Raw genomic sequence first — 55,244 nt, 5'->3', positions numbered from 1 at the left:
GTGCCTATGCCTACAAGAATCTCGGCATGCGCATGGACGCCCAGCGCCTTTTCGAGGCTCTCGGGGAGACCGGCCGCCAGGATGCCATCCGCGCGCTTGCCGAGATGCGCACCGAGCGGAACGCGCGCCGGTAGGCTGAGGCACCGGTTTCGGACAGAATCGGGTCGGTCCGGGAACTTCCGGGCACCTGGAGGGTTTCTCCCGTTGCTTTGAAGGGAGGGCGAAATGGACGAAGGTTCCAACATCCAGCTGCATTTCGACGTCTTGAGTTGCCGGGCGCTGCTGTCCTGCGAGGGCAAGGACTATGTCCTGCCGGACACCTATCCGAGCCGGGAAGCCGCGCAGGCCGCCGCGCAGAGGTTCGCCTGGGAGAAGCTGGGCCTGCAAAGCCGCCGCGGCCGCAAGCCATCCGACCTTGCCATCTGGCTGCGGTAGCATTCGGCAGCGGATTTCCGTAAACATCGAACCCGCAGGCCATAACGGAGTTCGAGCGTGAGCGTCGCATTCGTCAAGGAAGAGAGCGCGGAAACCGCAGCCGAGACCCAGCTGCCGGACCGTCCCATTTCACCGCATCCGAACCTTGTGACCGAGGCGGGCCTGAAGGCGCTCGAACGGCAGCTCCGGGAGGCGCGCGAGGCCTTCGAGTCCGCCGGCGCGATCGAGGACGTCAACGAACGCCGCCGCCAGGCGGCAGGCCCGGGGCGCGATTTGCGCTACTTTTCCGAAAGGCTGCGCACGGCCCAGCTCGTTCCCCCTCCTGCGTCGAACGAGACCGTCGCCTTCGGCAGCACGGTCACCTTCCGGCGCAATGACGGACGCGTCCAGACCTACCGTATCGTCGGCGAGGACGAAGCCGATCCCAAGGCGGGGTCGATCTCCTACGTCTCGCCGGTCGCCCGCCTCCTGATGGGCAAGGCGGCCGGCGATGTCGTGAGCGTCGGCGAGCAGGAACTGGAGATCGTGAAGATCGTCTGAACGGCCCCGCCATGCGAGGAAAGGCCGGCTTTCCGCCGGCCCTCCTGTCTTCATGCGGCCGCCGGCTCAGAAGCTGACGGGGCGGTCGCCGTCCTCGTCCTGGATGCGGGTCGGCAGGCCGATCCGGTTCAGGAGGCTGATGAAGGGCTTCGGCGGCAGTTCCTCGACGTTCGCCATCTTCTTCACGTCCCACTCGCCGGTGGCGATCAGCATCGCGGCGGCGACCGGCGGCACGCCGGCGGTGTAGGAAATGCCCTGCGAGCCCACTTCCTCGTAGGCTTCCTTATGGTCGGCCACGTTGTAGATGAAGACGGTCTTCTCCTTGCCGTCCTTCAGGCCCTTCACATAGTCGCCGATGCAGGTCTTGCCTTCGTATTCGGGGGCAAGCGAGGCGGGATCGGGCAGGCAGGCCTTGACGACCTTCAGCGGCACCACCTCCTGGCCTTCGGCGAGCCTCACCGGCTGCTCGGAGAGCAGGCCGATATTCTTCAGCACCGTGAAGACGTTGATGTAGTGATCGCCGAAGCCCATCCAGAAGCGCACGTCGGCGCCGTCCATGTTCTTGGCGAGCGAGTGCACCTCGTCATGGCCGCACAGATACGCCTTGCGCTTGCCGACGACCGGCAGGTCGTATTCCTTGCCGATCTCGAACATCTTGTTCGTCTGCCACTGGCCGTTCTGCCAGGAATAGACGACGCCGGTGAACTCGCGGAAGTTGATTTCCGGGTCGAAGTTCGTCGCGAAATACTTGCCGTGGCTGCCGGCGTTGATGTCGACGATGTCGACGTCCGTCACCTTGTCGAGGTACTCGTCCTTGGCAAGGCGCGCATAGGCGTTGACGACGCCGGGGTCGAAGCCGGCGCCGAGGATGGCAGTGATGCCCTTCTCCTCGCATTCGGCCGCGCGCTTCCATTCGTAGTTGCCGTACCACGGCGGCGTCTCGCAGATCTTGCCCGGCTCCTCGTGGATGGCGGTGTCGATATAGGCCGCACCCGTGTCCATGCAGGCGCGCAGCACCGACATGTTGAGGAAGGCGGTGCCGACATTGATGACGATCTCGGACCCGGTGGACTTGATGAGCGCCTTGGTCGCCTCGATGTCGAGCGCGTCGAGGGCGTGGCCTTCGAGGACGCCCGGCTGCTTCATCGCCTTCTTCTCATGAACGGATGCGATGATCCTGTCGCACTTCGCCTTGGTGCGCGAAGCGATGTGGATGTCGCCGAGCACGTCGTTGTTCTGGGCGCACTTGTGCGCCACGACCTGGGCAACGCCGCCGGCGCCGATGATGAGCGCGTTCTTCTTCATTTCGGGGGATATCTCCTTCTAACCCGGTGACGCCTCAGGAGAGGCTTTCTTCATAGTCCGCGTAGGTGAATTCGCGGACCGTTCTGATGGTGCCGTCCAGTTCGCGGATGGCGATCGCCGGCATCTTCACGCCGTTGAACCAGTTCTTCTTGACCATGGTGTAGCCGGCCGCGTCCTGGATGGAGAGGCGGTCGCCGACCTTCAGTTCCCGCTCGAAATCGAACTCGCCGAAGATGTCGCCGGCCAGGCACGACTTGCCGCAGACCATGTAGCGGTGCGGTCCGGTGTTGGGGACGAGCTTGGCGCTCTCGCGGTAGATCAGGAGATCGAGCATGTGCGCCTCGATGGAACTGTCGACGATGGCGAGGTCCTTGCCGTTGTTCAGCGTGTCGAGCACGGTGACCTCCAGCGTGGTGGACCTGGTGATCGAGGCCTCGCCCGGCTCCAGATAGACTTGAACGCCGTATTCGCCCGCAAAGCGCTTCAGCCGCTCGGCGAATTTCTCCAGCGGATAGGTCTCGCCGGTGAAGTGGATGCCGCCGCCGAGGCTCACCCATTCGGCCTTCTTCAGGAGCGGCGCGAATTTCTCCTCGATCGTTGCGAGCATGCGGTCGAAGAGGTCGAAATCGCCGTTTTCGCAGTTGTTGTGGATCATGAAGCCGGAAATGCGGTCCATGACCGGCTCGACTTGCCTCACGTCCCATTCGCCGAGGCGCGAGAAGGGGCGGGCGGGGTCGGCAAGGTCGAAGCTGGAGGAGGAGATACCGGGATTGAGCCGCAGGCCGCGCACGATGCCTGCGGCCTTGTCGGAAAAGCGCTCGAGCTGGCCGATCGAGTTGAAGATGATCTTGTCGGCGTGGCCGACGACCTCGTCGATCTCGTAGTCGGCATAGGCGACGGAATAGGCGTGCGTCTCCTTGCCGAAGCGCTCGTGGCCGAGGCGCACCTCGTTGAGCGAGGAGGAGGTCGTGCCGTCCATGTATTCCCGCATGAGGTCGAAGACCGACCAGGTGGCGAAGCACTTCAGCGCCAGCAGCGCCTTGGCGCCGGAGATTTCGCGCAGCCGCGCGATCTTCTCCATGTTGACGAGGAGCTTCGACTTGTCGATCAGGTAATAGGGCGTGGTCAGGGACATGGGGACCTGTCTTCTTGCGGTGGAACGGTCGCCGGCCGGCGCCGGAAACGCGATAGGGACGCGGCGAGGAGAGGCGCAGCCTCCCGCTTCGCGTGGGATCAGGGAAAGGAAGGCCGCCGGTTACGGTATCGTCGTGCGGACACGGCGATGTGACGGCGCTTTCGCGCTGTTACCTCTGTCGCGGTGCCGGGTCGGAAAAAGGGCGGGCAGGCGCGGTGTCTTCACCGGCCGCACGGGGCCGGTCGGCGCAACGGCGTCAAAGCCAGACCGTGCCGCATCGGCACGCATCGTGAAGCGTTCTTCCGTTCGGGGGGCATCGACCGAGCCCATCCCCGATTGGAAGAGGGCGTCGCAAGACATGGCGTCCTCCCCAACCAGCAGATGAAACCTGCAATAGGTGGGCTCTCTAGCACAGGCGCGCGGAGGATTTCAATGCGGTCGTTCGGCAGAAAATTTTTCGCGGCAGGCCCTTGTACCTCTAGTCGCTAGAGGTCGTAGAACATCCTCACCAGCATGAAGAGGATTTTTCGATGCCCGATGTGAAAGAGACGCGTTTCCGGGTGGAGGGCATGGATTGCGCCTCCTGCGCCGGCAAGATCGATACCGCGGTGCGCCGCATGCCGGGTGTTTCGGACGTCTCCGTCTCCGTGACCGCCGGCAGCATGCGCGTGCGGCACGATTCGACGAGCGACCTGGAGGCGATCCGCAGGAAGGTATCCGGCCTCGGCTACGCCGTGACGCCGGCAGCGGATGTGCCCGCGGAAATGCCGGCCGGCACAGACGGGCACGATCCCGGCTGCGGCCATGACCACGACCTTCACGGCCGCGCGCCGGAGGCGGCCGCGATCGGGGGCCTGCACGGCCACGACCATGGCCCTTCGGAAGGTCCGTGGTGGAAGGGCAGGAAGGGGCGCCTCACCATTCTCGCCGGCGCGGCGCTGGCGATCGCCTATGGCATCGGCCATCTCTTCCCGGCCGTCGAGACCTATGCCTTCGTCGTCGCCATGTTCGTCGGCCTCGTGCCGATCGCCCGCCGCGCCGTCATGGCCGCGCTCGCCGGCACGCCGTTCTCCATCGAGATGCTGATGACCATCGCCGCCGTGGGTGCGGTGATCATCAACGCTTCGGAGGAGGCGGCCGCCGTCGTCTTCCTCTTCCTCGTCGGCGAGCTCCTGGAGGGCGTTGCCGCCGGCAAGGCGCGCGACAGCATCCGCTCGCTCTCCGCTCTCGTCCCGAAGACGGCGCTGCTCGAAGCGGATGGCCGCACCAGGCAAGTCCCGGCCGAGGAACTCGCCGTCGGCGCCGTCATCCTCGTGCGCCCCGGCGACCGCATTTCCGCTGACGGTGCGATCATCGAGGGCGAGAGCGCCATCGACGAGGCGCCCGTCACCGGCGAGAGCACGCCGGTCCGCAAGGGCGAAGGCGACACGGTCTTTGCCGGTACCGTCAACGGCGATGCGGCGCTGCGCGTGCGCGTCACCGCCGCCGCGGCGGACAACACCATCGCCCGCGTCATCAAGCTGGTCGAGGAGGCGCAGGAATCGAAGGCCCCGACCGAACGCTTCATCGACCGCTTCTCGAAATACTACACGCCCGGCGTGGTCGCCGTCGCCGCGCTCGTCGCGGTCATCCCGCCGCTCTTCCTCGGCGGCGTGTGGAGCGAGTGGATCTACAAGGGCCTCGCCGTGCTCTTGATCGGCTGCCCCTGCGCGCTCGTCATCTCGACCCCCGCCGCCATCGCCGCCGCGCTCTCCGCCGGCGCCCGCCGCGGCCTCCTGATGAAGGGGGGCGCGGTGCTGGAAGGCCTCGGCAAGCTCACCGCCATCGCCTTCGACAAGACCGGCACGCTCACCGAGGGCAGGCCGAAGGTCACCGACGTCGTCGCCTTCTCCCGGCCGGCGCGCGAGGTGCTGCGCCTTGCCGCCGCGCTGGAGGCCGGCTCCAGCCACCCGCTCGCGCTCGCCATCCTCGGCAAGGCGGCGGAGGACGGCATCGTGCCGCCGGCCGCAAGCGGCGCGCGGGCGCTGGGCGGCAAGGGCGTCGCCGCCGCCGTCGAGGGAAGGGAGGTCTTCCTCGGCTCGCCCAAGGCCGCCGCCGAGCGGGCCGCGCTCTCCGAAGAGGCGAGCGCCGCCACCACGGCGCTCAACGACGACGGCAAGACCGTGTCCCTGCTGGTCGTCGACGGCGTGCTCGCCGGGGCCGTCGCCATGCGCGACGAGCCGCGGGCCGACGCCGCCGCCGGCCTGAAGGCCCTGAAGGATGCCGGCATCAGGACGATCATGCTGACGGGCGACAATGCCCGCACGGCAAAGGCCGTCGGCGCCGCGCTCGGCATCGAGGTGCGTGCCGAGCTGATGCCCGAGGACAAGCAGCGCATCGTCGGCGAGCTTCAGCGCGAAGGTTTTACCGTCGGCAAGATCGGCGACGGCATCAACGACGCGCCGGCGCTCGCCGCCGCCGATGTCGGCATCGCCATGGGCGGGGGCACCGACGTGGCGCTGGAAACGGCGGATGCCGCCATCCTGCACGGCCGCGTCGGCGACGTCGCGTTGATGACGGACCTTTCCAGGCGCACCATGCGCAACATCACGCAAAACATCGTCATCTCGCTCGGCCTCAAGGGCGTGTTCCTGGTGACGACCGTGGCCGGCATCACGGGCCTCTGGCCGGCGATCCTCGCCGATACCGGCGCCACCGTGCTCGTCACGCTGAATGCGCTGCGCCTGCTGCGGCCGATCCGGTGAGCTCAATCGTGATCGTCGCCGCAGAGGTCGTGGTTGGCGAGCGCGCGGATGACGTAGCACTCGCTGATCTGGTCGGAATGGCAATGGCTGGTGATGCGCACCAGCTCGGCCTCCAGCTTCCTGAGCCGGGCGATCTTGCGCCGGACGGCGGCGAGCTGTTCGGCGGCGATGCGGTCGGCATCGTGGCAGGGACGCTCCGGGTGCTGGCTGAGCTCGATCAGCTCGCGGATGGCATCGATGGTGAGGCCGAGGTCGCGCGCATGGCGGATGAAGGCGAGGCGGTCACGCTCCTCGCTGGAATAGCGCCGCTGGTTGCCTTCCGAACGCTCGGCAGGGGAGATGAGGCCCATCTGCTCATAGTAACGGATGGTCGGAACCTTGACGCCCGTGGCCCTGGAAAGATCGCCGATCGTCAGCATTGTCGCGCCTCGTCGAATGGATTGCACCACAGATGTGCCGGGAGCGCCGGCAAATCAAGTTTTCCGTGTTTCTTCTTCGATATGGCCGCCCGGGCGCGGCCTCCTGACGATTTTTTGTTCGCCCCGTGATGGTCGTACGGAAGAAAGCCACAAATCGGGCCTTGAAGCTCGGGGCGGCTTGAGCGTTTATGCTTGGCCGAAACCGTTGAAGCCATAAGATTAACGAAGTTCTAAGCAATCGCTTGGACTCTAAGCCCGAGATGCGTCGCTCCGCATGCGGCGCGCCCCGGACCCCGAGCAACCGAAAACGACCCATGTTTGCGCTTCGCCTCCGTCTTTCCCGTGAAACCGCCCGTCTGCGTCTGCCGCTTCTTGCGCGGCTCGCCGCCGCGACCGTCGCCGGCGGCCTGCTTGCCGGCTGCATGGCCATGGATGTCGCTTCGCTTGCCGAAACGCCCCAGCTTTCGAGCAAGGTGAAGGCCGAGATGGCGAAGAGGAAGATGCGGCCGGAAAGCCCCGTGCTGGTGCGCATCTTCAAGCAGGAGAGCGAGCTGGAGGTCTGGAAGGTCGATGCGAGCGGCAGGTATGCGCTCTTCAAGACCTACCCGATGTGCCGCTGGTCCGGAAAGCTGGGGCCGAAGAGGAAGAGCGGCGACCGCCAGGCGCCGGAGGGCTTCTACCATGTCTCGGCGGGCATGCTGAACCCCAACTCGCAGTATTACGTTTCCTTCAACCTCGGCTACCCGAACCGCCTGGAATCGGCGCTCGGCTATACCGGCGAGGCGCTGATGGTGCATGGCGGCTGTTCGTCCTCCGGCTGCTACGCCATGACCGACCAGGGCGTCGGCGAGATCTACGCCATCGTGCAGAAGGCGCTGGAGGGCGGGCAGGAGCGCTTCCAGGTGCAGGCCTATCCCTTCCGCATGACGACGGAGAACATGATCAAGCACCGGGGCGACCCGAACATGCCCTTCTGGCGCACGCTGAAGGAGGGCTACGACGCCTTCGCCTTCACGAAGCGCCAGCCGAAGGTTTCCGTCTGCAGCGGCCGCTACGTGTTCAACAAGGAGTTCGTCGGCGGCGAGCCCGGCGACCCGCTCGCCCAGTGCCCGGCCGTGGTCGGCGAGCCCGAGGCCGAGCTGATGGCGAAGATCGGTGCGGAACAAAAGAAGCTGGATGCGGCTTTTGCAAGCGCCACACCGGTTTCGAGCTTCGCCTATGTGGACGGCGGCATGCATCCGAGCTTCCGCACGCTTTTGAAGCAGCAGGGCGCGAAGGGCCTGGCGGCCCGCATCTCGCGCACGAAATACCCGGTCAGCCGGCCCGAAGCCGCGCTGGCCGATCCTTATGACGATTGAGGTGGCCCGTATTGTCTGCTGAAAGCGTAACACGCCGGTCCTTCCTGCTCGCCGGCGCAGGACTGGCAACCACGGCCCTGGCCGGCTGCACGACGCCGGCCCGCGAAAGGGTCGCCGTCGAGCCCGAACCGGTCGATACCAGCATCTACGCGGCCATGTACGGGCCGAAGCCGGACGAGCTGTTCCCCCTGCCGGCCATTCCCTACCAGCGGATCGATCCGCGCTTCTATCGCCAGATGGTGCCGGACCCGACGGGCGAGCGGCCCGGCGTGATCGTCGTCGACACCGCGAACCACTTCCTCTACCTGACCTACGAGAACGGCCAGGCCATGCGCTACGGCGTCGGCCTCGGCCGCGCGGGCTTCGAGTGGGCCGGGCGCGGCGTCATCCAGTACAAGCGCGAGTGGCCGCGCTGGACGCCGCCGGACGAGATGGTCGCCCGCCAGCCCGAGCTGGAGCCCTACAGCATCGCCAATGGTGGCATGGAGCCGGGTCTCAGCAACCCGCTCGGCGCGCGCGCGCTCTACATCTTCCAGAACGGCGAGGACACGCTCTACCGCATCCACGGCTCGCCGGAATGGTGGACGATCGGCCAGTCCGTCTCCTCCGGCTGCGTGCGCATGATCAATCAGGACGTGGTCGACCTCTACAATCGGGTCCAGAACGGCACGCCCATCCTGGTGCTCGGTTCGCCGGCCGTCGCCGCGGCCTATTGACTGCATACGATTTTCGCGCGTTATTGCGTACAGTTTCGACTTGGCCTCCGGGGCGGTCGAATCCGTTCGCACAGGGAGGCGCGACGTCATGGCCGGCATCGAGACGCTGTTCACCAATGCGAAGCTGGCGGATGGCTCGCTGAACGACATCGCCGTCGCCGCAGGGCGCATCGTCTCGATCGCGCCGCCGGGCACCGTCTACGGCGCGTCGCGGCAGGTGGACATCGGCGGCGCGCTGCTGGTGCCGGGTTTCGTCGAGGGACACATCCATCTCGATACCAGCTTCTACGGCGACAGGTGGATTGCGCACAAACCCTGCACCGACGGCTTCAACGTGCACGAGCGCGTCGCCTTCCAGGCGGAGAACCTGGCGCGGGCGGCGCCGATGGACGAGCGCGCCCGCAAGCAGCTGGAACTCTGCGTTGCGAACGGCTCCCTCCAGATGCGCAGCCATGTCATGGTCGACGGCTCGGTCGGGCTGAAATCGCTGGAGACGATCCTTCGGGTCCGGGAAGAATACAGCGACGTCGTCGACATCCAGCTCGTCGCCTTCCCGCAGGGCGGCATCCTGAAGAGCCCCGGCACGGCCGGGCTTCTGGACGAAGCCGTCGGGCTTGGGGCCGATCTCGTCGGCGGGCTCGATCCGGCGAGCTTCGACCGCGACCTCAAGGGCCACCTCGACGTCGTCTTCGGGGTGGCGGAACGGCGCGGCGTCGGCGTCGACATCCACCTGCATGATTTCGGCACGCTCGGCGCCTTCAGCGTCGAGGAGATCTGCGCGCGCACGGCGGCGCTCGGCATGCAGGGCAGGGTGGCGATCAGCCATGCCTACGGCCTCGGCGACCTCGATGCGGACGCCGCGCGGCGGATCGGCGCGACGATCGCCGCCAGCGGCGTCTCGATCATGACCAACGCCCCCGGCGACCACGTCTTCCCGCCGGTCGCGCTCCTGCGTTCGGAAGGCGTCACGGTCTTCTCCGGCAGCGACAACATCCGCGATTCCTGGTGGCCCTATGGCGATGGCGACATGCTCGGCCGCGCCATGATGATCGGCTACCGCTCCGGCTTCTACACGGACGACGAACTCGCCGCCGCCTTCGACGTGGTGACGGCCGCGGGTGCCAGGGCCCTCGGCCTCGAAGGCTACGGCATCGCCGTCGGCGCGAAGGCCGACTTCGTGACGCTCGCCGCCGAGCACGTGCCGGAAGCCGTGGTGGCGGTGCCGAAGCCGCGGCGGGTCTTCAAGGCGGGACGGCTGGTGGCGGAGAACGGGGCGGTGGTGCGCTGATTGCCGGCCCTTTCGGCGACGGGCAAGCATTGGCGCGCGCGGGTGCCTTTTGCCCCTTCTCCCCGAGGGGAGAAGGGAAGGCGGCAATGTTTCCGGATAAAAGGAACCGTTCGGCGCCTTATGTGCGCGGCTTCAGGTTCTCCGGGTCGTACAGCGGCTTGTAGCCGACGCCGGCCACTTCGACCGGATAGGTCTCGGCGAAATACTCGACGGCGAGCTTGCGGCCTTCCTGGCAATAGGCCCACGGCAGGTAGGCGAGCGCGATGTTCTTGCCGATCGTCGGGCCGAAGGCGATGGAGGTGGTGTAGGAGCGGCGGCCGAGCTCGTCGACCAGCACCTCGCCGGTTTCCGGGTCCATGACCGGCAGGTTGCCGACCGGGTAGCGCTTCACGCCCTTGCTGTCGGTGTTCTCCGTCATGACCAGCGTGCAGAGCATGGCGGGCTGGTGCGGGCGCGCCTTGTATTCGAGGTGCTTGGCCTTGCCGCGGAAGTCGGCCTCCTTGACCTTCGGGCGGGCAACGTCCGCCTCGATGAGGTTATACTGCGTGAGAAGGTCGGCGTTCTGCAGGCGCAGGCTCTTTTCCATGCGGCGCGAGTTGGCGTAGGTCTCGACGCCGAAGGCCATGACGCCGGTGGCGCGCAACGCATCCCAGACGGCAAGCCCGTCCTCGTACTTCATGTGCAGTTCCCAGCCCTGCTCGCCGACATAGGAGATGCGGAAGGCGGTGACCGGCTTGCCGGCGATCTCGATGGGCTTGATGGCCGCGAAGGGGAAGTTCTCCGGGTCGAGGCCGGCCGGGTCGGCCACGACCTTCTTCAGCGTCGCGCGGGCGTTCGGGCCCCAGATGCCGATGGTGACGAACTTTTCCGAGACGTCCGTGATGGTGACGTCGAGGCCGCGGTCCTCGGCGACGCGCTTCATGTAGTGAAAGTCGCGCGGGCCGGCATCGGCGCCGTTGACGAGGCGGCAGCGGTCGGCCATGCGGAAGACGGTGAAGTCGGCGCGCACCATGCCCTCGTCGTCGAGGAAGTGGGTGTAGATGCCCTTGCCGACATTGCCGTCGCCGCCGATCTTCGCCGCGCAGAGCCATTCGAGCAGCTCGACATGGTCCGGGCCCGCGATGTCCACCATGTGGAAATGCGAGAGGTTGACGATGCCGCAGTCCTCGCTCATCGCAAGGTGCTCGGCGTTGGAGACGCGCCAGAAATGGCGGTTGTCCCACTCGTTCTCGCGCAGCGGCACGCGCTCGCCGTATTTCTCCAGGAGGTGCTCGTTGGCCTTGTAGCCGTGCGCGCGTTCCCAGCCGCCGAGCTCCATGAAGTAGCCGCCGAGCTCGACCTCGCGCTCGTAGAAGGGCGAGCGCTTGACGCCGCGGCCGCTGGCATAGGGCTCGCGCGGGTGGATGGCCGGGAAGTAGATCTTCTGGGCGGCCTCGAAGGTGCGGCCCTCGATGAACTTCTCCTCCAGCTGGTGCGGGTAGAAGCGCGCATAGTCGATCGAGGCATGATCGATCCCGGTGCGCCCGTCCGTCATCCAGTCGGCGATGAGCTTGCCGTAGCCGGGCCCGTCCTTCACCCAGATGGCGACGCAGTACCACAGGCCCCGCACCTTCTGACTCTCGCCGCAGGAGGGGCCGCCGGCGGCCGAGACCTGCAGGAGGCCGTTGAAGGAATGGCTCTCGTTGTAGCCGAGCTCGCCGAGGATCGGCGTCAGCTCCATGGCGCGTTCCAGCGGCTCGAGGATCTGCTCCATCTCCAGGTCGCGCTGCGAGGGCGAAAGGCGCGCCTCGTGCTTTTCGAGGATGTCGCGCGGATGGCAGAGGCGCGGATTGGTGGTCTCGTAATAGCCCCACTCGATCTGACCGCCCTCGGTGGTCTTCGGGTCGCCCGTGTCGCGCATGTAGGCGGAGTTGCCCTGGTCGCGCAGCAGCGGGTAGCCGATCTCCTTGCCGGTGCCTTCGAATTCGTTGAACGGGCCGAAGAAGGTGAGGGGATGGTCGACCGGCATGACCGGCAGGTCCTCGCCGACCATCTCGGCGATGAGGCGCCCCCAGATGCCGGCGCAGACGACGACATGTTCGGCCATGATCGTGCCGCGGTGGGTGACGACGCCCTTGATGCGGCCGTTCTCGACGATCAGGGACTTGGCCGGCGTGTTGCCGAAGACCTTCAGCTTGCCGGATCTTTCCGCCGCGTCGACCAGCTTGCCGGCGACCGTCTGCGAGCGCGGGACGACGAGGCCGGCATCGGGATCGAACAGGCCGCCCATCACCTTGTCTTCCTCGATCAGCGGGAACATCTCCTTGATCTCGGACGGCGAGACGTAGCGCGCCCGCGTGCCGAAAGCCTTGGCGGAGGAAAGCTTGCGCTTGATCTCCTCCATCCAGGTCTCGTCGCCGGTGCGCGCGACTTCCAGGCCCCCGATGCGGGCGTAGTGGCCCATCTTCTCGTAGAAATCGATGGAATACTGGGTGGTCCAGACCGAGAGGTAGTCGTGGCTCGTCGTGTAGCAGAAGTCCGAGGCATGCGCCGTCGAACCGATGTCGGTCGGAATGCCCGACTTGTCGATGCCCACGATATCGTCCCATCCGCGCTCGATGAGATGGTGGGCGATCGACGCGCCCACGATGCCACCCAAACCGATGATGACGACCTTCGCCTGTTGCGGAAATTCTGCCATGCTCATAGACCCCGATGAGAAATTGCGGCCGATTTTAGGGCCTCGCCCGGTGCCGTTGCAGCCTGTCTGCGACTCGTCCGCGACCAGTTCCGACAGTCCCCGGACCCCTTGCCCTGCGCCCGCGGCACGACCCTAGCGGATCGTTCCCCCCGCGCAATGCATTTCCGTGCGCTCACGCCGCCGTCCCGAGGAGGCGATGGACGCCTACCTCCAGCGGCAGGTGGCATAGCTCGGAGTCGTCCTCGTCCGCCGCGCCGTTTCCATGGGTGATCGCCGCGGCCGGAGGGAGTGTCAGGAAACCACGTTGCGCACGAAGCGGACGGTTCCGGGGCCGGCATTGGCATAGGCGTAGCTCTGGTCGGTGCCGTAGACGGCGAAGCCGCCCGCCTCATAGTCCTTCGCCGAGCCGGACAGTTCGAGCCGCAGCGTGCCCTCGGTCACGAAGATCATCTCGTGCCAGCCGGCAGGGTCCGGCTCGGCGTCGTAGCGTTCGCCGGGGCCGAGCGACCAGAGCCACATCTGCGCTTCCGTCGCCGCCGGGGCCGAGCCGAGCAGCACGGCGATGCTTTCCGCCTGCGCGCCGCGCCACGTCACCTCGTTGATCACGGCGGAAGGCGCGCGCGCCGGATCGCGCACCAGGTCGACGAAGCCGACGCCGATGGCCGCGGCGAGCTTGTCGAGGCTCGACAGGCTGATATTCGCATCGCCCCCTTCCAGCGACACGATCATGCGCCGGCTGATGCCGGAGGCCTTCGCCAGCGCCGCCTGGCTGAGGCCGGCGGCCTGCCGGAGGCGGCGCAGGTTGCCCGAGACATGGGCGAGCACATCGCCGCGTTCTTGACTGTGCAATATATTGCTCATACGGTTCCGTTATCGAAGGGGCGGCCGCGCCGCATCCCGCTTTCTAGCCCGAAAGGACCCGGCCATGAAGATACGCGATTTCGGCGTCGAGATCTGGATGAACCGCTACGAGAACCACTGCGAACTGAACCTTGCGGAAACCTGCGTGGAATCGCTGACGGTCGGGGAACTGCTCGACATGGCCGGCAGGAAGGACGGCATCCTCGCCGAACTGCTGCCGATGAAGCTCACCTACGGCGCGATCGAGGGCAGCGAGCGGCTGCGCGGCCTGATCGCCGGCCTTTATGAAAGGCAGTCGGCGGAGAATGTCGTCGTCACCCACGGCGCGATCGGTGCCAATGCGCTGGTGCACGAGACGCTGGTGGAGCCCGGCGACCGCGTCGTCTCGGTCCTGCCCACCTACCAGCAGCACTATTCCATCCCCGAAAGTCTCGGCGCGGACGTGAAGATCCTCAAGCTGACGGCCGAGCATGGTTTCCTGCCGGACCTGGCGGAGCTGCGCCGCCTTGCCGCAACCGGCACGAAGCTCATCTGCCTCAACAATCCGAACAATCCGGCCGGCTCCCTGATGGACCGGGATTTCCTCCTGCAGGTCGTGGAGATCGCCCGCGGCTGCGGCGCCTTTATCCTCTGCGACGAGGTCTACCGCGGAACGGACCAGGAAGGCGACGGCATGACGGCCTCCATCGCCGACCTCTACGAGAAGGGCATCAGCACGGGCAGCATGTCCAAGACCTATTCGCTGGCGGGCCTGCGCCTCGGCTGGATCGTCGGACCGAAGGACCTGCTGCGCGCCGTCTCGGTCCACCGCGACTACAACACGATCAGCGTCGGCATGATCGACGACCATTTCGCCGCCATCGCGCTGGAAAACCGCGACAGGATCCTTGCCCGCAGCCATGCGATTACCCGGCGCAACCTCGCCATTCTCGCCGAATGGGTGGAGAGCGAGCCGCTGATCTCCTGGGTGAAGCCGAAATCGGGCACCACGGCGCTGTTGAAATACGACCTGCCGATTTCCTCCACGGCCTTCTGCACGCGGCTCCTGGAGCGCACCGGCGTCATGCTGGTGCCCGGCAGCGCCATGGACATGGAGGGGCACCTGCGCATCGGCTACGCCAATGGGCAAGCCGTTTTGCGCGAAGGATTGCGGCGGCTCTCGTCCTTCCTCAGGGAGGAGCAGGCCGCGTTGACGGCCTGATACTGCTGGCAAAGTCCGCCGGACCCCTCCGCCGTCATGGTCGGGCCTGGCCCGATCATCCACGCCACGCCCGCCAGACCCATGCGAAAATTGCATGGTTGACGTGCCGGCTTAGCGCTGTTCCGCATTGCAGCATGGGACTATAAGACCGTCATCGAAAGACGCGGCGCCACGGACCGGTGCCGAACGGAGAGCCTCAGGAAAGGGGATCATCATGAACATGGCACGTTCCTTCAGCAATTGGCGCAAGTACCGCCAGACCGTCAACGAGCTCGGCCGCATGAGCGCCCGCGAACTGCGCGACCTCGGCATCGAGCGCTCTGAGATCAAGGCCGTCGCCCGCGCTGCCGTCGGCTTCTGACCGCGCGCTGCCGGACGGCAGGATTTCAAGACGCCCGCCCTTCCGGCGGGCGTTTTTGCATGTGCGAACGAATCAGCGCTGCCGGACTTAACTCAACGGAATTGAGATATACGTTACGCGCATAACGCATAGCTGCATTGCAAAACGATGCCTATGAAATGATCAGGAATGGGATATAGTCATATTTATCGAAGCGACGTACCTCCTCCCACGAAGCTTCGATGTTTGCAGAAGGCCTACTCCTCCTCCCAAGGCCGACTGCGGGAATGGCGACACTCCTCCTCCCAGTCGCCATTCGGTTCTATCGGAAAGCCTGCCGCACCTCCTCCCGCGGCAGGCTTTTCCATTTTCGGACCCCCTCTTGCCCCGACATGCGAAAAAGCCGCGCAAGCCCACGGCTCGACCGGTGCGTCTCTCCCGCGCTTGGCCTTGGGCAGTTTCATTGTATTTTTGAAAATATACCGCTGGCCAAGCCGCAGGCATCGCTATATTCAATGCGATATTACGCTGCCGGAAGGGCAGGAAAAGGGAGAACAGGAATGAACCGTCGTCTGCTTCTGAAACTCGCCGCCGCCGTCTTCGCGGCGCTTCCGCTCGCGCTGCCGGCCGCCGCGGCGGAAAAGGTCACCGTCTTCGCCGCTGCGAGCCTCAAGAACGCGCTCGATGCCGCCAATGCCGAATGGCAGAAGGCAACCGGCAACGAGACGACGGTCTCCTATGCCGCGAGCTCGGCGCTCGCCAAGCAGATCGAGGCGGCGGCGCCCGCCGACCTCTTCATCTCGGCCGACCTTGCCTGGATGGACTATGTCGCGGAAAAGAAGCTGATCAAGGAGGAGACGCGCGCAAACCTGCTCGGCAACCGCATCGTGCTCGTCGCGCCGAAGGACAAGGCGACGACGGTCGAGATCAAGGAAGGCTTCGACCTCGCCGGCCTCGTCGGTGACGGCAAGCTCGCCATGGGCGCGGTCGACAGCGTACCGGCCGGCAAGTACGGCAAGGCGGCGCTCGAAAAGCTCGGCGTCTGGTCCTCCGTCGAGGGCAAAGTCGCCGGCGCGGAAAGCGTGCGCGCGGCGCTCGCCCTCGTCTCGCGCGGCGAGGCGCCCTACGGCATCGTCTACCAGACGGATGCCGCCGCCGATCCGGGCGTCGCCGTCGTCGGCACCTTCCCGGAAGACAGCCATCCGCCGATCATCTACCCCGTTGCCATCCTCTTAGAATCGCAGAGCCCGGCGGCCGGCGCCTATCTCGACTTCCTGAAATCGGACAAGGCCGCCCCCTTCTTCACCGAGCAGGGCTTCACCATCCTGAAGTAAGACGAGCCCGGCGACAGCCCCGGATGCTACATCCGGGGCCGGCTTGCCGACCTGGTCTGTCGACGAGCCTCACACCAAGCCCTCCGTCATCCTCGGGCCTGACCCGAGGATCCGCATGACACCCGCGGCATGACGGAGGAGAGGATTAGGGGGAGCAATGCCGTCCCGGCCGGGCAGCCGGGGCTGTTGCCTTTGGAAAGGACACGCATTGGACTGGTTTGCCTTGAGCGCGGAGGAATGGACGGCGATCCGGCTGAGCCTTCGGGTCTCGGCGGTCGCGGTCCTCGTCAGCCTGCCGCTCGGCATCCTCGTGGCGCTGGCGCTCGCCCGCGGCCGTTTCTGGGGCAAGTCGCTGCTGAACGGCGTCGTCCACCTGCCGCTCATCCTGCCGCCGGTCGTCACCGGTTTCCTGCTGCTCATCCTGTTCGGCCGGCGCGGTCCCGTCGGCGCGCTGCTTGCCGACTGGTTCGGCATCGTGTTTTCCTTCCGCTGGACCGGCGCGGCGCTTGCCTGCGGCGTCATGGGCTTCCCGCTCATGGTGCGCTCGATCCGCCTTTCCATCGAAGCCGTCGACCGCAGGCTGGAGGAGGCGGCCGGCACGCTCGGCGCGAGCCCCGTCTGGGTCTTCCTCACCGTCACCCTGCCGCTGATCCTGCCCGGCGTCATCGCCGGAATGATCCTCGCCTTCGCCAAGGCGATGGGCGAGTTCGGCGCCACCATCACCTTCGTCTCCAACATCCCCGGCGAAACGCAGACGCTTTCGGCGGCGATCTACACCTTCACCCAGGTGCCCGGCGGCGATGCCGGCGCCATGCGGCTCACCCTCGTCGCCATCGCCATCTCCATGGCCGCGCTGCTCGCCTCGGAGATCCTGGCCCAGCGCATCGGCCGCAAGGTGAACCTCGAATGAGCCTCGTGGTCGAAGCACGCCGCCGGCTCGGCGATTTCTCGCTGGACGCCGCCTTCACCTCCGATGGCGGCGTCACGGCCCTGTTCGGCCGTTCCGGCTCGGGCAAGACCTCGCTCGTGCGCATCATCGCCGGGCTGACGCGCCCGGCCGAAGGGCGCGTGCTGCTGGATGACGACGTGCTGGTCGATACCGCGCGCGGCATTCTCGTTCCGCCGCATCGCCGCCGCTTCGGTTACGTCTTCCAGGAGGCGCGGCTCTTCCCGCACCTCACCGTGCGGCAGAACCTCAATTACGGCCGCTGGTTCTCGCCGAAGGGCGCGCGGGCGGAAAGTCCCGGCCGTGTCGTGGAACTGCTCGGCATCGGCGACCTGCTCGACCGCCAGCCGGCCAATCTTTCCGGCGGGGAGAAGCAGCGCGTCGCCATCGGCCGCGCTCTGCTCGCCTCGCCCCGCCTGCTTTTGATGGACGAGCCTCTCGCCGCGCTCGACGAGGAGCGCAAGGCCGAAATCCTGCCCTATCTGGAGCGCCTGCGCGACGAGGTGGGCATTCCCATCGTCTATGTCAGCCATTCGGTCGCCGAGGTCGCGCGCCTTGCCGACAGGGTCGTGCTGATGGCGGGCGGCCGCGTCGAGGCCGTCGGCGCCGCTTCCGAGGTGCTGGGCGGCCCGCGCCTCGCCTCCGCCGCCGAGCGCCGCGAGGCCGGCAGCGTGCTTTCCGGGCGGGTCGAGGCGCGCGATGCCGCGCACGGCCTTGCCACCGTCCGCCTCGACGGCGGCGCGGCGATCCTCGTGCCGGGCGCCGCCGTTTCGCCGGGCGAGGCGGTGCGCCTGCGCGTCCCCGCCCGCGACGTCATGGTGGCGACGGTCCGCCCCGAGGGTCTGAGCGCGCTCAACATCCTCGAAGGCATCGTGGAAGCGATCGAGCCGGACGGGGAGGGCATGGCGAGCCTGCGCATCGCCTGCGGCGGGGATCGCATCCGTGCCCGCATCACGGCATTCTCCGTCGAGCGCCTGGGCCTTGCCGCGGGCCTTCCTGTCCACGCCGTCATCAAGACGGTGGCGCTGGAATGAATCAGTCCGCCAGATTCGCGACGATCCAGCCGATGTCGTCGGCAAGCGCCGCCCGCGCCTTCTCCTCCATCGCCTGGTAGCGCGCGATCAGCGCCTCGCCGAAGGGGGTCAGCACCGCGCCGCCGCCCTGCTTGCCGCCGCGCTGCGATTCGACCACCGGCTCGCGGAACAGCCGGTTCATCTCGTCGACGAGCAGCCAGGCGCGGCGGTAGGACATGTCCATCGCCCGCCCGCCCGCGGAGATGGAGCCCGTCTGCCTGATATGCGACAGAAGCTCGATCTTTCCCCGGCCGATCCGCCCCTCCGGCTCGAACTGGAGCCGGAAGATGAGTTTCGGTTCGGTCTTGGCGGATGCTGACATGGAACTGGGCCCGTATGGATGCGGGCCCAGATATAACAGCGTTTGTCGACGAGGAAAGCGTCAGGCCGCCCGTTTCAGCGCATCGCCGAGGATCGAGACGATGTCCTCGAAATGCGTCTTCTCGGCGATCAGCGGCGGCGAGAAGGCGATGATGTCGCCGGTCACGCGGGTGAGCAGGCCCTTCTCGAAGCAGTCGACGAAGATGTCGTAGGCGCGCGCGCCGGGCGCGCCGTCGCGGGGCGCGAGCTCGATGCCGGCGATGAGGCCGATCGTGCGGATGTCGATGATGTGCGGCAGGCCCTTCAGCGAATGCATCGCGTCGTGCCAGTCTTCCTGCAACGCGGCGCCGCGCGTGAAGAGGCCCTCGTCGCGATAGATGTCGAGCGTCGCGATGCCGGCCGCGCAGGCCGCCGGATGGCCGGAATAGGTATAGCCGTGGAAGAGCTCGATGGCATTTTCCGGCCCCTGCATCAGCGCGTCGTGCACCTTGCGGCTGGCAAAGACCGCGCCCATCGGTATCGCGCCGTTGGTGAGGCCCTTGGCGGTGGTCACGAGGTCCGGCGTCACGCCGAAATAGTCGGTGGCGAACGCGGCGCCGAGGCGGCCGAAGCCGGTGATGACCTCGTCGAAGATGAGGAGGATGCCGTGCCTGTCGCAGATCGCGCGCAGCCTTTCCAGGTAGCCCTTCGGCGGGATCAGCACGCCGGTGGAGCCGGCGACGGGCTCCACGATGCAGGCCGCGATGGTTTCCGCGCCGTGCAGCGCGACCAGCCGTTCCAGGTCGTCCGCCAGCTCGGCGCCGTGCTCCGGCTGGCCTTTCACATAGGCGTTCCTGGCGGGGTCGTGGGTGTGGCGCAGGTGGTCGGAACCCGCAAGCTGCGGGAAGACGCGGCGGTTGTTGACGATGCCGCCGACCGAGATGCCGCCGAAGCCGACGCCGTGATAACCGCGCTCGCGGCCGATGAGGCGCGTGCGCGTGCCCTGGCCGATCGCCCGCTGGTAGGCGAGCGCGATCTTCAGCGCGGTGTCGACCGATTCGGAGCCGGAGCCGGTGTAGAAGATGCGGTCGAGCCGGGCGCCGTCCGGGCCGGGCGCGATCTCGGCCAGCCGCTCGGCGAAGTCGAAGGCGATCGGATGGCCCATCTGGAAGGAGGGCGCGAAATCCATCTGCGTGAGCTGGCGCTCGACGGCGGCGGCGATCTGGCGCCGGCCGTGGCCGGCATTCACGCACCAGAGGCCGGCGGTGCCGTCGAGCACCGTGCGGCCGTCCGCGCTGGTGTAGTACATGCCCTCGGCGCCCGCGAGCAGGCGCGGCGCGGCCTTGAACTGGCGGTTGGCGGTAAACGGCATCCAGTAGCTGTCGAGCACCGGGGCGTTGGATTTGCTGTGGACGTTCATGGCGGATCTCCTCTGGCTGAGGCGATTGACGCCATGATTTGGCAGGCCGAACAAGTCCTTTTCTTGTTGACGGCAAGCGATTGAAAATTAAGGATGTGTGAAGAGAAGTTTTCGCTATTTCGAACATCTAGAACAGGAAATGCCATGTCGGTCGACATCGGGAGCAGGCTGCGCCACCTGCGCATGGCCCATAACCTCTCCCAGCGCGAGCTCGCCAAACGCGCCGGCGTCACCAATTCGACGATTTCGCTGATCGAATCGAACGCGTCGAACCCATCGGTCGGCGCGCTGAAACGCATCCTGGACGGCATTCCGATCGGCCTTGCGGAATTCTTCGCCTTCGAGCCGGACCGGCCGAAGAAGGCCTTCTACCGGGCGGAGGAACTGACGGAGATCGGCAAGGGCGGCATTTCATACCGCCAGATCGGCGACAACCTCTTCGGCCGCAGCCTGCAGATCCTGAAGGAGTGCTACCAGCCCGGCGCCGACACCGGAAAGGTGCCGCTGGTGCATGACGGCGAGGAGGGCGGCATCGTGCTGTCCGGCCGCCTCGAAGTGACCGTCGACGACGAGCGCCGCATCCTCGGCCCGGGCGATGCCTATTATTTCGAAAGCCGCCGGCCGCATCGCTTTCGCTGCGTCGGCCCAGTGCCTTGCGAGGTCATCAGCGCCTGCACCCCGCCGACCTTCTGAAAATCGCAAGGCCCGCCGGCGGAACCGGCGGGCCTTGCGGAAGCGTGGCGGTCAGGCCTGGCTGTTGTCTTCGACGGGCGCGCCCGGCCCGTTCTTCTTGATGGAGTCGATGGCGTTCTGCGCGCTGGCCTTGCTCGCATAACCTTCCGTCGAGAACATCACTTCGCTGTTGTACTTGAAGCGGACGCGGTATTCTCCCGCCTTGTCCTTGTATATCTCGAATTTGTGGGCCATAGGCTCCCCTCCGTGCAAGTATGAATCACGCGAAATGCAACCTGCCAGTCGCGAAGGGCGCTGACAAGGGTTCTGAGCGATTCAGGCGCGATCACCGCACGGATATTCTTCAGGACTTGCGCAAAGGCTCGTCTTCGCTCGGGTTCCCGCCCGCCCCGAGGCCCCCGCCCATGCCGCCTCCCATGCCCCCTCCCATGCCCATGCCGGCCCCGCCGCCACCGCCGCGTGCGCCTTCCTTGCCGCGGTCCCCCTTGGCGCGGCCGGCGCCGGATGGACGGGCAGGCCCCTGCTTGGGGATGGTGAGGTCGGCCGGGACCGGGTCGAGGTCGAGCGCTTCGCGGATGAAGGCGCGAAGGGAGACCACGAGGTCATGGGTGTGCACGGGCCGGCCGGCCACGAGTTCCCTTGCCGCCCGTTCGGCGAGGCGGACGTGCTCTTCCGTTCCCAGCAGCACGATATCCGAAAGCGCCGCCTCGACGTCGTCGCGGATGCGGCGGCGGCGCTCGGAGCTTGCAATGATGCCGTCGGCGAAATCGGGCCCTTCACGCTCCGTTCCCGCGGACGGTTCCAAGTGCCGCCGCAGATCCCGCAGATGGGTGGGATCGACCGCGAGATTACCGGTGAACGACCCGCCGAGCGTCTTGTAGGCGGCGATCAGCGTGCGCAGGCGCTCGTTGATCTGCCGGTTCACGCGCTCGCGCCGCTGCTGGATCGTGACCATCATGACGAGGCGGATGCCGATGCTGATCAGCGTGAACAGCGCAAGGCCGATGAGCGTCACGAGAAGGCTGTGCCAGGAACTGAAATCGAGGTTGCGAAACACGGCGCCCGGCTCCTTCGCTTGAAGCTGTAGCCCGCCAGTCAAGCACCGCGCAAGCCGATGTCAAGAACGACGCCGGCAAAACCACGGCTTGCGTTCGTCTTGATGGTCTGTTCGGGAAAGCTTGGCTGGGGAACCTGGATTCGAACCAGGACTAACGGAGTCAGAGTCCGTGGGTCTACCGTTAACCTATTCCCCACCGTGGCGGTCGCGGCTTGGCCGGCGCTTGTGAGGCGGGCTTATAAACAAAAGACTGCGAGATGCAAATGGTTTTTTCCGGAAAATCGTATCCCGCTCCACCGCGCCGGGTCCGTCGCGGTTCCGTCACAAAAAGAATTTGGCGAACGGGCCGGGCGCTGGTAATGTCGCCCCAACGAAGATCGAGAGAGCGCCTGCTTGCAGCTTCAAGGCTTTGCGCGGCGCCATAGGCAGTGACGTGAACGACCCCGACAGCGGCGAAAAGCCGTCCGTTTCCGGGGCGCGAGATGCGGGCGATGCGGGGCGGCCGAAGCGGTCGCGCCGGCGCAAGGGAAAGCAGAAGGGCACGCCCGGTCCCTCTGCCGCTTCCCCGTCCGCAGGCCAGGCGGCCGGCTTGTCCGGACCCGCCGAGCGCCCCCAGGCCGCATCGAGCGGCGATACCGCGCGCAGGAACAAGCGCCGCCGGCGCGGCAAGGGCGCCGGCCAGGAGAACGTGCGCCCGCTCGCACCCGTCGGCCAGCGGGAGGCGGCGCCCCAGCCGGACCAGCGCCAGGCCGAGGGCCGCAGGAGCCGCCGTAAGCACCGTGGCAGGAAGCCGGCAGCGCATGTCGCGCAGCCCGTTGCCGCCGTCGTCCAGCCGGCGGCGGTGCTCGTTGCCGAGCATCGGCCCGCTCCCCAGCCGCCGGAGCCGAGGCGCGAGGCCGCCCAGGCGCAACGCCCCGCCGAGCGGGACGGTTACGACGCGCCGCTCTATGCCGCTCTCGACCTCGGCACCAACAATTGCCGCCTTCTCGTCGCCCAGCCGACCCGGCCCGGCCAGTTCCGCGTCGTCGACGCCTTCTCGCGCATCGTGCGCCTCGGCGAGGGGCTTGCGGCGAGCGGCCGGCTCTCCGACGAGGCGATGGACCGTTCCGTCGAGGCGCTGAAGATCTGCGCCGCCAAGCTGAAGAGCCGCAACATCCGCCGCAGCCGCCTCATCGCCACCGAGGCCTGCCGCGCGGCGGAGAACGGCGAAATCTTCCTTGAGCGGGTCAGAGAGGAGACGGGGCTGGAGCTCGAGATCATCAATCGCGAGACCGAGGCGCGCCTTGCGGTCTCCGGCTGCTCCTCGCTCGTCGGGCGCGAGGCGAAGTCCGTCGTGCTTTTCGACATCGGCGGCGGCTCGTCGGAAATCGCGGTCATCCGCATCGGCGAGAACCGGTCCAGCCGGCTCGCGAACCACATCACGCACTGGACGTCGCTGCCGGTCGGCGTCGTCACGCTCTCCGAACGCCACGGCGGGCGCGACGTGACGCCGGAGAGCTTTTCACGGATGGTCTCCGAGGTCGAGGGCATGCTGGCGCGGTTCGATTGCCCCGGCGATGTCGTGCACGCGCCGGAGGATTTCCACCTGATCGGCACCTCCGGCACGGTGACGACGCTTGCCGGCGTGCACCTCGACCTGCCGCGCTACGACCGGCGCCGGGTCGACGGCGTGTGGCTCTCCGACGACGAGGTGACGGCGATGCAGGCGCGTCTCCTCTCCTGGGATTTTTCCGCCCGCGCGGCCAATCCCTGCATAGGGCCGGACCGGGCGGACCTCGTGCTCGCCGGCTGCGCCATCCTGGAGGCGATCCGCAAGCGTTGGCCCTCGCGCCGCATGCGCGTCGCCGACCGGGGCCTGCGCGAGGGCCTGCTCACCGACATGATGGCCGACGACGGCGTCTGGCGCCGCGGCCGCCACCGCCGCAACCATCGCGGCGGCTATCGCAACCCGGCAAAGCCCGAAGGACAGGCCTCATGACCAAGCCTCCGATCGGCGGCAACCGCACCGGCCGCAAGCTCGGCCAGAAGGTCAGGAAGGGCAAGCTCAAGGCCTCCTCGCGCCGCTGGCTCGAACGCCACATCAACGATCCCTACGTGCAGCGCGCCAAGCTGGAAGGCTATCGCGCCCGCGCGGCTTTCAAGCTCCTGGAGATCGACGAGAAGCACAATATCCTCGCCGGTGCCCGCCGCATCATCGATCTTGGCGCGGCGCCCGGAAGCTGGTCGCAGATCGCCGCCAAGGTGACGGGATCGACCGATGCCGACCCGCGCGTCGCGGCCATCGACTTCCTGGAGATGGACCCGCTGCCGGGCGTCGCCATCCTCCAGATGGATTTCCTCGACCCCGAGGCGCCGCAAAAGCTCATCGAGGCGGTCGGCGGCACGCCGAACCTCGTCATCTCCGACATGGCCGCGCCCACCACCGGCCACCGCCAGACGGACCACCTGCGCACGATGCATCTGTGCGAGGTCGCCGCGCATTTCGCCGTCGAGGTGCTGGCCGAGGGCGGGCACTTCCTGGCAAAGACCTTCCAGGGCGGCACGGAGCGGGACCTCCTCACCATGCTCAAGCAGAATTTCCGGCAGGTCATCCACGTGAAGCCCGGCGCCTCGCGCGCCGAATCGGTGGAGATGTTCCTGCTCGCCAAGGGTTTTAAAGGCCGCAAGGCGGCGGACGAGGCAGGCGCGGCGCAAGAGGGCGCCTGATGCTGCTCTACGCCACCGATGTCGGATTGCCCCTCATCCCCTGCCGGGTGCGCCGGCTTCCCAAAGCCGCAGGTTGAGGAAATTAGGGCTTCCAGCCTTCCTCGCCCCGCTTGTGGGGAGAGGATGCCGGCAGGCAGGTGAGGGGCGGGACTTATCCCAAGCTACTTCACCGCCGCCGTTTCCTCCTCCCGCGCGGCCAGGCGATGGCCGGAGACGGAGGCGCCGGCGTCCTTCGCCATGGCGATGAAGGGGATGACGGCGGCGAGCGTCAGGGCCGAGATCACCATGAAGGCGATCTGGAAGTCCTTGAGTTCCAGCGGCGAGCCGGTGAGCGCGGTCTCGATTTCGAGGATGGCGCCGGCAACCGCGACGCCGAGCGCCAGGCTGATCTGCTGGAGCACGGCGCTCATCGACGTCGCCTTGCTCGCGTCCTCGTCGGGAATGTCGGCGAAGGAGAGCGCGTTGACGCTGGTGAAGAAGAAGGAGCGGGCAAGGCCCGCGACAAGCAGCACGCCCGCCATGAACCAGAAGGGCGTGGCCGGCGTGAAGAGGCCGTTCACGAAGGTCAGCGCAGCGCCGCAGATGGCGGCGATGATCAGCGTCGTGCGGAAGCCGGCGAAGGTCAGCACCCGCTTGGCGACGAACTTCGTGGTGATCGCGCCGATCGCGCCGGTGAAGGTGACGAGGCCGGATTGGAAGGGCGAGAGCCCGAAGCCGACCTGCAGCATCAGCGGCATCAGGAAGGGCACCGCGCCGACGGAGATGCGGAACAGCGTGCCGCCGATCGAGGCGGCGCGGAACGCGCTGTCGCGGAAGAGCTTCAGGTCGAGCAGCGGCGCCGGGTGCCGCCGGGCATGGCGGACATAGAGCACGCCGCAGGCAAGGCCGGCGGCGGTGGCGGCGACCCCGATGACCGGCGGCAGGGCGGGCAGGCTGACGACCGAGAGGCCGAACATCGTGCCGGAGGCGGCGACGGCGCTGAGGAGGAAACCCTTCCAGTCGAGCGGCGGCGGCGCGGCGGCGCGGATCTCCGGCAGGTAGATGCCGGAGAGGATGTAGCCGGCGATGCCGACCGGCACGTTGATGAGGAAGATCCAGTGCCAGGAGAAATAGGTGGTGATGAAGCCGCCGAGCGGCGGACCGGCAAGCGGGCCGACGAGCGCGGGGATCGTCAGCAGCGCCATGGCCGAGACGAGCTCGGAGCGCGAGGTGCTGCGCACCAGCACGAGGCGGGCGACAGGCGTCATCATCGCCCCGCCCATGCCCTGCAGGAAGCGCGAGACGACGAAGGCGACGAGGCTGCCCGAGACCGCGCAGAGGATCGAGCCGGCGACGAAGACGAGGATGGCGAGGCGGAAGATGCGCTTTGCCCCGAACCGGTCGGCCATCCAGCCGGAGAGCGGGATGAAGGTCGCGAGCGAGACCATGTAGGACGTCAGCGCGAGCTTCAGCGTGATCGGCCCCACGCCGAGGTCGGCGGCGATCGCCGGCAGCGAGGTGGAGATGACGGTGGAATCCATCTGCTCCATGAAGAGCGCGACGGCGAGGATGAGGGGGACGATACGGTTCATCGGCAGATCGGGTTCGCGGCCCCGGCGCGGGCCCGCCCGTCTTCTGCGCCCGTCGCTGCCGTCTGTCAAATCGGAAGGATTTTCCGCCGGCATCACAAGCCCGTGATGCCGCGTGCCCGGATCGTGACAGCGCCCTAGATGGACGCGTGTCATCTTCACGTCGATGCCGGCTTCTACAACGGCGACGCACGCTTTCATGAAAGAGGGTAGACCCATGGGAGACCATTCGACAATCTCGCGCAGATCCTTGTTCCTGGCCGCCGGCGCCGGTGCCCTGGCCGCGCCGCTGGTCCTGAACCGCGCCGCGGCCTTTGCCCAATCGGGGACCGACGCGACGGACATGCGCGTAAGCCCCATCGAGACGCGCAGCTTCAAGCTCGGCAGCTTCCGCATCCTGACCGTGCGTGACGGCATCCGGCCGTCCGGCGCCCCGAACGAGACCTTCGGCACCGACCAGTCCGCCGAGGCCGTGGGGGCGCTGCTCACCGAGAATTTCCTGCCCGCCGACAGCTTCGTCAACAGCTTCACGCCGGCGCTCGTCGATACCGGCGCCGAGGTCGTGCTCTTCGATACGGGCATGGGCGAGGGCGGCCGCGAGGCCGGCATGGGCCGCCTCGCCGAAGGCCTGAAATATGCCGGCTACACGCCGGACCAGATCTCCGTCGTCGTCATCACCCATATGCATGGCGACCATATCGGCGGGCTGATGGAGGGCGGCAAGCCGGCCTTCCCGAATGCGCGCTACGTCACCGGCCGCACGGAATATGACTTCTGGGTCAATCCGGAACGCATGGGAACGCCCGCCGAGCAGGGGCACCAGGGCGTGCTCGCCAACGTGCAGCCGCTCGCCGAGAAGCTGACCTTCATCGAGGACGAGGGCGAGGTCGTGCCGGGGATCACCGGCCTCGACGCCTTCGGTCATTCGCCGGGCCACATGATCTTCCGCGTCGAATCGGAGGGCAAGGCGCTTATCCTGACGGCGGATACGGCGAACCACTACGTTCTGTCGCTCCAGCGGCCGGACTGGGAAGTGCGCTTCGACATGGACAAGGCCGAGGCGGCCGCCACCCGCAAGAAGGTCTTCGACATGATCGCCACCGACAGGCTCGCCTTCATCGGCTACCACATGCCCTTCCCGGCGGCGGGCTTCGTGGAGAAGGCGGGCGAGGGCTATCGGTTCGTGCCGGTCAGCTATCAGTTCGACATCTGAGCGGGGCCTTTCGGCGGATGTGCCCCTCATCCGCCTGCCGGCACCTTCTCCCCGCAGGCGGGGAGAAGGAGGACGTTGCACTGCCTTGCCGCAGGTCCCTTCGCTCCGCTTGCGAGGAGAAGGTCGCGGCAGCGGGATGAGGGGCGCATCCGTCGAGCGCTTGTCCGCAAGCGCGGCCCCGGACATGATTCCGGCCGTTTTGCTATTCCCAATCCGTCGTGAACGTGTTACCAGCCCTCGCCAACTTCCAAGAATTTCTTGCAAGCGACCGAGGCGGACCACTCCCAATGTCCCCCTTGGTGCGTGAGCTTTACCTCAAAGGAATTTGGCCCATGGCGCGCATCATTGAAACGGCAACCGGTCTCGAAGCCCTGACCTTCGACGACGTTCTCCTGCAACCCGGACACTCCGAGGTCATGCCGGGCCAGACGAACATCGCCACCCGCATCGCGCACGATTTCGAGCTGAACCTGCCGATCCTCTCCTCCGCGATGGACACGGTCACGGAAAGCCGCCTCGCCATCGCCATGGCCCAGGCCGGCGGCCTCGGCGTCATCCACCGCAACCTGACGCCCGCCGAGCAGGCCGAGGAGGTCCGCCAGGTCAAGAAGTTCGAGAGCGGCATGGTCGTCAACCCGGTGACGATCGGTCCCGACGCGACGCTCGCCGAGGCGTTGGCGCTGATGAAGGCGCACGGCATTTCCGGCATCCCGGTCGTCGAGAACGGCGGCAACGGCAAGGCCGGCCGCCTCGTCGGCATCCTGACCAACCGCGACGTGCGCTTCGCCTCCGATCCGAGCCAGAAGATCTACGAGCTGATGACCCGGGAGAACCTCATCACGGTGAAGGAGAACGTCGACCAGCAGGAGGCCAAGCGCCTTCTGCACCGCCACCGCATCGAGAAGCTGCTGGTCGTCGACGGCGACGGGCGCTGCGTCGGCCTCATCACCGTCAAGGACATCGAGAAGTCCCAGCTCAACCCCAATGCCTCGAAGGATGCGCAGGGCCGCCTTCGCGCCGCCGCCGCCATCTCGGTCGGCGACGACGGCTTCGAGCGCGCCGAACGCCTCATCGACGCAGGCGTCGACCTCCTCGTCGTCGACACCGCGCACGGCCATTCGCAGCGCGTGCTCGACGCCGTCGCCCGCGTGAAGAAGCTGTCGAACTCGGTGCGCATCATGGCCGGCAACGTGGCCACCGCGGACGGCACGAAGGCGCTGATCGATGCCGGCGCGGACGCCGTCAAGGTCGGCATCGGCCCGGGCTCGATCTGCACGACCCGCATCGTCGCCGGTGTCGGCGTGCCGCAGCTCGCCGCCATCATGGCCTCCGTCGAGGCCGCCGGGCAGGCGGGCGTTCCGGTCATCGCCGACGGCGGCATAAAATTCTCCGGCGACCTCGCCAAGGCGATCGCGGCAGGCGCCTCGGCCGTCATGGTCGGCTCGCTGCTCGCCGGCACGGACGAAAGCCCGGGCGAGGTCTTCCTCTACCAGGGCCGCTCCTTCAAGGCCTATCGCGGCATGGGCTCCGTCGGCGCCATGGCGCGCGGCTCGGCGGACCGCTACTTCCAGGCCGAGGTGCGCGACACGCTGAAGCTCGTGCCGGAAGGCATCGAGGGCCAGGTGCCCTACAAGGGCCCGGTCGCGGGCGTGCTGCACCAGCTCGCCGGCGGCCTCAAGGCCTCCATGGGCTATGTCGGCGGCCGCGACCTCAAGGAATACCAGGAGAGGGCGACCTTCGTGCGCATCTCCGGCGCGGGCCTGCGCGAAAGCCACGCCCACGACGTGACGATCACCCGCGAAAGCCCGAACTATCCGGGCGCCGTCTGATCATGTCGCCCACGGAAGCCACGATCTGGCCGATGATCGCGCATGCCGCGCTCGTCTTCGTCCTCTATGTCCTGCTGTCTTCCCGCCGCGTCGGCGCGGTCAAGGATGGCCGCGCCCGGCCCGACCAGTTCCGCGAGAACCGCGAGGAGCCGGCCGAGAGCCTCGTCGTCAAGAACGCCATCGCCAACCAGTTCGAGCTGCCGGTGCTCTTCTACGCGGTGAGCATCCTCCTCTACCTCGTCGATGCCGACAATCCGGTCACCGTCGCCGGCGGCTGGCTGTTCGTGGCGCTGCGCTATGCCCATGCCTATGTGCATGTCACCAGCAACCGCCTGCGCTATCGGCGCCCGCTCTTCATCGCGGGCCTTCTGGTTGTCGTGCTTCTATGGGCATGGCTCGGCGTCTGGCTGGCCCTGACCTGACGGAAAGGCGGCGCGGCTGCCTCATTCCTGAGACAGTTCGCGCTCCGGAAACGGCCGGGCTTGATCGTGGTCAATTGGCCGCCGTCCGGTGACGGTTACTATCCTGCGGCCTGCGATCCCTCGGATCGCGTTCCGAAGGAGATGACACCATGACAAGGACGATGAAAGCCGCGGTCGTGCGGGAGTTCGGAAAGCCCCTTTCCGTCGAGGAGGTCGCGGTGCCGGAGCCGGGGCCGGACCAGATCCTCGTCAAGTACGAGGCGACCGGCGTGTGCCATACCGATCTGCATGCGGCGAACGGCGACTGGCCGGTCAAGCCCAACCCGCCGTTCATTCCCGGCCACGAGGGCGTCGGCTTCGTCGCGAAGGCCGGGAAGAACGTCAGGCGCGTCAAGGAAGGCGACCGCGTCGGCGTGCCGTGGCTTCACACCGCCTGCGGCTGCTGCTCGCCGTGCCGGACGGGCTGGGAAACGCTCTGCGCCGAGCAGCAGAACACGGGCTACTCCGTCAACGGCACCTTCGCGCAATTCGGGCTGGCCGACCCCGATTTCGTCGGGCATCTTCCCGCCAGCCTCGAGTTTGGGCCGGCAGCGCCCGTCCTGTGCGCCGGCGTCACGGTCTACAAGGGCTTGAAGGAAACCGAGGTGAAGCCCGGCGAATGGGTCGTCGTCTCGGGGATCGGCGGGCTCGGACACATGGCCGTCCAGTATGCCAAGGCGATGGGCATGCACGTCGTGGCCGCGGACATCTTCGACGACAAGCTCGCGCTCGCCGCGAAGCTGGGCGCCGATGTCGTCGTCAACGGCAGGGCGGCCGATGCGGTGGAACAGGTCCTGAAGGCGACCGGCGGGGTTCACGGCGCGCTCGTCACGGCCGTCTCGCCGAAGGCCATGGAGCAGGCCTACGGCTTCCTGCGCTCCAAGGGCACCATGGTGCTCGTCGGCCTGCCGCCGGGCTTCATTTCGCTTCCGGTCTTCGATACGGTGCTGAAGCGCATCACCGTCCGGGGCTCCATCGTCGGGACGCGGCAGGACCTGGAGGAATCGCTCGTCTTTGCCGGCGAAGGCAAGGTCGCCGCGCATTTTTCCTGGGACAGGCTCGATAGCATCAACGACATCTTCGAACGGATGGAGGAGGGCAGGATCGACGGGCGGATCGTGCTCGATCTGGCTGCATAGGCGGCGCGTACGGTAACGCAGTTGTGTTCGGCGGCTGTCCAAGGCCGGCCTATCTTATCTTTCGGCTAGAAATATCGGAGGATCCGCCATGGACAAGCCGCAGATCACACAGGCGATGATCGACGCCTATGACGAATATACCCATCTGACGCTCGACCGCCGCCGTTTCATGGAGCGCCTGACGGCTCTCGCCGGCTCCGGCGCCGCGGCGGCCGCCATCGTCCCGCTGCTGGCCGCCAATTCGGCGAGCGCCGAGATCATCGCGGCGGACGACCAGCGCCTGCTCGCCAAGGATGTCGTCTATGGCGGCGGCTCCGGCGAGATGAAGGGCTATGTCGTTCGCCCGAAGGAGGCGTCGGGCCCGCTCGCCGGCGTCATCGTCATCCATGAGAACCGCGGCCTCAACCCGCATATCCGCGACGTCGCCCGCCGCATGGCGCTGGAGGGCTTCATCGCGCTCGCACCCGACTTCCTCTCGCCTTCGGGCGGCACGCCGGACAACGAGGACCAGGCGCGCGAGATGATCGGCAAGCTCGACCCGGCGGCGACGGTGGCCAATGCGGAGGCGAGCCTGCAATTCCTGGCGAAGCTGGACGGGTCGAACGGCAATGTCGGCGCGATCGGCTTCTGCTGGGGCGGCGGCCTCGTCAACCGTTTCGCCGCCCGGTCGCCGGAGCTCAAGGCGGGGGTCGCCTATTACGGCGCGCAGGCGCCCGCCGAGGACGTGCCGAACATCAAGGCGGCGCTGATGCTGCACTATGCCGGCCTCGACGAGCGCATCAATGCCGGCATCGACGCCTACCGCCAGGCGCTCGAAGCGAACGGCAAGACCTTCGAGATCCACATGTACGAGGGTGCCAACCACGCCTTCAACAACGACACCTCCGCCGCACGCTACGACAAGGCCGCCGCCGACCTCGCCTGGCAGCGCACCGTGGAGTTCCTGAGGAAGAACCTCGCCTAGGGGCCGTGCTCGATCGTCAGCCGCATGGCGCAGCGTGTGTCGCGCTGGAGCCCATGTTCGGCTTCCTCGTCGAGCACGTCCCTGAGGCGCTGCGAAAGCTCCGCCTCGTCCAGCGTCCGGAAGCCGAGCCGCTCGTAGAACGGGCAGTTCCAGGGAATGGTGCGGAAGGTCGTCAGCGTCACGGCGTCGAGGCCGCGCTCGGCCGCCTCGTCCACGGCATGCCGGATCAGCCGGCGGCCGATGCCGAAGCCCTGATAAAGGTGGCCGACGGAGATTTCCCAGATATGCAGTTCAGGCCCGGCGATTTCGGCGCTGAGGAAGCCGACGGGATGGTCGCCGTCGGCGGTCGCCACCCAGTTCGTGCCCTTGCCGATGAGGTCGAGATGCCGCTCGGCGCTCTGCACGTCGTCGGTGGCGATCCAGGAGAAGGCCTCCACCAGCCGGAAGGCCTGCGCGGCGGAGCGCTCGATCCGGCGCAGCGTCTCGACTTCCTCTTGACGGGCAGGCCTGACGGTCACCTCGGACGGTCCGGGCTTGCCGGCGGGAGCGCCGTCCATGGGAATGAGCGTCACCATCCGGGCAGGATATGTCCCGGCCGCAGCCGCGGCATGCGCGGAAAGACCTTCACTTCCGCCTCGGGCAGGTCGTCGGCCGCCGTCAGCGGCGTGATGTTGTCGAGGCAGGCGGTGATGTGGCTGGTGATGGCGTTGGAAAGCGAGGGCGAAAGGCCCGGCCGCCGCATGATGCCGATCTGCACCGGCGCGAGCGGCGGGAAGCCGTCCGCCTGCGTCAGCACCTTCATGCCCGGGCGCAACGCCGATTCCGGCAGCACCGAGACGGCCATGCCGGCCATCACGGCGGCGGCGACGACGGTCGACGACCAGCTCGTGAACAGCACCTGGTAGTCGCGGCCGACCGAATCGAGCGCCGCGCAGGCGATCTGCCGCCACTGGCAGTCCCGCCGGCCGACGGCGAGCGGCACCGGCGCGTTCTCCGGCAGCGGATGGTTGGCCGACATGACCCAGCACAGCGGCTCGGTCCGCACCACGTCGGACTGGCGCTGGCGCGGGTTGTGGGTCACGAGCGCGATGTCGAGCTCGCCCTTCGCCATTTTCTCCGCCAGGTCCACCGAGGGCTCGCACACGATGTAGAGCTCCACATTGGGGTGGGTCTTGGCGAAGCGCATGATGATTTCCGGCATGTAGCGGTCGGCATAGTCGTCCGGCGTGCCGATGCGCAGCATGCCCTCCAGCCGGTTGTCGTCGAAGGCGGCGATGGCCTCGTTGTTGAGGCGCAGCATCCGGCGCGCATAGTTGAGCAGGCGCTCGCCCTCGGCGGTCAGCCGGTTGCCGCGGCCGTCCTTCACGAAGAGCTGCTTGCCGATGCGCTCCTCGAGGCGCCGCATCTGCATCGAGACGGCCGACTGGGTCTTGAAGACCCGCTCGGCGGCCCGCGTGAAACTTCCGGTATCTGCGATCGCGACGAAGGTCTGGAGCTGGTCTATGTCTAACGGAGCGGACATATCGATACCCATAAGATTGTTTGATTGATACTATTAGAAACATTCGTTGGACTGATCAATGGGTTTCTGCGAAAAAGCAATTGTTGAACGATGACCTGTCCGCCGGTCAACGTTCGGCAGGATCTGCCGCTTCGCCCCGACCTCCCGGCGGGCGGCTCTTCTTGATGTCCGACCCTTGAACCGTCCCCGTTGCTTGCGGGCGGCGAACGATCACAGGCGTCGCGCGAACTCCGTCGAAAGGCCGATGGTGCGTGAAGCCGGAAAGGAGAAATGCCATGCGCATGCTCGACCGCAGAATGGAAATCGATATCCTCGCGACGCGCCGTCCGGCCCCGAGCCTCCTCGTCCGCATCCGCTACGCCGTCTCCAAGTTCGTCCGCGCCTGGCAGAATCGCCGCGCGATCAACCGGCTGGGCGAGCTCGACGACCATCGGCTCCTCGACATGGGCCTGTGCCGCGCCGACGTTCAGGAGATCCGGGCCGCCTCCTTCTTCTCCGATGCGGGCCTGCATCTGACGATCGCGGCGCGCGAGCGCGCCCGCCGTCATCTGCGCGGCGGCCGGACGGATTGATTTTTCCCGGTGCCGTCCTACCTCCCGGGACGACACCAGACTTCCCCGCAGGGTGAGAGCCAATAGCCCTGCCGCTTGCCCGGCGTGCGACTCCCAAGGTCCGCGTCGGGCTTTTTCATGGCTTGAGCCGTGCCCCGGCCGGCAGGAATATCTGGAGAATGCGGTCAACCGCCATGTGTCATGATCGGTGCGCGAGACAGGATGGCTGACGGGGTTCTGATTCGTCCGGCACGCAAGCGGGACTTTCCCGCCATGAAGGCCGTATTGCGCGACACGTTCGAAAGCACGTGGCGGCCGCAGATCACCGAGGCCTCCGTCCGCCGCTATGTCGAGACGGATATCGGCGGACGCTTCGTGGAGCGCTGCGGTGCGGACATGCTCGTGGCCGAGGTGGATGGCCGGATCGCCGGTCTGGTCTATCGCATCGATGATTTCATCGACGCCCTGCACGTGCACTCCGACTTCCAGCGCAGGGGCGTGGGGCGCCGGCTGCTCGTACGGGCCGAGCGGGACATCGCCGGAAGGGGCTTCCGGCAGGCGCGGCTCGAAACGGACACGTTCAACGCGCAGGCCCAGGGCTTCTACAAGGCGCTGGGCTATGTCGAGATGGCGCGCTATCCGGACGAGGAATGGCAAAGCGGCCTCACCACCGTCCTCTTCGAAAAGGCACTGAACAGCGCGGGATAGCCGCCGCGGCGATGCCGCCGGCGCCTTGGCGTCAGGCCTTCCTGCCGCCGTCCGTCTCCATGCCGCTGCGCATGGTCTCGAAGATCGACTCGATGTTGCGCTGGTAGTCCTTCTGCATTTCGAGGCCGGTGTCGAACATGGTGTTGACGAGGGTTTTCAGCGAATCCGCCGCCGAGCCCTCCGGCTCGCTCGGCTTCTCGCCGGCGGCCGGCTGGCCGGCCATGCCCGCCATCATGTCCTGGAAGGCCTTTGCGAAGGGATTGTCGGTAAAGGGGTTCGCCGGCGCGTCCTTCTTCGTGCCGAAGAATTCCTGCGCGGCCTGCGTGAACGGGTTGTCGAAAGGGTTCGCCGGTTCCGGCTTCTTCGCAAGGCCCGTCGCCTCGGCCCATTGCCGCATCACGTCGGCAAAGGGGTTGGCGGGCGTCTTGCCGGCCTGCGCGCCGGGGAAGAACGGTGCGAGCGTCTGCTTGAAGATGCCGCCCATCAGCGTGCTCGCCATGACGGGCAGCATCTGCTTGTAGATTTCCTGGCCGATGCCGGTCATCTGCGCCGCCTGTGCGGCGATGGCGCGCGAGACCTCCTTGCTGCCGAAGAGGTGGCCGAGAATGCCGTTGCCTTCCGCAAGGCCCTGCGGCGTGAAGGCCTTGCCGATGTCCTCGAAATATTTGACATGCTCGCCGGTGGTCAGCGCCCGCATGAAGGCGGCGAGGTCGTAAGGGTTGGCGGCGTTGCGCTTGAAGCCCTCGGAAAAGGCCGGCATCAGCGCCGCGACGGCCTTGGCCGCCTGCTCCTGCGCCAGCCCGAACTGGCGGGCCATGACCTCCACGGCATGGCCGTTCTGCGCCTGCATCATCATGTCGTAGAGCGAAAGCATGGCAGACCCCTTCCCGTTGGCGGCCCATTGGCAGGCATGTGCCTGCACTATAACGGGAATTTCGGCCGCGCAAACCGCTTTCTTGCGCCGGGATCAGTACTGGTATTCGGTGAAGACCGGTTCGACGGAGCCGTTCCAGCGGCCGTGGTAGAGCGCCAGCATGTCTTCCGCGAGCGTCGCCTTCTTGGCCAGCACCTCGTCGAGCGGCGCGAGGAAGATGGTTTCGTCGACGCCGTCGCCGTTGATGCGGGCGCGGGCGGCAAGGCCCTGCCGGGAAATGGAGATGACTTCGCGGGCAAGGTCGAAGAGCGGCCTGCCGCGGAACTCGGCCCTGAGGCCTTGCGCCGGCACGGCATCGCGCAGCGCGGTGACATCCTCGACCGTCCAGCCGCGCGTCAGCTCTTCGGCGACGTCGAGCGCCCCGTCGTCGTAGAGCAGGCCCACCCAGAAGGCGGGCAGGGCACAGATGCGCCGCCACGGGCCGCCGTCGGCGCCGCGCATTTCGAGGAAGCGCTTCAGCCGCACGTCGGGAAAGAGTGTGGAAAGGTGGTTCGTCCAGTCGCCGAGGTTCGGCTCCCAGTCGGCGACCTTCCCCTTCAGCGCGCCGTCCATGAACTGGCGGAAGGTGATGTGCGTGCAGTCATGATACTTCTCGTCGCGCACGATGAAATACATCGGCACGTCGAGCGCCCATTCGACATAGTCCTCGAAGCCGAAATCCGGCGCGAAGGCGAAGGGGATGAGGCCGGCGCGGTCGTTGTCCGTGTCGCGCCAGATCTCGCCGCGCCAGGAGAGGAGGCCGTTCGGCTTGCCGTCGGTGAAGGGGGAACTGGCGAAAAGCGCCGTCGCCAGGGATTGCAGCTTCAGCGACACCTGCATCTTGCGGCGCATGTCGGCTTCGGAGGAGAAGTCGAGGTTCACCTGGATCGTGCAGGTGCGGTACATCATGTCGAGACCCTTGGTGCCGACCTTCGGCATGTAGCGGGTCATGATGTCGTAGCGGCTCTTCGGCATGCGCGGCGTCTCGGCGAAGGTCCATTTCGGGCTGCCGCCGATGCCGAGGAAGCGGATGCCGAGCGGTTCGGCGATCTCGCGCAGCGTGGCGAGGTGCTGGTTGGATTCCTTGCATGTCTGGTGCAGGTTTTCGAGCGGCGCGCCGGACAGCTCGAACTGGCCGCCCGGCTCCAGCGAGATGGCGCCCATGCCGGAGGGCTCGGCAAGGCCGATGACGTTGCCGGCGTCCACGATCGGGTCCCAGCCGGTCTTGCCGCGCATGCCGGCGAGCAGCGCCGAGATGCTCGCCTTGCCGGAATAGGGCACGGGGCTGTTGTCGGCCGTAAAGAAGACGAATTTCTCGTGCTCGGTGCCGATGCGGAACTTCTCCTTCGGCTTGCATCCGGAGGCGAGATAATCCGCCATGTCTGCAACGGAGCGGACCGGCGTCTGGTCGGTGGTATCACGGGCCATGGGCGTCTTCTTCTGAACGGATGGCGCCCGGCGGAGCCGCCGGGCCTCGGGAAGGGTGCTTGGACCGGAATCGTATGCGGTGCAAGCAAATTCCTTTCAAGGCAGGTTCAAAAAATCCCATTATGCTTTCCGGGAAAGGGCCGTCCCGCCCGTGCTCAGGTCCAGTCGCCGATCGTCGCCTGGATGACCGCCATTGCCGCCACCGCTGCCGTGTCGGCGCGCAGGATGCGCGGGCCGAGCGGAATGGGCGTCACGAAGTCGAGATTGCGCAGCAGCGCGCGCTCGTCGTCGGAAAATCCGCCCTCCGGGCCGACGAGAAGCGCCAGCTTGCGCTCCTCGATCCCTTGCAGCGCCGGCAGCGGGTTCTGGCTGCCGTGGCCCTCGTCGCAGAAGACGATGCGGCGCTCGCGCGGCCAGCCGGCAAGCAGGTCCTCGAGCCTTCTCGGCGCGGCGACGCGCGGGATGGCGAGGATGCCGCACTGTTCCGCGGCCTCGACGGCGTTGGCCTCCAGCCGTTCGAGGCTGGCGATCCTGCCCTGCACGTGCTGGGTCATGACGGGCTGCAGCACGCCCGCGCCCATCTCCACCGCCTTCTGCACGAGATAGTCGAGCCGGCCGACCTTCAGCGGCGCGAAGAGATAATGGAGGTCGGCGGGCTCCGGCTGCGGCCGCGTCTGCTCGCCCGGCGTCAGGAGCAGGCGCTTGCGGGTCGGGAAGGAAAGGTCCGCCCGCCATTCGCCGTCGCGCCCGTTGAACAGCAGAACGGCATCGCCCTCGGCCATGCGCAGCACGTTGGCGAGATAATGGAAATGCTCCTTCGAGGCCTCGATCGGCCGGCCCGCCGCAAGGGCGTCGCCGACGAAGAGGCGCTGCATCCGGTAATTGGCGCGCATGGTCGGTCTCTCAGGCAAAGAGCGCGTTGAGGGCGAGGAAGACGAGGGCCGACAGGATCGCCGAGACGGGCAGCGTCACGATCCAGGCCGAGACGATCGTCATGAAATGCGAGCGGCGCACGAGGTAGCGCCGGCGCGTCTCGTCCGGGTTGGCCGGCGGCTCCTCCGGCGCGATGCCGTTGCCGCGGCTGCGGATATAGTCGATGCGGCGCTGGGAGTTGCGCGTGTACCATTCGCGGAACAGGCCGACGCCGAAGACCGCCCCGACGGCGATGTGCGTCGAGGAGACGGGAATGGCGAGGGCGGAAGCCGTCAGCACGGAGACGGCGGAGGAGAGCGCCACGCAGAAGGCGCGCATCGGGTTCAGCTTGGTGATCTCGCTGCCGACGATGCGGATGAGGCGCGGGCCGAAGAGCAGCAGGCCGAGCGAGATGCCGAAGGCGCCGATCACCATCACCCAGAGCGGGATCGTCGCCCCGCCTTCCGTGCCGGAGCGCAGCGCCGAGACCACGCCGTAGAGCGGGCCGACGGCGTTCGACACGTCGTTCGCCCCGTGCGCGAAGGAGAGCAGCGCCGCCGAACAGATCAGCGGAATGCGGAAGAGCGTGCGCAGCGACTGGTTGCGGTTGTCCAAGCCCTCCGCATGGCGGCGGATGACCGGCCGGGTCGCGACATAGGTGACGATGCCGAAGGCGAGCCCGACGAGCAGCGACGTCCCGTAGGAAAGATCGTAGAACCCGTTCGTGCCGCCGTTGGCCAGGAAGGCGGCGAAGGAGCCTGCCATCACCGCGACCAGCACCGGAACCCAGGTCTTGGCCGCGGCGATCTTGTCCTCGCGGTAGATGATGAATTCCTTGATGAAGTAGAGGAACAGCGCCGCGATTACGCCGCCGAGGATCGGCGAGGCGGTCCAGCTCACGACGATGAGGGCGATCGAATCCCATTGCACGCTCTGAAAGCCGCTCGCCGCCGCCCCCGCGCCGATGACGCCGCCGACGATCGCGTGCGTGGTGGAGATCGGCGCATTGGCGAGTGTGGCGATGTTGATCCACAGCGCCGCCGAAACGAGCGCCGCCATCATCGCCCAGGCGAAGACCTCCGGGCTCGGGAAGATCGCCCTGTCGACGATGCCCGAGGCGACCGTCTGCGCGACGCCCTGGCCGGCAAGGAGGGCGCCCGCGATCTCGAAGACCGCGGCGATGACGAGGGCGACGCCCATGCTCATGGCGCGCGCGCCGACGGCCGCGCCCACGTTGTTCGTCACGTCGTTCGCGCCGATGTTCATGGCCATGTAGGCGGCAAGCGCGGCGGTGACGGCCACCACGAGCACGCCCGGCGTGCCGGTGGCGAAGCTGTTGGCGACCGCCATGGCGATCAGCAGGAAGACCAATGCAATGCCGACACCCGTCCATGACCGCAGCACGAAGTGCGTCGCCTGTTCGGTGAAGGTGAGTTTTTCCAGATCCTTGTCCAGCGTCGGCTTGCGTAGCTGGACCTGTGAATTGGCCATTCATGCTGCTCCGTCTTTGCCGACAGGCACTACCGCCTCAGCGCACCGGCGGCAATATGACGGCGGCGTCATCAGGCGCCGGTCGTGCCGTTTTTCGCAGCGGGGGCGTCTTTTGCGAGCATCGTCCGCTCGAAGGCGAGCATGAGCGTCTTCAGGCCGGGCTCCTGCACGCGGTCGGCCGCTTCCGCGCAGCTCACCCATTCGGCGCGCCGCTCGCCCTTTTCCGGGAAGTTCTTGCAGATGTCGTCGACGGAAAGGGCGAAGACGCGCACGCGGCAATCGACCTTCAGGCCGTGCGGCATGCCTTTCATGTAGCGGTAGCTGCCGATCGGCTCCTCGCGGACGGATCCCTTGACGCCGGCCTCTTCCCAGGCCTCGCGCGCGGCAGCGCCGGCGGCGGACTTGCCCTCCATCGGCCAGCCCTTGGGAATGACCCAGCGCCCGGTATCCCGGCTGGTGATGAGGAGGACTTCGACCGCCGAACGCTTTTTCTTCCACCGATAGCACAGCGCGCCATACTGCTCGCGCACGGGCCGGCGGAACATGAGATGGACGTCGCTGACGATGCGGTTGAGGATGTTCAAGGTCTTTTTCATTCCTCTTGTCGGGATGTGCCGATCGACTCGTTATATTCTATCTTGCTTGCGCGAGATTTGCGGCGCAAGTCAGGCTTGCGGGGAAAGGCCGCGCTTTTGCATGCGCAGTTGGGAAATGCGCTGCCATTCCCCGCTGCGCTCGGCCTCGCGGATCGCGGCGGCGATATAGTCCATGTGCGCCTGGGCGGCGCTTCGGGCCGCCTGTCCGTCGCCCGCCATGATCGCGGCATATATCGCCTCGTGCTGGGCGAGAAGATGGCCGCGCGCCTCCTCCGATGAGAAAACGAGATGGCGGTGGAAAAAGATCCCCTGCGCCAGCAGCCGGTAGCAGGCGCGCAGGGTATGCAGCAGCACGATGTTGTGCGCGGCCTCGCCGATCGCATTGTGCAGCTCGACATCGGCTTCGAGCTCCGCATCGAAGGAACCGCTCGCATGAGCCGCGCGCATCGCCTCCATGATGCGCGTCAGCATCTGCCGGTCGTATTCCGTCGCGCGGCGGGCGGCGAGCTCCGCGGTGATGCCCTCCAGCTCGCGGCGGTATTCGACATAGTCCTCCGTCGCCCGCTGGTGGCGGGCGATGAGGTCGACGACGGGACGGGAGAAGACCTGGCCGATGATGTCGGCGACATAGGTTCCGCCGCCGTGCTGGCTGACGAGCAGCCCGCGGTTCTCCAGCTCCTTCAGCGCCTCGCGCAGGATGGGGCGGGAGACGTCGAGGCGCCTTGAAAGTTCCCGCTCGCCGGGCAGCCGGTCGCCGTCGCGCAGCACCCCTTCGAGCAGAAGCAGTTCGATCTGCCGCACGACCTCGTCGGAGGTCCGGCTGGGGCTGATGCGGGCGAAAAGGTCGAAGGCGCTGTCGGTCACGCCGCAAACACTAGCAATGCGGGCGGAAACTGGTCAACAATCTTGTCCACTCCGCGCAAGCCCTGCCTTTCCCGGCCTGCGTCAATGCGCCCTATCTGCCGGGCCCTGACATTTGTTAAGAAAGAGCTGTTGCACATGAGGGGAAGGTGCAGGCATGACCAAAGGCAGTTTCGCCTTTCCGCAGGCGACCGCGCGTGCGCAGGCGCTCGGGGAGATTCACGCAAGGCCGTACGCGCTGGTCTCGTCGCCGCGCGTCATCTTTCAGCTCGCATTCCTCACCGAGGGCGGCTCGGCGGTCGACCATGCGGTGATGGCGGAACTGTCGCGCTCGCGGGGCATCTCGCCGCCCGGCCGCGATGCCAGCCACCACGCGCTGAGCTGGGGGCAGGGCACGCTGCGCTGGGAGCGGCACACCGAGTTCTCGACCTATTTCTGGGATGCGCCGGTGCCGGAGAAGTTCGGCGGCGCGGTGCCTGTCCATCCGTTCGGCGACAGTTTTTCGCCGCCCGGCACGCTGATCTCCGGCATCCGCCTCGAAATCCGCCCGGACACGCCGGAAACGCGCGAGGCGATCTCGGCCTTCGACCCGACGAGCCTCTGTTACAGCGAGATCAAGAACGGCCAGGGTGTCGTCCTCACGGACTTCCGCCAGAACGGCGACGGCCTGACGCAGATCCTCGTCATCGACCACGGCATGACCGAGGCCGGGCGCGGCGCGCTCGTCCAGCGCCTGCTCGACATCGAGACCTACCGCACGCTCGCCATGATGGGCCTGCCGCTCGCCCAGTCGCTATCCCCGGAAATCCGCCGCATCGAGGACGGGTTGACCGGCATCACCAACGCCATGAAGCAGCATGCCCGCGACAAGGCGGACGAACTGCTTTCCGAGATCACCCGTCTTGCCGCCGAGCTGGAGGCCAACGCCGCGCTCAGCCTCTACCGCTTCGGCGCCAGCCGCGCCTATTACGGCATCGTGCAGGAGCGCATCCGCACGCTCGCCGAAACGGCGGTGCCCGGCTACGAGACGCTCGGCTTCTTCCTCGAGCGGCGGCTCGCGCCCGCCATGCGCACCTGCCAGTCCGTCGAGGAACGGCAGGCGAACCTGTCGCGGAAGCTCGCCCGCGCCACGGCGCTGCTCAGAAGCTGGATCGACGTGGAGCTGGAGCAGCTCAACACGACGCTGCTCAACTCCATGGACCGGCGCGCCAAGCTCCAGCTCCGCCTGCAGCAGACCGTCGAGGGCCTGTCGGTGGCGGCGATCTCCTATTACGTCGTCGGCCTGTTCGGCTATGTCGCGAAGGCGGCGCACGGGCTCGGCCTGCCGGTGAAGCCGGAAACGCTGACGGGCATTGCCGTGCCCTTCGTGATCCTCGGAATGTGGCTCCTCGTCCGCGCCATCCGCCGCCGCCATGCGGAAGAGGACAGCACCGGTCCTCAGCGCTCCCAATAGGGCAGGGGGCCGTAGAGGTCGGCGAGGTAGTCGATGAAGAGCCGCACCTTCACCGGCAGGAACTGCCGGCTCGGATAGACCGCCGAGAGCACCACGTTGCGCGAGCCCTCGTAGTCCGGCAGCACCTGCCTGAGCGCGCCGCTCTTCAATGCCGGCCCGACATCCCAGGTGGAGCGCAGCGCGATGCCCATGCCGGAAAGCACGGCCTCGGTCACGACCTCGCTGGAATTGGTATGGAGCGGCCCGTGCGGGCGATGGGTCACGCCGCCCTCCGGCCCTTCGAGCCGCCAGACGTCCTGCGTGTGCGGCGGCAGGCAGACATGGTTTGCGAGGTCCTCCAGCGAGGCCGGCATGCCGTGGCGGGCGATGTAATCGGGCGACGCGCAGAGCACGCGGCGCACCGGCGCGAGCCGCCGGGCGACGAGGGAGGAATCGGAAAGTTCCCCGATGCGGATCGCAAGGTCGAAGCCGCCGCCGACGATGTCGGAGAAGTCGTCGGTCAGGACGAGGTTGACGACGAGCTCGGGATAGCCGTCCATGAAGCCCTTGAGATGGGGCGCGATGTGCAGGCGGCCGAAGGAGGTCGGCGCGGAAATCCTGAGCGAGCCGCGCACGGCGCCCGATCGCCCGGAAACGAACGATTCCGCCTCCTCGATGCCGGCGAGGATGCCGACGATGCGCTCGTAGAAGCCCTGGCCGGCCTCGGTCAGCGAGATCTGCCGCGTCGTGCGCTGGAAGAGGCGGGTGCCGAGGCGTTCTTCCAGTCTTTTCACGCGCTTGGAGACGACGGCGGGCGAAAGGCCGAGCGCCCGGCCCGCCGCCGACATGCTGCCCATGGCGATGACGCGGGAGAAGATTTCGAGATCGCCGAGATTCGTCATGCAGTCGCGTCCATTCTTGTCGAAGTGGATAAAGTGCTTAGCATTTGCACCCCGTAATAGAAAGTGGTAAAGAAAATAGACCACTTGGGGCGGGAAGGCGGACGTGCGCACCGGTTTTGCGTCCGGTATCGAGCAGGAACAAGGGCTTGGGAGGCGAGGATATGGATCAGATCGGGTTCCTGGAGCCGCGGCCGGCGGTGATTTCCCGCCGCCGGGAGATCGTCGCTGACCTCCTCGACCTGCTGCCGGAAGGCTGTCTCGTGCACGAGCCGCGCGAGCTGGTTCCCTTCGAGACGGATGCCTTCGTCTCCTATCGCCGCGTGCCGCTCGCCGTCGCCCTGCCGGAGACGACCCAGCAGGTGGCGGCCGTCCTCAAATACTGCCATCGCTACGGCGTGCCCGTCGTGCCGCGCGGCGCCGGCACCTCGCTGTCCGGCGGCGCGATCCCGCAGGAGGACGCGGTCGTCATCGGCCTTTCCAAGATGGCGCGCATCCTCGACGTCGATTACGCCAACCGCACCGCGACCGTGCAGGCCGGCGTCACCAACCTTGCCATTTCCGACGCCGTCTCCGCCGACGGCTACTTCTACGCGCCCGATCCCAGCTCGCAGCTCGCCTGCACCATCGGCGGAAACATCGGCATGAATTCCGGCGGCGCGCACTGTCTGAAATACGGCGTGACCACCAACAACCTCATCGGCGTCAAGCTGGTGCTGATCGACGGCACGATCGTCGAGCTCGGCGGCAAGGCGCTCGATGCCGGCGGGCTCGACCTTCTCGGCGTCGTCTGCGGCGGCGAGGGCCAGCTCGGCATCGTCACCGAGGCGACGGTGCGCCTCATCGCCCGGCCCGAGGGCGCGCGCCCGGTGCTGTTCGGCTTCGACAGCTCGGAGGCGGCGGGGGCCTGCGTCGCCGACGTCATCGGTGCCGGCATCATCCCCGTCGCCATCGAATTCATGGACAAGCCGGCGATCGAGATCTGCGAGGCTTTTGCCCAGGCCGGCTATCCGATGGATGTCGAGGCGCTGCTGATCGTCGAGGTCGAGGGTTCCGAGGCGGAGATGGACGCGATGCTCGCCAGCATCATCGAGATCGCCGGCCGCCACGGCGTCAAGGTCGTCAAGGAAAGCCAGTCCGCGACGGAGGCCGCGCTGATCTGGAAGGGCCGCAAGTCCGCCTTCGGCGCCACCGGCCGGATCGCCGACTATATCTGCATGGACGGCACGGTGCCGCTCGGCCAGCTTTCGCATGTCCTGCGCGGCACGGCCGAGATCGTCGAAAGGTACGGCCTGCGCGTCGCCAACGTCTTCCATGCCGGCGACGGCAACATGCATCCGCTCATCCTCTTCAACGCCAACGACCCCGAGGACGCGGCGCGCGCCGAGGCGGCCGGCAACGACATCCTGAAGCTCTGCGTCGATGCCGGCGGGTGCCTCACCGGCGAGCACGGCGTCGGCATCGAGAAACGCGACCTGATGCGCCACCAGTACACGGATGCCGACCTCGCCCAGCAGATGGCCGTGCGCGCCGCCTTCGACCCGCAATGGCTGCTCAATCCGTCGAAAGTCTTCCCGCTCGAAGGGCGCCCCGCCGCATGACGCCGATCCACGAACCGCTTTCCGAGGAGGGCGCCGCGCGCCTCGTTAAGGTCGCCGCACTCTCGAAGACGCCCTTCGTCATCCGCGGCGGCGGCACGCGCAGCCTCGCCGCCGTGCCCGAGGGCGCCGAGGTGCTTTCGACCCGCGGCCTTGCCGGCATCGTCGCCTACAATCCCGCCGAGATGACCATGACGGCCCGCGCCGGCACGCCGCTGGAAGTAGTGGAGGCCGCCCTTGCCGAAAAGCGCCAGATGCTCGCCTTCGAGCCGAACGACCTGCGCGGCGTTCTCGGCACGTCCGGCTTTCCCACCATCGGCGGCGTCTTCGCCGCCAACGCCTCCGGCCCGCGCCGCTTCGTGGCCGGCGCGGCGCGCGACAGCCTGCTCGGCGTGCGCTTCGTCAACGGCAGGGGCGAGGTGGCGAAGGCCGGCGGCCGGGTGATGAAGAACGTGACCGGCCTCGATCTCGTCAAACTGCTCGCCGGCTCGCACGGCTCGCTGGCGCTTGTCACGGAAGTCACCTTCCGCCTTCTGCCCGTGCCGGAAACCGCCGTCACCATCGTCGTCTCGGGGCTCAACGACGCGGAGGCCGCGGCGGCCATGGCGACGGCCATGTCGATGTCCGTCGAGGTCTCCGGCGCCGCGCACCTGCCGGAAAGCGTGCGCGGCCGCTTCGCCGGCGGCGTCCTGCCGGATGGCGCCGCCACCGTGCTGCGCCTCGAGGGCCTTTCCGCCTCCGTCGCCGTGCGCACGGAAAAGCTCGCCTCCGCCATGGCCCGTTTCGGCGCCGTCTCGCGCCTCGACGCCGAGGCTACGCTCCGCCTCTGGCGCGAGATCCGCGATGCGGTGCCCTATGCGGACGGCACGTCCCGTCCGCTCTGGCGCGTCTCCGTCGCCCCGACCGCCGGCCAGCAGCTCGTCGCCGCACTCCGCCTCGAGGCCGGCGTCGACGCCTTCTACGACTGGCAGGGCGGCCTCGTCTGGCTGCGCATGGAGGCGGACCCGGAGGCCGGACTGCTGCGCCGCTACCTCAAGGCCGTCGGCGGCGGGCATGCCACGCTGCTGAGGGCCCGGCCGGACGTGCTGGCGGCAACGGACGTGTTCCAGCCGCAGCCCGAGGCCGTGGCGGCGCTTCAGGCGCGTGTGAAGGCGAGCTTCGATCCGGACGGCCTGTTCCGGTCGCGGATGGTGGGGTGAGGGGATTCACATGAACGATGCAGCCAACATCCACCCCCCTCTGCCCGGCAGGGCAGAGGGGGGTATCGCAACCGCACCCTTCGACAGAGAGGGCGCCCGCTGATGCAGACCAATTTCACCGCCGAGCAGCTCGCCGATCCGCATGTCGCCACATCGGAGAAGATCCTGCGCAAATGCGTGCATTGCGGCTTCTGCACCGCCACCTGTCCCACCTATGTGACGCTCGGCAACGAGCTCGACAGCCCGCGCGGCCGCATCTACCTCATCAAGGACATGCTGGAGAACGGCCGGCCCGCGGATGCCGAGGTCGTCACCCATATCGACCGCTGCCTCTCCTGCCTTGCCTGCACGACCACCTGTCCCTCCGGCGTCGACTACATGCACCTCGTCGACCATGCGCGCATGCATATCGAGGCGACGTACAGGCGTCCGTTCTGGGACCGCCTGACCCGCAACATCCTCGCCGCGACGCTGCCCTATCCCGGCCGCTTCCGCCTCGCGCTGAAGGCGGCCGCGCTCGGCCGGCCCTTCGCCGGCCTGCTGAAGCGCTTCAAGCCGCTGGAACCCTTCGGCGCCATGCTGGACCTTGCGCCCCGCACGCTGCCGAAGGCGTCCGGCAGCACCAAGCCCGGCACCCATCCGGCCGCGGGGCCGCGCCGCGGGCGGGTCGCGATCCTTTCCGGCTGCGCCCAGCCGGTGCTCAAGCCGGAGATCAACGAGGCGACGATCCGCCTGCTCACGCGCCTCGGCGTCGAGGTCGTGGCGCCGGCCGGCGAGGTCTGTTGCGGCTCGCTGGTCCATCATATGGGCCGGGAAGAGCAGGCGCTGGAAGCCGCGCGCCGCAATGTCGACGTCTGGCTCGGCGAGGTGGAGAAGGGCGGGCTCGACGCGATCATCGTCACGGCCTCCGGCTGCGGCACGACGATCAAGGATTACGGCTTCATGCTGCGCCTCGACCCGGCCTACGCGGAGAAGGCCGCGCGCGTTTCCGCGCTGGCCAAGGACGTGACGGAATATCTTTCGACGCTCGACCTGCCGCAGCGGGAGGCGAGGGGGCTTACGGTCGCCTACCACTCGGCCTGCTCCATGCAGCACGGCCAGAAGATCACCATGGCCCCGAAGACGCTTTTGAAGAAGGCGGGCTTTGCGGTGCGCGATCCGGCGGAGGGACACCTGTGCTGCGGCTCGGCCGGCACCTACAACATCCTCCAGCCGGAGATTTCCGGCAGGCTGAAGGCGCGCAAGGTGAGGAACATCGAGGCGACGAAGCCCGACCTCATCGCCACCGGCAATATCGGCTGCATGACGCAGATCGCCACGGGCACCGAGATCCCGATCCTGCATACGGTGGAACTGCTCGACTGGGCCTATGGCGGCGAAAAGCCGGCCGCGCTTTCCTGACCGCGTGGCTTAAAAAGGAATGCCGGCGCGAGGCCGGCATCCTGCAGGACCATTACAAGACAGGCGATCAGCCGCCGAAACCGAAGAGCGTGCCGAAGAAGTCGACGCCGCGGTCGTTGTAGCTCACGGCGCCCTGGCGGTTGCCGGGGCCGACGACGATGACCTTGGTGCCGATGCCGGCGCGGGCGTAAAGATGCTCCACGTCCTTGTTCATCATGCGGATGCAGCCGGACGACATGTTCTGGCCGATCGTCCACGGCTGGTTCGTGCCGTGGATGCGGAAGATCGTGTCGCGGCCGCCCTTGTAGAGATAGAGCGCGCGGGCGCCGAGCGGGTTGTCGATGCCGCCGGGCTGGTAGGCGGGCAGGATGCGGCCCTTCCTGGCCTCGCGGCGGCGCATCTCGGCCGGCGGCGTCCAGCCGGGCCATTCCTCCTTGCGGCCGACCTTCACCACGCCCGACCAGCCGAAGCCGTCGCGGCCGACCCCGATGCCGTAGCGCGTCGCCTTGTTGTTGCCCTCGACGTAGTAGAGATACTTGTTGTTCGTATCGACGATGACGGTGCCCGGCGCCTGGTCGGTGACGAAACGCACCTTGGTGCGCCTGTATTTCTGCGCGACCTGCTTCTTGTTCTGTTGCTGGACGAGCGTCACGTTGGAGGCCGTCTCGACCTGGCTGCCCCGGGGGGCGCCGGGAAAGGCGTTCGCCGACGTGGCCGGCATGACCGCCGTCGCCGCAAAGGTCGCCGCCAGCAAGATCGATGCGTATTTCCGCATGGTATATTCCCTCTCAATCCTCAATTCCGCGAGGCTAGCCGAGTCCTGACCGATTTCAAGCCGGCTTGTCGGCAGTAAGACGATTGTGAAGGCGGATTTCTTCGGGGCGTTGCTGCAAACGCGGCCGGAAAACGGACATCTCCGGCCACGCAGGTGGCCGGAGATGTCCGTTCGCTGCCCGTTTGAAGGATTTTCCGGTATCAGATCACGATGACCTTCGTGCCCACCTTCACGCGTTCGTAGAGGTCGACGACGTCCTCGTTGCGCATGCGGATGCAGCCGGACGAGACCGCATAGCCGATCGTCCAGGGCGCGTTCGTGCCGTGGATGCGGTAGAGCGTCGAGCCGAGATACATGGCGCGCGAGCCGAGCGGGTTTTCCGGCCCGCCTTCCATGAAGGCCGGCAGGTAGTGGCCCTTGGCGGCCTCGCGCCGGATCATCTCCTTCGGCGGCGTCCAGCTCGGCCATTCGGCCTTGCGGGTGATCGTGTGCGTGCCGGCCCATTCGAAGCCCGGCTTGCCGACGCCGACGCCGTAGCGCCGCGCCTTGCCGTCGCCGAGCACGAGGTAGAGGAAGCGGTTGTTGGTGTCGATGACGATCGTGCCGGCCTTGTACCTGGTTTCGTAGGAGACGATCTGCGGCAGGTACATCGGATCGATTTTCGAGCGGATCGGGTTCTGCGCGCGGCTCGTCACCGCCACCTGCTCGACGCGGGCGACGCCGTCGCGGCGGATGATGCGGCGCTGCTGCACGCGCTGGCGCTGGATGATGCGGCGCGTGTTGACGGCCGGCTGCACGCCTTCGCCGGTCAACTGCATCAGCCACGGGGCGGTGAGGTCGGGGCTCACGATGACGGGCGGCCGGCTCATGTACCGGTCGTTCGCATAGGCGGAGGTCGTGGTGCACAAAAGGGCCGTTGCCAGAAAGACTCGTATCAACATCGGACGTACTCGCTACTGATCGCCAGGATGCGCCGCAGGATCGGGAGGAAAGACGGCGCCGGTTCGAAAGGATGCTTGCACCCTCCGATGAAGCGAATGGTAAACGCCCGTTCATTGGACATGCATGGCGCCGATAAAGCTTTGGGTAGGGTTATTGCCTGCTTTCCAAATGTGGTTGATGAGTGGTAAACCGGAACAAAAAGGAAACGGAGGCGGCAGTGACGGAACGCGGACTGACGATGGGCGAGGATGGGCGCACGCGCTGTGCCTGGCACGGCAACCTGGATGACTACCGGCGCTATCACGACGAGGAATGGGGCCATCCCGTCACCAGCGATCATCGCCTTTTCGAGAAGATCTGCCTCGAAGGCTTCCAGTCCGGCCTTTCCTGGCTCACCATCCTGCGCAAGCGCGAGGGCTTTCGCGCCGCCTTCGCCGGCTTCGATTTCGACAGGGTGGCCGCGTTCGGCGACGAGGACATCGCCCGTTGCCTCGCCGATCCCGGCATCGTGCGCCACCGCGGCAAGATCGTCTCGACGATCAACAACGCCCGCCGGGCCCAGGCGCTGCGCGACGAGTTCGGCTCGCTCGCCCGCTATTTCTGGAGTTTCGAGCCGCGGCCGGAGGAGCGGCCGGCGCGGGTGGACTGGGACACGATCGTCGCCAACCCGACGACGCCGACTTCCGTGCGCCTGTCGAAGGACCTGAAGAGGCGCGGCTGGACCTTCGTCGGCCCCACCACGGTCTATGCCTTCATGCAGGCCATGGGCCTCGTCAACGACCATGTGGAGGGATGTTTCTGCCGCGAGGAAGTCGAACGGAAAAGAAATCTGCTCGAACGGCCATAATTCCCGTATTGCCTTTGCAAATACCTGTTTGATTTTACAACGAATCATGTAGCTTGAGGTCAAGCGGCAATTTCATACATCGGAAGTTCTGGGGTCGACGTGCGCGTGCGTAGTCGCGGCGTGCCGCTTTGTGCTGAATGATTTGGCATGAGGGGAATCATGGCGCCAAACGCATCTGCAATCGATGAATCTCGACTTGAGGGCTGGGCCTGCGACAAGGCCCAGGAGATCATGCTCCGGGAAGGCTTCCGCCTGATCCGGTCCGCCCGCAGCGGCACCAGCACCGAAATTCGCGAGACGAGCCTGATGATGGCCCGCGTGATCGCGGCCTCGCTGGTCGAGGCCTCGTCCGTCCATCGAAGGCCGGCCGGCGAATAGGCGATCGGAATGGCCCGCCGCTCCGGCGGCGGGCCTTCCGCGTGTCACTTGGCGTTCTTCGCCAGCCACGCCTCCATCATCCTGATCTCGCCCTCCTGGGCGGCGATGATCTCTTCGGCGAGCTTGCGGATGTCCGGGTCCTTGCCGTGCTCGAGCTCGACCTTCGCCATGTCGATGGCGCCCTGGTGGTGGGCGATCATGCCGCGCACGAAGTCCACGTCGGCATCGCCCGTGAACGGGATCTCCATTCCCTTGTGCATTTTCGCATTGGCCTCGATGAAGGCCTTGGTGGAGGCGCTCTGGTCTGCGGCCGGTTCGCCCATCGTCGTGCCATGGGCGGAATGGTCGGCCTCCTGGGCCCTTGCGGGCATGGCGGCGGCGAGCGCGATGGCTGCGCCGAGAAGCATGGTCTTTGCGTTCATTGTCTTTTCCAGTTCTGAATACGGTTGATGGCCGGGTGGGAAGCACCCGGAAGCCTGGTCAAGCGAAGGTCAGGACCGGGGAGGCGGATCGAGCGGCGAAAGCGCAAGGCCGGCAAAGCGCGGCATGGCGGCGCAGACCCGGCTCGAAACGTCGAGGACGCGGTTCGGCGGTTCGAGCCGTTCCGCCTCGATCGCGAAGCAGGCGGAGCAGGCGATGGGATGGGCGGCCGGTTTCGACTTGCCGTGCTCGCCCTCCTCGGTCGCCGTCTGGTGCATGGCATGATGCACGCCGGACGGCTGCGCAACGCTCAGCGTCGCCGCGATCGCCGGCACCCAGCCGGAAAGAACGGCGCCCAGGACGGCGAGGGCGAAGAGGATTTGTCTCATCGACCGAGAGATAGGCGCTCGCCGCGCAAAAGAAAAGGGTCAGTTCAGGTTGCAGCGCTTTCTCGCCGCCGTGTCGAGGCAGAGGCGGGCGACGGCGAAAGTGCCCCGCACGATGCCGCCCGTTCCGTCCGCGGTCTCGGACCGGCCGAAACAGAAGACCGGCCGGTAGAGGCCCGGGCCGGGCCGGATCGTGGCGGCGAAGCTGACGGCGGTGGAGATCGTCGCCGCCTCTTCCAGCGCCAGCAGGACCTTCTGCCGGTCGGCCGGGTCGTAGAGGCGCACGAGCTCCATGATGCCGCAGCGGGTTCCCGAAACGCCGTGCAGGACGGCCGTTTCCGGACCGAGCCGCAGGAGGCCGGTCGAAAGGTCCGCGCTCCACTCCTCGCAGACGAAGGCGTCCCGCAGCCGGCCGGGATCGATGCCGATCAGCTCGGCCACGGAGGCAAGGCGTGTGGATGTCGATTTCAGGTCCATTCGGTCGGTCCGCGAAGGTGCAGCCGGTGCCCTGCAGGGCATGCGTCCGGCGACGGATGCACCGGCTCCTTCTGGCCGTCGCCCGGCGGAAAACGCACACCAGGTCCACCGGCTTCTTGCCAAGCGGGATGGATCGACGTTTACCTATCGTTAAGGGTAGCCGACAAGGAAAGCCGCCGGAAGCACGGCGGCTGGTCGTTTGCTCGACTGGAAGATGCGGTTTCATTCTCTGCCCTATAAGGTTGAACGTGCCCGATTTCGTCCTCACCACCGACCACGACCTGGTCGACCAGCTGCGGGCCTATCGCCTCAAGATGGGGCTGACCCAGGACGACATCGCCTGGAAGCTCGGCTTCGCCTCCACCACCGTCTCGCGCTGGGAACGCGTTGTCGCCGTGCCGGACCTGCGGGCGACGGGGGCCATCGTCGATTTTCTGCGCCGTGCCGATGCCCAGACCGAACGTCGCCTGCTGGCCTCGGTCCTCGCCTCCCGCGAGAGCCGCAATCTCTGGGAGGGGCGCGACGTCCGCTATCTCGGCGGCTCGCAGCAGGAGTATCGCGAGAGCCCGGAAATGCGCGCCGTCGTCGGCACCAGCATCCGCCGCTATCTCATCGGTCCCTACCGCGATTGCCTTGAGGACCAGGCGCTTGTTGCAAGCCTTTGTGCCCGCGAGATCGCCAGCATCGAGATCTACGGCGGCAGGGCGCTTTCCATGACGTCGATCCCGTCCGGTTACGTACAGCTGAAGCGGCTTTCCTTCCAGTCGGAGATGCGCGGCATCATCCGCGGCGACACGCACTCGACCCTCATTCCCGAGGCGCTGTCGCCCGTCTCCTCCGCCGTCATCGTGCACAGTTGGGATTCGCTGTCGCGCCGGCCGTGATGCCGGCCTTCCGCCCTTGCCGCTGCCCGCCCAATCCGCTAGGGAAACCGGCAACGAAATACGGATTTCGGGTATCCCGATGAGCGAAAAGCAGAAAAAACCACAGAAGCTGAAGGCCCGCCTGCCGCGGGGCTTCGTCGATCGCGACGCTGCGGACATCCGCGCCGTGAACGAGATGACGGCGAAGATCCGCGAGGTCTACGAGCGCTACGGCTTCGATCCGGTCGAGACCCCGCTCTTCGAATATACCGACGCCCTCGGTAAGTTCCTGCCCGATGCCGACCGCCCCAACGAGGGTGTCTTCTCGCTTCAGGACGACGACGAGCAGTGGATGAGCCTGCGCTATGACCTGACCGCGCCGCTCGCCCGCCATGTCGCGGAGAACTTCAACGAGATCCAGCTGCCCTACCGCACCTATCGCGCCGGCTACGTCTTCCGCAACGAGAAGCCCGGCCCGGGCCGCTTCCGCCAGTTCATGCAGTTCGACGCCGATACGGTCGGCGCGAGCGGCGTCCAGGCCGACGCCGAGATGTGCATGATGATGGCCGACACGATGGAAGCGCTCGGCATCGCACGCGGCGACTACGTCATCCGCGTCAACAACCGCAAGGTCCTTGACGGCGTCCTGGAGGCGATCGGCCTCGGCGGCGAGGACAAAGCCGGCGCGCGCCTCACCGTGCTGCGCGCCATCGACAAGCTCGACAAGTTCGGCCCCGAGGGCGTGAGGCTGCTGCTCGGCGAAGGCCGCAAGGACGAATCCGGCGACTTCACCAAGGGCGCGGGCCTCGACGCGGACCAGATCGACAAGGTCCTGTTCTTCGTCGGCATCAAGGACTATGCGGAAAGCGCCGCCGACCTCGCCAGGCTGGTCGAGGGCACCGCGAGAGGCAGGGAGGGCGTCGACGAACTGAACCAGATCGGCCATCTCGTCACCTCTGCCGGCTACGGGCCGGACCGCATCAAGATCGATCCCTCCGTCGTGCGCGGCCTCGAATACTATACAGGCCCGGTCTTCGAGGCCGAGCTTCAGTTCGCCGTCACCAACGAGAAGGGCGAGACGGTCGTCTTCGGCTCGGTCGGCGGCGGCGGGCGCTATGATGGCCTCGTTTCGCGCTTCATGGGCCAGCCGGTTCCGGCGACGGGTTTCTCCATCGGCGTCTCGCGCCTCATGACGGCGCTGAAGAACCTCGGCAAGCTGGGGCAGGACGAGGTGGTCGCGCCGGTGCTCGTCACCGTCATGGACGGCGACGTCGAGAGCATGGGCCGCTACCAGCGCTTCACGCAGGCGCTGCGCGCCGCCGGCATCCGCGCCGAGATGTACCAGGGCAACTGGAAGAAGTTCGGCAACCAGCTCAAATATGCCGACCGTCGCGGCGCGCCGGTCGCGATCATCCAGGGCGGCGACGAGCGGGCCGAAGGCCTCGTGCAGATCAAGGACCTGATCGAGGGCAAGCGCCTTTCCGGCGAGATCGAGGACAACACCTCCTGGCGCGAGGCGCGTGTGGCGCAGGTCTCCGTACCGGAAGCCGAGCTGGTGGCGAAAGTCCGCGAAATCCTTGCCGCGCAGGCCGAAGATCGGGCGCGGGCCGGCTGACGGTGATGGTTGTCCGCGCGTTGCGATCCCCCCCTCTGTCCTGCCGGACATCTCCCCCTCTAAGGGGAAGATGGGATGGCGCTCTGTTTCGCCCATCGCAAACGGTTGAATTGGCTTCAAGGTCCAACGCCTTGCCGGTCTCCCCCCCTGAAGGGGAGATGTCCGGCAGGACAGAGGGGGGTAATTCCCCATGCCTCTGATCAACCTGCCCGCCTTCGCCCCCGATCTAATCGCCGACCTCGAAAGCCTCGGCGCCGAGCGCGTCGACACGCCGGTCATCCAGCCGGCCGGTCCGTTCCTCGACATGGCGGGCGAGGACCTGCGCCGGCGCATCTTCATGACGGAGAGCGAGACCGGCGAGAGCCTGTGCCTCAGGCCCGAATTCACCATTCCCGTCTGCCTTCGCCACATCGAGACGGCGACCGGCACGCCGCGGCGCTATGCCTATCTCGGCGAGGTCTTCCGCCAGCGCCGCGAGGGGTCGAACGAGTTCTATCAGGCCGGCATCGAAGACCTCGGCGAGCCGGATGTCGCAAATGCCGATGCGCGCGCCGTCTGCGATGCCCTCGCCATCCTTGCCGGGCGCCTGCCCGGGGTCCGGCTGTCGACCGTGCTCGGCGACCAAGCGGTCTTCGAGGCGGTGGTCGCCGCCTGCGGCCTGCCGGCGGGCTGGCAGAAGCGGCTCGTGCACGCCTTCGGCAACCAGGCGCAGCTGCAGAAGCTGATGGCCGACCTCTCCGATCCCGCGCCCGCCGGCGTCTTCGGCCCCGAGGTCGAACGCCTCGCCATCCTCGGCAAGCTCGACGACGAGGCGACGCTGATCGCCCATATCGACGCGACCATGGAGGCGACCGGCTACTCCACCAATGCCAGCCGCAGCCCCGCCGACATCGCCCGGCGCCTGCGCGAGAAGATGGAGCTTGCCAGCACGCGGCTCGACGGCCGCACGCTTGCGCTGCTCAAGGAGTTCCTCGCGCTGGAGCTCTGCCTTGCCGAGGCGCCGCGGGCGCTCGCCGCCTTTGCGGAAAAGGCCGGCCTTTCGCTCGGCGAGGCGCTGGTGCGCTTCGAGCAGCGCGTCGCCGCGCTTGAGGAGGCCGGCGTCGATCCGGCCGCGATCACCTATCGCGCCGCCTTCGGCCGTCCGCTCGACTATTACACCGGCCTCGTCTTCGAGATCACGCCGGCCGGCGATGGCTCGGTGCTTGCCGGCGGCGGCCGGTTCGACCGGCTGCTGACCCTGCTCGGCGCGAAGGAGCGCATTCCGGCCGTCGGCTTCTCGCTCTGGCTCGACCGCATCGCAAGCCT

Annotated in this window: 55 protein-coding genes and 1 tRNA gene (2 of these 56 running past the window's edge); 31 read left to right on the top strand and 25 right to left on the bottom strand. The window is 67.1% G+C overall.

All coding sequences use genetic code 11. The features are described 5' to 3' along the window. From ACIIOY_RS03875 to greA, 3 genes are all read left to right on the top strand, one after another. Positions 1–134, top strand: partial view of a cellulose synthase gene (locus tag ACIIOY_RS03875; RefSeq protein ID WP_411033307.1) — the 3' end only. 2,011 nt of this gene lie to the left of the window's left edge; the window shows 134 of its 2,145 coding nt (coding positions 2,012–2,145); the start codon falls outside the window, past its left edge; it ends in the stop codon at positions 132–134. A gap of 91 nt (positions 135–225) precedes the next feature. Then, complete coding sequence (locus ACIIOY_RS03870) at positions 226–435, top strand: hypothetical protein (protein ID WP_411033306.1); 210 nt, start codon at positions 226–228, stop codon at positions 433–435. A 57-nt stretch (positions 436–492) separates the two neighbouring features. Continuing rightward, positions 493–975 (top strand): transcription elongation factor GreA, encoded by a 483-nt coding sequence (gene greA, locus ACIIOY_RS03865; protein ID WP_411033305.1) that lies wholly within the window; start codon positions 493–495, stop codon positions 973–975. Positions 976–1,041: 66 nt separating this feature from the next. Here greA and ACIIOY_RS03860 read toward each other — a convergent pair whose 3' ends face one another. Continuing rightward, positions 1,042–2,280 carry a saccharopine dehydrogenase family protein gene (locus ACIIOY_RS03860; protein WP_411033304.1) on the bottom strand — a complete coding sequence of 413 codons (1,239 nt, stop codon included), beginning with the start codon at positions 2,278–2,280 and terminating at the stop codon, positions 1,042–1,044. A gap of 34 nt (positions 2,281–2,314) precedes the next feature. Beyond that, positions 2,315–3,415 carry a carboxynorspermidine decarboxylase gene (locus tag ACIIOY_RS03855; RefSeq protein ID WP_411033303.1) on the bottom strand — a complete coding sequence of 367 codons (1,101 nt, stop codon included), beginning with the start codon at positions 3,413–3,415 and terminating at the stop codon, positions 2,315–2,317. 530 nt (positions 3,416–3,945) lie between these two features. Here ACIIOY_RS03855 and ACIIOY_RS03850 point away from each other — a divergent pair. Further along, positions 3,946–6,159 (top strand): heavy metal translocating P-type ATPase, encoded by a 2,214-nt coding sequence (locus ACIIOY_RS03850; RefSeq protein ID WP_411033302.1) that lies wholly within the window; start codon positions 3,946–3,948, stop codon positions 6,157–6,159. A 2-nt stretch (positions 6,160–6,161) separates the two neighbouring features. On the opposite strand, the gene ACIIOY_RS03845 is transcribed toward ACIIOY_RS03850, so the two are convergent. Beyond that, complete coding sequence (locus ACIIOY_RS03845) at positions 6,162–6,578, bottom strand: MerR family transcriptional regulator (protein WP_411033301.1); 417 nt, start codon at positions 6,576–6,578, stop codon at positions 6,162–6,164. Positions 6,579–6,892: 314 nt separating this feature from the next. On the opposite strand from ACIIOY_RS03845, the gene ACIIOY_RS03840 reads away from it, so the two are divergent. The 3 genes from ACIIOY_RS03840 (at position 6,893) to ACIIOY_RS03830 (ending at position 9,940) form a co-directional block, all read left to right on the top strand. After that, positions 6,893–7,936 (top strand): L,D-transpeptidase family protein, encoded by a 1,044-nt coding sequence (locus tag ACIIOY_RS03840; protein WP_411033300.1) that lies wholly within the window; start codon positions 6,893–6,895, stop codon positions 7,934–7,936. A gap of 11 nt (positions 7,937–7,947) precedes the next feature. Continuing rightward, complete coding sequence (locus ACIIOY_RS03835; protein WP_411033299.1) at positions 7,948–8,652, top strand: L,D-transpeptidase; 705 nt, start codon at positions 7,948–7,950, stop codon at positions 8,650–8,652. A gap of 88 nt (positions 8,653–8,740) precedes the next feature. Next, a complete protein-coding gene (locus ACIIOY_RS03830) occupies positions 8,741–9,940 on the top strand; it encodes an amidohydrolase family protein (protein ID WP_411033298.1) in 1,200 nt (399 codons plus the stop codon). Positions 9,941–10,058: 118 nt separating this feature from the next. Here the strand turns inward: ACIIOY_RS03830 and ACIIOY_RS03825 are convergent, their stop codons facing one another. Beyond that, on the bottom strand, positions 10,059–12,620 hold the full coding sequence (locus tag ACIIOY_RS03825; protein ID WP_411033297.1) for a GcvT family protein: 2,562 nt from the start codon (positions 12,618–12,620) through the stop codon (positions 10,059–10,061). Between the two features lie 291 nt (positions 12,621–12,911). Next, on the bottom strand, positions 12,912–13,469 hold the full coding sequence (locus tag ACIIOY_RS03820) for a helix-turn-helix domain-containing protein (RefSeq protein ID WP_411033296.1): 558 nt from the start codon (positions 13,467–13,469) through the stop codon (positions 12,912–12,914). Positions 13,470–13,545: 76 nt separating this feature from the next. Here ACIIOY_RS03820 and ACIIOY_RS03815 point away from each other — a divergent pair, with 76 nt between their 5' ends. The 5 genes from ACIIOY_RS03815 (at position 13,546) to modC (ending at position 18,336) form a co-directional block, all read left to right on the top strand. Then, complete coding sequence (locus ACIIOY_RS03815) at positions 13,546–14,682, top strand: aminotransferase (RefSeq protein WP_411033295.1); 1,137 nt, start codon at positions 13,546–13,548, stop codon at positions 14,680–14,682. 214 nt (positions 14,683–14,896) lie between these two features. Continuing rightward, positions 14,897–15,043 (top strand): DUF1127 domain-containing protein, encoded by a 147-nt coding sequence (locus ACIIOY_RS03810; protein ID WP_411033294.1) that lies wholly within the window; start codon positions 14,897–14,899, stop codon positions 15,041–15,043. 539 nt (positions 15,044–15,582) lie between these two features. Continuing rightward, positions 15,583–16,356: a molybdate ABC transporter substrate-binding protein gene (gene modA, locus ACIIOY_RS03805; protein ID WP_411033293.1), complete on the top strand. Its 774-nt coding sequence runs from the start codon at positions 15,583–15,585 to the stop codon at positions 16,354–16,356. 208 nt (positions 16,357–16,564) lie between these two features. Further along, complete coding sequence (modB, locus tag ACIIOY_RS03800) at positions 16,565–17,266, top strand: molybdate ABC transporter permease subunit (protein ID WP_411033292.1); 702 nt, start codon at positions 16,565–16,567, stop codon at positions 17,264–17,266. Then, positions 17,263–18,336, top strand: a complete 1,074-nt coding sequence (gene modC / locus ACIIOY_RS03795) for a molybdenum ABC transporter ATP-binding protein (protein WP_411033291.1) — start codon at positions 17,263–17,265, stop codon at positions 18,334–18,336. The genes modB and modC overlap by 4 nt, the downstream gene beginning before the upstream one ends. Position 18,337: 1 nt before the next feature. Here modC and ACIIOY_RS03790 read toward each other — a convergent pair whose 3' ends face one another. Together ACIIOY_RS03790 and aptA are read right to left on the bottom strand one after the other, a co-directional pair. Continuing rightward, positions 18,338–18,697 carry a winged helix-turn-helix domain-containing protein gene (locus ACIIOY_RS03790; RefSeq protein ID WP_411033290.1) on the bottom strand — a complete coding sequence of 120 codons (360 nt, stop codon included), beginning with the start codon at positions 18,695–18,697 and terminating at the stop codon, positions 18,338–18,340. Between the two features lie 60 nt (positions 18,698–18,757). Next, the gene (gene aptA, locus ACIIOY_RS03785) at positions 18,758–20,095 is read right to left on the bottom strand and encodes an omega-aminotransferase AptA (RefSeq protein ID WP_411033289.1); all 1,338 of its coding nucleotides are present in this window, start codon (positions 20,093–20,095) and stop codon (positions 18,758–18,760) included. Between the two features lie 144 nt (positions 20,096–20,239). Between aptA and ACIIOY_RS03780 the strand changes: the two genes are divergently transcribed. Further along, positions 20,240–20,788 (top strand): cupin domain-containing protein, encoded by a 549-nt coding sequence (locus ACIIOY_RS03780; protein ID WP_411033288.1) that lies wholly within the window; start codon positions 20,240–20,242, stop codon positions 20,786–20,788. Between the two features lie 51 nt (positions 20,789–20,839). On the opposite strand, the gene ACIIOY_RS03775 is transcribed toward ACIIOY_RS03780, so the two are convergent. From ACIIOY_RS03775 to ACIIOY_RS03765, 3 genes are all read right to left on the bottom strand, one after another. Further along, positions 20,840–21,022 (bottom strand): YegP family protein, encoded by a 183-nt coding sequence (locus tag ACIIOY_RS03775; RefSeq protein WP_184146745.1) that lies wholly within the window; start codon positions 21,020–21,022, stop codon positions 20,840–20,842. A gap of 109 nt (positions 21,023–21,131) precedes the next feature. Continuing rightward, positions 21,132–21,845, bottom strand: a complete 714-nt coding sequence (locus tag ACIIOY_RS03770) for a hypothetical protein (protein WP_411033287.1) — start codon at positions 21,843–21,845, stop codon at positions 21,132–21,134. A 122-nt stretch (positions 21,846–21,967) separates the two neighbouring features. Beyond that, positions 21,968–22,041, bottom strand: a tRNA-Gln gene (locus tag ACIIOY_RS03765). 237 nt (positions 22,042–22,278) lie between these two features. Between ACIIOY_RS03765 and ACIIOY_RS03760 the strand changes: the two genes are divergently transcribed. Beyond that, positions 22,279–23,823 (top strand): Ppx/GppA phosphatase family protein, encoded by a 1,545-nt coding sequence (locus tag ACIIOY_RS03760; protein ID WP_411033286.1) that lies wholly within the window; start codon positions 22,279–22,281, stop codon positions 23,821–23,823. Continuing rightward, a complete protein-coding gene (locus tag ACIIOY_RS03755; protein ID WP_411033285.1) occupies positions 23,820–24,551 on the top strand; it encodes an RlmE family RNA methyltransferase in 732 nt (243 codons plus the stop codon). Before ACIIOY_RS03760 ends, ACIIOY_RS03755 begins: the two co-directional genes overlap by 4 nt. Positions 24,552–24,712: 161 nt before the next feature. Here ACIIOY_RS03755 and ACIIOY_RS03750 read toward each other — a convergent pair whose 3' ends face one another. Beyond that, the gene (locus tag ACIIOY_RS03750) at positions 24,713–26,122 is read right to left on the bottom strand and encodes a DHA2 family efflux MFS transporter permease subunit (protein ID WP_411033284.1); all 1,410 of its coding nucleotides are present in this window, start codon (positions 26,120–26,122) and stop codon (positions 24,713–24,715) included. A 214-nt stretch (positions 26,123–26,336) separates the two neighbouring features. Here ACIIOY_RS03750 and ACIIOY_RS03745 point away from each other — a divergent pair, with 214 nt between their 5' ends. The 5 genes from ACIIOY_RS03745 (at position 26,337) to ACIIOY_RS03725 (ending at position 31,725) form a co-directional block, all read left to right on the top strand. Then, positions 26,337–27,332, top strand: coding sequence for an MBL fold metallo-hydrolase (locus tag ACIIOY_RS03745; RefSeq protein ID WP_411033283.1), 996 nt, complete (start codon positions 26,337–26,339; stop codon positions 27,330–27,332). 332 nt (positions 27,333–27,664) lie between these two features. Further along, a complete protein-coding gene (gene guaB / locus ACIIOY_RS03740; RefSeq protein WP_411033282.1) occupies positions 27,665–29,161 on the top strand; it encodes an IMP dehydrogenase in 1,497 nt (498 codons plus the stop codon). Between the two features lie 2 nt (positions 29,162–29,163). After that, positions 29,164–29,583, top strand: coding sequence for an MAPEG family protein (locus ACIIOY_RS03735; RefSeq protein ID WP_411033281.1), 420 nt, complete (start codon positions 29,164–29,166; stop codon positions 29,581–29,583). Positions 29,584–29,732: 149 nt separating this feature from the next. Continuing rightward, complete coding sequence (gene adhP / locus ACIIOY_RS03730; RefSeq protein WP_411033280.1) at positions 29,733–30,761, top strand: alcohol dehydrogenase AdhP; 1,029 nt, start codon at positions 29,733–29,735, stop codon at positions 30,759–30,761. An 88-nt stretch (positions 30,762–30,849) separates the two neighbouring features. After that, entirely contained in the window at positions 30,850–31,725 is an 876-nt protein-coding gene (locus ACIIOY_RS03725) for a dienelactone hydrolase family protein (protein ID WP_411033279.1), read from the top strand. On the opposite strand, the gene ACIIOY_RS03720 is transcribed toward ACIIOY_RS03725, so the two are convergent. Both ACIIOY_RS03720 and ACIIOY_RS03715 read right to left on the bottom strand, forming a co-directional pair. Continuing rightward, positions 31,722–32,300 (bottom strand): GNAT family N-acetyltransferase, encoded by a 579-nt coding sequence (locus ACIIOY_RS03720; protein WP_411033278.1) that lies wholly within the window; start codon positions 32,298–32,300, stop codon positions 31,722–31,724. The two genes, ACIIOY_RS03725 and ACIIOY_RS03720, sit on opposite strands and share 4 nt — an antisense overlap. Next, a complete protein-coding gene (locus ACIIOY_RS03715) occupies positions 32,294–33,247 on the bottom strand; it encodes a LysR substrate-binding domain-containing protein (RefSeq protein WP_411033277.1) in 954 nt (317 codons plus the stop codon). The genes ACIIOY_RS03720 and ACIIOY_RS03715 overlap by 7 nt, the downstream gene beginning before the upstream one ends. Positions 33,248–33,522: 275 nt before the next feature. Here ACIIOY_RS03715 and ACIIOY_RS03710 point away from each other — a divergent pair, with 275 nt between their 5' ends. After that, entirely contained in the window at positions 33,523–33,819 is a 297-nt protein-coding gene (locus ACIIOY_RS03710; RefSeq protein WP_411033276.1) for a YjiS-like domain-containing protein, read from the top strand. A gap of 252 nt (positions 33,820–34,071) precedes the next feature. After that, entirely contained in the window at positions 34,072–34,506 is a 435-nt protein-coding gene (locus tag ACIIOY_RS03705; protein WP_411033275.1) for a GNAT family N-acetyltransferase, read from the top strand. A gap of 31 nt (positions 34,507–34,537) precedes the next feature. Here ACIIOY_RS03705 and ACIIOY_RS03700 read toward each other — a convergent pair whose 3' ends face one another. From ACIIOY_RS03700 to ACIIOY_RS03675, 6 genes are all read right to left on the bottom strand, one after another. Continuing rightward, positions 34,538–35,380, bottom strand: a complete 843-nt coding sequence (locus ACIIOY_RS03700; RefSeq protein WP_411033274.1) for a DUF937 domain-containing protein — start codon at positions 35,378–35,380, stop codon at positions 34,538–34,540. A 93-nt stretch (positions 35,381–35,473) separates the two neighbouring features. Further along, entirely contained in the window at positions 35,474–36,847 is a 1,374-nt protein-coding gene (locus ACIIOY_RS03695) for a glutamate--cysteine ligase (protein WP_411033273.1), read from the bottom strand. A 155-nt stretch (positions 36,848–37,002) separates the two neighbouring features. Beyond that, a complete protein-coding gene (locus ACIIOY_RS03690) occupies positions 37,003–37,740 on the bottom strand; it encodes a 16S rRNA (uracil(1498)-N(3))-methyltransferase (RefSeq protein ID WP_411033272.1) in 738 nt (245 codons plus the stop codon). 10 nt (positions 37,741–37,750) lie between these two features. Next, positions 37,751–39,250 (bottom strand): inorganic phosphate transporter, encoded by a 1,500-nt coding sequence (locus ACIIOY_RS03685; protein ID WP_411033271.1) that lies wholly within the window; start codon positions 39,248–39,250, stop codon positions 37,751–37,753. Between the two features lie 71 nt (positions 39,251–39,321). Next, positions 39,322–39,834 (bottom strand): NUDIX hydrolase, encoded by a 513-nt coding sequence (locus tag ACIIOY_RS03680; protein ID WP_411033350.1) that lies wholly within the window; start codon positions 39,832–39,834, stop codon positions 39,322–39,324. Between the two features lie 81 nt (positions 39,835–39,915). Further along, positions 39,916–40,710: a FadR/GntR family transcriptional regulator gene (locus ACIIOY_RS03675; RefSeq protein WP_411033270.1), complete on the bottom strand. Its 795-nt coding sequence runs from the start codon at positions 40,708–40,710 to the stop codon at positions 39,916–39,918. A gap of 154 nt (positions 40,711–40,864) precedes the next feature. Here ACIIOY_RS03675 and ACIIOY_RS03670 point away from each other — a divergent pair, with 154 nt between their 5' ends. Next, on the top strand, positions 40,865–42,160 hold the full coding sequence (locus ACIIOY_RS03670) for a DUF3422 family protein (protein WP_411033269.1): 1,296 nt from the start codon (positions 40,865–40,867) through the stop codon (positions 42,158–42,160). On the opposite strand, the gene ACIIOY_RS03665 is transcribed toward ACIIOY_RS03670, so the two are convergent. Then, a complete protein-coding gene (locus tag ACIIOY_RS03665) occupies positions 42,145–43,041 on the bottom strand; it encodes a LysR family transcriptional regulator (protein WP_411033268.1) in 897 nt (298 codons plus the stop codon). The genes ACIIOY_RS03670 and ACIIOY_RS03665 overlap by 16 nt on opposite strands. 161 nt (positions 43,042–43,202) lie before the next feature. Between ACIIOY_RS03665 and ACIIOY_RS03660 the strand changes: the two genes are divergently transcribed. The 3 genes from ACIIOY_RS03660 (at position 43,203) to glcF (ending at position 47,236) form a co-directional block, all read left to right on the top strand. Continuing rightward, positions 43,203–44,639 carry an FAD-linked oxidase C-terminal domain-containing protein gene (locus tag ACIIOY_RS03660; RefSeq protein ID WP_411033267.1) on the top strand — a complete coding sequence of 479 codons (1,437 nt, stop codon included), beginning with the start codon at positions 43,203–43,205 and terminating at the stop codon, positions 44,637–44,639. Continuing rightward, positions 44,636–45,835 (top strand): FAD-binding protein, encoded by a 1,200-nt coding sequence (locus ACIIOY_RS03655; RefSeq protein ID WP_411033266.1) that lies wholly within the window; start codon positions 44,636–44,638, stop codon positions 45,833–45,835. Before ACIIOY_RS03660 ends, ACIIOY_RS03655 begins: the two co-directional genes overlap by 4 nt. Before the next feature lie 102 nt (positions 45,836–45,937). Beyond that, positions 45,938–47,236, top strand: coding sequence for a glycolate oxidase subunit GlcF (glcF, locus tag ACIIOY_RS03650; RefSeq protein WP_411033265.1), 1,299 nt, complete (start codon positions 45,938–45,940; stop codon positions 47,234–47,236). Positions 47,237–47,303: 67 nt separating this feature from the next. Here the strand turns inward: glcF and ACIIOY_RS03645 are convergent, their stop codons facing one another. After that, positions 47,304–48,011, bottom strand: coding sequence for a L,D-transpeptidase (locus tag ACIIOY_RS03645; RefSeq protein WP_411033264.1), 708 nt, complete (start codon positions 48,009–48,011; stop codon positions 47,304–47,306). Positions 48,012–48,211: 200 nt separating this feature from the next. After that, complete coding sequence (locus tag ACIIOY_RS03640; RefSeq protein WP_411033263.1) at positions 48,212–48,952, bottom strand: L,D-transpeptidase; 741 nt, start codon at positions 48,950–48,952, stop codon at positions 48,212–48,214. Between the two features lie 218 nt (positions 48,953–49,170). Between ACIIOY_RS03640 and ACIIOY_RS03635 the strand changes: the two genes are divergently transcribed. Both ACIIOY_RS03635 and ACIIOY_RS03630 read left to right on the top strand, forming a co-directional pair. Next, positions 49,171–49,800, top strand: a complete 630-nt coding sequence (locus tag ACIIOY_RS03635; protein ID WP_411033262.1) for a DNA-3-methyladenine glycosylase I — start codon at positions 49,171–49,173, stop codon at positions 49,798–49,800. Between the two features lie 159 nt (positions 49,801–49,959). After that, positions 49,960–50,178: a hypothetical protein gene (locus tag ACIIOY_RS03630; protein WP_411033261.1), complete on the top strand. Its 219-nt coding sequence runs from the start codon at positions 49,960–49,962 to the stop codon at positions 50,176–50,178. A gap of 44 nt (positions 50,179–50,222) precedes the next feature. Here ACIIOY_RS03630 and copM read toward each other — a convergent pair whose 3' ends face one another. From copM to ACIIOY_RS03615, 3 genes are all read right to left on the bottom strand, one after another. Then, positions 50,223–50,600 carry a CopM family metallochaperone gene (copM, locus tag ACIIOY_RS03625; RefSeq protein WP_411033260.1) on the bottom strand — a complete coding sequence of 126 codons (378 nt, stop codon included), beginning with the start codon at positions 50,598–50,600 and terminating at the stop codon, positions 50,223–50,225. A gap of 69 nt (positions 50,601–50,669) precedes the next feature. Continuing rightward, complete coding sequence (locus ACIIOY_RS03620; RefSeq protein WP_411033259.1) at positions 50,670–50,987, bottom strand: hypothetical protein; 318 nt, start codon at positions 50,985–50,987, stop codon at positions 50,670–50,672. Between the two features lie 39 nt (positions 50,988–51,026). Further along, the gene (locus tag ACIIOY_RS03615; RefSeq protein ID WP_411033258.1) at positions 51,027–51,461 is read right to left on the bottom strand and encodes a hypothetical protein; all 435 of its coding nucleotides are present in this window, start codon (positions 51,459–51,461) and stop codon (positions 51,027–51,029) included. A 248-nt stretch (positions 51,462–51,709) separates the two neighbouring features. On the opposite strand from ACIIOY_RS03615, the gene ACIIOY_RS03610 reads away from it, so the two are divergent. The 3 genes from ACIIOY_RS03610 to ACIIOY_RS03600 all read left to right on the top strand — a co-directional run. Then, positions 51,710–52,345: a helix-turn-helix domain-containing protein gene (locus tag ACIIOY_RS03610; RefSeq protein ID WP_411033257.1), complete on the top strand. Its 636-nt coding sequence runs from the start codon at positions 51,710–51,712 to the stop codon at positions 52,343–52,345. A 79-nt stretch (positions 52,346–52,424) separates the two neighbouring features. Further along, positions 52,425–53,939 (top strand): histidine--tRNA ligase, encoded by a 1,515-nt coding sequence (gene hisS, locus ACIIOY_RS03605; protein WP_411033256.1) that lies wholly within the window; start codon positions 52,425–52,427, stop codon positions 53,937–53,939. A 190-nt stretch (positions 53,940–54,129) separates the two neighbouring features. Beyond that, positions 54,130–55,244, top strand: the 5' portion of a protein-coding gene (locus ACIIOY_RS03600; protein WP_411033255.1) for an ATP phosphoribosyltransferase regulatory subunit. 19 nt of this gene lie beyond the right edge of the window; the window shows 1,115 of its 1,134 coding nt (coding positions 1–1,115); it begins with the start codon at positions 54,130–54,132; the stop codon falls past the right edge of the window.

The organism is Shinella agrisoli, from assembly GCF_046557955.1.
GTDB lineage: Bacteria > Pseudomonadota > Alphaproteobacteria > Rhizobiales > Rhizobiaceae > Shinella.
The sequence above is the reverse complement of the archived record's forward strand: the minus strand, read 5'-3'. Positions and strand labels throughout refer to the sequence as shown.

Bases quoted from the DNA above. Each gene is read 5' to 3' on its own strand.
- ACIIOY_RS03755 (WP_411033285.1), top strand. From the start codon at position 23,820: ATGACCAAGCCTCCGATCGGCGGCAACCGCACCGGCCGCAAGCTCGGC.
- hisS (WP_411033256.1), top strand. From the start codon at position 52,425: ATGAGCGAAAAGCAGAAAAAACCACAGAAGCTGAAGGCCCGCCTGCCG.
- ACIIOY_RS03645 (WP_411033264.1), bottom strand. From the start codon at position 48,011: ATGCGGAAATACGCATCGATCTTGCTGGCGGCGACCTTTGCGGCGACG.
- ACIIOY_RS03630 (WP_411033261.1), top strand. From the start codon at position 49,960: ATGGCGCCAAACGCATCTGCAATCGATGAATCTCGACTTGAGGGCTGG.
- ACIIOY_RS03825 (WP_411033297.1), bottom strand. From the start codon at position 12,620: ATGGCAGAATTTCCGCAACAGGCGAAGGTCGTCATCATCGGTTTGGGT.
- ACIIOY_RS03660 (WP_411033267.1), top strand. From the start codon at position 43,203: ATGGATCAGATCGGGTTCCTGGAGCCGCGGCCGGCGGTGATTTCCCGC.
- ACIIOY_RS03640 (WP_411033263.1), bottom strand. From the start codon at position 48,952: ATGTTGATACGAGTCTTTCTGGCAACGGCCCTTTTGTGCACCACGACC.
- ACIIOY_RS03810 (WP_411033294.1), top strand. From the start codon at position 14,897: ATGAACATGGCACGTTCCTTCAGCAATTGGCGCAAGTACCGCCAGACC.
- ACIIOY_RS03715 (WP_411033277.1), bottom strand. From the start codon at position 33,247: ATGTCCGCTCCGTTAGACATAGACCAGCTCCAGACCTTCGTCGCGATC.
- ACIIOY_RS03775 (WP_184146745.1), bottom strand. From the start codon at position 21,022: ATGGCCCACAAATTCGAGATATACAAGGACAAGGCGGGAGAATACCGC.
- ACIIOY_RS03690 (WP_411033272.1), bottom strand. From the start codon at position 37,740: ATGCGCGCCAATTACCGGATGCAGCGCCTCTTCGTCGGCGACGCCCTT.
- adhP (WP_411033280.1), top strand. From the start codon at position 29,733: ATGACAAGGACGATGAAAGCCGCGGTCGTGCGGGAGTTCGGAAAGCCC.
- copM (WP_411033260.1), bottom strand. From the start codon at position 50,600: ATGAACGCAAAGACCATGCTTCTCGGCGCAGCCATCGCGCTCGCCGCC.
- ACIIOY_RS03750 (WP_411033284.1), bottom strand. From the start codon at position 26,122: ATGAACCGTATCGTCCCCCTCATCCTCGCCGTCGCGCTCTTCATGGAG.
- ACIIOY_RS03870 (WP_411033306.1), top strand. From the start codon at position 226: ATGGACGAAGGTTCCAACATCCAGCTGCATTTCGACGTCTTGAGTTGC.
- aptA (WP_411033289.1), bottom strand. From the start codon at position 20,095: ATGAACGTCCACAGCAAATCCAACGCCCCGGTGCTCGACAGCTACTGG.
- ACIIOY_RS03670 (WP_411033269.1), top strand. From the start codon at position 40,865: ATGACCAAAGGCAGTTTCGCCTTTCCGCAGGCGACCGCGCGTGCGCAG.
- ACIIOY_RS03815 (WP_411033295.1), top strand. From the start codon at position 13,546: ATGAAGATACGCGATTTCGGCGTCGAGATCTGGATGAACCGCTACGAG.
- modA (WP_411033293.1), top strand. From the start codon at position 15,583: ATGAACCGTCGTCTGCTTCTGAAACTCGCCGCCGCCGTCTTCGCGGCG.
- ACIIOY_RS03855 (WP_411033303.1), bottom strand. From the start codon at position 3,415: ATGTCCCTGACCACGCCCTATTACCTGATCGACAAGTCGAAGCTCCTC.
- guaB (WP_411033282.1), top strand. From the start codon at position 27,665: ATGGCGCGCATCATTGAAACGGCAACCGGTCTCGAAGCCCTGACCTTC.
- ACIIOY_RS03745 (WP_411033283.1), top strand. From the start codon at position 26,337: ATGGGAGACCATTCGACAATCTCGCGCAGATCCTTGTTCCTGGCCGCC.
- ACIIOY_RS03840 (WP_411033300.1), top strand. From the start codon at position 6,893: ATGTTTGCGCTTCGCCTCCGTCTTTCCCGTGAAACCGCCCGTCTGCGT.
- modC (WP_411033291.1), top strand. From the start codon at position 17,263: ATGAGCCTCGTGGTCGAAGCACGCCGCCGGCTCGGCGATTTCTCGCTG.
- ACIIOY_RS03700 (WP_411033274.1), bottom strand. From the start codon at position 35,380: ATGCTTTCGCTCTACGACATGATGATGCAGGCGCAGAACGGCCATGCC.
- ACIIOY_RS03685 (WP_411033271.1), bottom strand. From the start codon at position 39,250: ATGGCCAATTCACAGGTCCAGCTACGCAAGCCGACGCTGGACAAGGAT.
- ACIIOY_RS03705 (WP_411033275.1), top strand. From the start codon at position 34,072: ATGAAGGCCGTATTGCGCGACACGTTCGAAAGCACGTGGCGGCCGCAG.
- ACIIOY_RS03725 (WP_411033279.1), top strand. From the start codon at position 30,850: ATGGACAAGCCGCAGATCACACAGGCGATGATCGACGCCTATGACGAA.
- ACIIOY_RS03695 (WP_411033273.1), bottom strand. From the start codon at position 36,847: ATGGCCCGTGATACCACCGACCAGACGCCGGTCCGCTCCGTTGCAGAC.
- ACIIOY_RS03735 (WP_411033281.1), top strand. From the start codon at position 29,164: ATGTCGCCCACGGAAGCCACGATCTGGCCGATGATCGCGCATGCCGCG.
- ACIIOY_RS03615 (WP_411033258.1), bottom strand. From the start codon at position 51,461: ATGGACCTGAAATCGACATCCACACGCCTTGCCTCCGTGGCCGAGCTG.
- ACIIOY_RS03860 (WP_411033304.1), bottom strand. From the start codon at position 2,280: ATGAAGAAGAACGCGCTCATCATCGGCGCCGGCGGCGTTGCCCAGGTC.
- glcF (WP_411033265.1), top strand. From the start codon at position 45,938: ATGCAGACCAATTTCACCGCCGAGCAGCTCGCCGATCCGCATGTCGCC.
- ACIIOY_RS03830 (WP_411033298.1), top strand. From the start codon at position 8,741: ATGGCCGGCATCGAGACGCTGTTCACCAATGCGAAGCTGGCGGATGGC.
- ACIIOY_RS03620 (WP_411033259.1), bottom strand. From the start codon at position 50,987: ATGAGACAAATCCTCTTCGCCCTCGCCGTCCTGGGCGCCGTTCTTTCC.
- ACIIOY_RS03655 (WP_411033266.1), top strand. From the start codon at position 44,636: ATGACGCCGATCCACGAACCGCTTTCCGAGGAGGGCGCCGCGCGCCTC.
- ACIIOY_RS03850 (WP_411033302.1), top strand. From the start codon at position 3,946: ATGCCCGATGTGAAAGAGACGCGTTTCCGGGTGGAGGGCATGGATTGC.
- ACIIOY_RS03665 (WP_411033268.1), bottom strand. From the start codon at position 43,041: ATGACGAATCTCGGCGATCTCGAAATCTTCTCCCGCGTCATCGCCATG.
- ACIIOY_RS03790 (WP_411033290.1), bottom strand. From the start codon at position 18,697: ATGTCAGCATCCGCCAAGACCGAACCGAAACTCATCTTCCGGCTCCAG.
- ACIIOY_RS03845 (WP_411033301.1), bottom strand. From the start codon at position 6,578: ATGCTGACGATCGGCGATCTTTCCAGGGCCACGGGCGTCAAGGTTCCG.
- ACIIOY_RS03710 (WP_411033276.1), top strand. From the start codon at position 33,523: ATGCGCATGCTCGACCGCAGAATGGAAATCGATATCCTCGCGACGCGC.
- ACIIOY_RS03720 (WP_411033278.1), bottom strand. From the start codon at position 32,300: ATGGTGACGCTCATTCCCATGGACGGCGCTCCCGCCGGCAAGCCCGGA.
- ACIIOY_RS03780 (WP_411033288.1), top strand. From the start codon at position 20,240: ATGTCGGTCGACATCGGGAGCAGGCTGCGCCACCTGCGCATGGCCCAT.